64 protein-coding genes (2 of these 64 only partly in view) are annotated in these 54,323 nt (G+C 65.6%); 49 read left to right on the top strand and 15 right to left on the bottom strand.

Annotated elements, in window-relative coordinates; all coding sequences use genetic code 11:
* On the bottom strand, window positions 1-105 hold the beginning of the coding sequence (locus tag BJL86_RS11940) for an alpha/beta hydrolase (RefSeq protein ID WP_075844992.1). The gene continues 1,314 nt to the left of window position 1, outside the view; 105 of the gene's 1,419 nt are visible here — the first part of the coding sequence; it begins with the start codon at window positions 103-105; its stop codon lies beyond the left edge, outside the window.
* 264 nt (window positions 106-369) lie between these two features.
* Between BJL86_RS11940 and rplN the strand changes: the two genes are divergently transcribed.
* Genes rplN through rplE form a run of 3 tightly spaced genes read left to right on the top strand, consistent with a single transcriptional unit; the run spans window position 370 to window position 1,619 of the window.
* Complete coding sequence (gene rplN, locus BJL86_RS11935; protein WP_067475859.1) at window positions 370-738, top strand: 50S ribosomal protein L14; 369 nt, start codon at window positions 370-372, stop codon at window positions 736-738.
* The gene (rplX, locus tag BJL86_RS11930) at window positions 738-1,052 is read left to right on the top strand and encodes a 50S ribosomal protein L24 (protein WP_067475862.1); all 315 of its coding nucleotides are present in this window, start codon (window positions 738-740) and stop codon (window positions 1,050-1,052) included. Before rplN ends, rplX begins: the two co-directional genes overlap by 1 nt.
* A gap of 3 nt (window positions 1,053-1,055) precedes the next feature.
* Window positions 1,056-1,619 carry a 50S ribosomal protein L5 gene (gene rplE, locus BJL86_RS11925; RefSeq protein ID WP_067475865.1) on the top strand — a complete coding sequence of 188 codons (564 nt, stop codon included), beginning with the start codon at window positions 1,056-1,058 and terminating at the stop codon, window positions 1,617-1,619.
* Between the two features lie 113 nt (window positions 1,620-1,732).
* Here the strand turns inward: rplE and BJL86_RS11920 are convergent, their stop codons facing one another.
* Window positions 1,733-2,398, bottom strand: a complete 666-nt coding sequence (locus tag BJL86_RS11920) for an HdeD family acid-resistance protein (RefSeq protein ID WP_067475869.1) — start codon at window positions 2,396-2,398, stop codon at window positions 1,733-1,735.
* Window positions 2,399-2,551: 153 nt separating this feature from the next.
* A complete protein-coding gene (locus BJL86_RS11915) occupies window positions 2,552-3,211 on the bottom strand; it encodes a nucleosidase (RefSeq protein WP_067475872.1) in 660 nt (219 codons plus the stop codon).
* Between the two features lie 204 nt (window positions 3,212-3,415).
* On the opposite strand from BJL86_RS11915, the gene BJL86_RS16825 reads away from it, so the two are divergent.
* The 3 genes from BJL86_RS16825 to BJL86_RS11900 are packed head-to-tail and all read left to right on the top strand — an operon-like array spanning window position 3,416 to window position 5,128.
* Window positions 3,416-3,658 (top strand): CbtB domain-containing protein, encoded by a 243-nt coding sequence (locus tag BJL86_RS16825; protein ID WP_082908592.1) that lies wholly within the window; start codon window positions 3,416-3,418, stop codon window positions 3,656-3,658.
* A gap of 37 nt (window positions 3,659-3,695) precedes the next feature.
* The gene (locus BJL86_RS11905; RefSeq protein ID WP_067475875.1) at window positions 3,696-4,547 is read left to right on the top strand and encodes a CbtA family protein; all 852 of its coding nucleotides are present in this window, start codon (window positions 3,696-3,698) and stop codon (window positions 4,545-4,547) included.
* A gap of 14 nt (window positions 4,548-4,561) precedes the next feature.
* Window positions 4,562-5,128 (top strand): histidine phosphatase family protein, encoded by a 567-nt coding sequence (locus tag BJL86_RS11900; protein WP_067475878.1) that lies wholly within the window; start codon window positions 4,562-4,564, stop codon window positions 5,126-5,128.
* Between the two features lie 10 nt (window positions 5,129-5,138).
* Here BJL86_RS11900 and BJL86_RS11895 read toward each other — a convergent pair whose 3' ends face one another.
* Entirely contained in the window at window positions 5,139-6,389 is a 1,251-nt protein-coding gene (locus BJL86_RS11895; protein WP_067475881.1) for an amidohydrolase, read from the bottom strand.
* A gap of 427 nt (window positions 6,390-6,816) precedes the next feature.
* Between BJL86_RS11895 and rpsH the strand changes: the two genes are divergently transcribed.
* The 15 genes from rpsH to rplQ all read left to right on the top strand — a co-directional run bounded on the left by rpsH (window position 6,817) and on the right by rplQ (window position 16,358).
* The gene (gene rpsH / locus BJL86_RS11890; RefSeq protein ID WP_067475884.1) at window positions 6,817-7,215 is read left to right on the top strand and encodes a 30S ribosomal protein S8; all 399 of its coding nucleotides are present in this window, start codon (window positions 6,817-6,819) and stop codon (window positions 7,213-7,215) included.
* Window positions 7,216-7,228: 13 nt separating this feature from the next.
* Window positions 7,229-7,765 (top strand): 50S ribosomal protein L6, encoded by a 537-nt coding sequence (rplF, locus tag BJL86_RS11885; RefSeq protein ID WP_067475887.1) that lies wholly within the window; start codon window positions 7,229-7,231, stop codon window positions 7,763-7,765.
* 3 nt (window positions 7,766-7,768) lie between these two features.
* Window positions 7,769-8,170, top strand: coding sequence for a 50S ribosomal protein L18 (rplR, locus tag BJL86_RS11880; protein WP_067475890.1), 402 nt, complete (start codon window positions 7,769-7,771; stop codon window positions 8,168-8,170).
* A gap of 43 nt (window positions 8,171-8,213) precedes the next feature.
* Complete coding sequence (gene rpsE, locus BJL86_RS11875; protein ID WP_067475893.1) at window positions 8,214-8,876, top strand: 30S ribosomal protein S5; 663 nt, start codon at window positions 8,214-8,216, stop codon at window positions 8,874-8,876.
* 3 nt (window positions 8,877-8,879) lie between these two features.
* A complete protein-coding gene (rpmD, locus tag BJL86_RS11870) occupies window positions 8,880-9,062 on the top strand; it encodes a 50S ribosomal protein L30 (protein ID WP_067475896.1) in 183 nt (60 codons plus the stop codon).
* A 2-nt stretch (window positions 9,063-9,064) separates the two neighbouring features.
* Window positions 9,065-9,511, top strand: coding sequence for a 50S ribosomal protein L15 (gene rplO / locus BJL86_RS11865; RefSeq protein WP_067475899.1), 447 nt, complete (start codon window positions 9,065-9,067; stop codon window positions 9,509-9,511).
* A gap of 291 nt (window positions 9,512-9,802) precedes the next feature.
* Window positions 9,803-11,122, top strand: coding sequence for a preprotein translocase subunit SecY (gene secY / locus BJL86_RS11860; RefSeq protein WP_067475901.1), 1,320 nt, complete (start codon window positions 9,803-9,805; stop codon window positions 11,120-11,122).
* Window positions 11,123-11,173: 51 nt separating this feature from the next.
* Complete coding sequence (locus tag BJL86_RS11855; protein ID WP_067475904.1) at window positions 11,174-11,719, top strand: adenylate kinase; 546 nt, start codon at window positions 11,174-11,176, stop codon at window positions 11,717-11,719.
* Between the two features lie 35 nt (window positions 11,720-11,754).
* Window positions 11,755-12,552, top strand: a complete 798-nt coding sequence (gene map, locus BJL86_RS11850; RefSeq protein WP_197487610.1) for a type I methionyl aminopeptidase — start codon at window positions 11,755-11,757, stop codon at window positions 12,550-12,552.
* A gap of 208 nt (window positions 12,553-12,760) precedes the next feature.
* Window positions 12,761-12,982 (top strand): translation initiation factor IF-1, encoded by a 222-nt coding sequence (infA, locus tag BJL86_RS11845; RefSeq protein ID WP_003886926.1) that lies wholly within the window; start codon window positions 12,761-12,763, stop codon window positions 12,980-12,982.
* Window positions 12,983-13,154: 172 nt separating this feature from the next.
* On the top strand, window positions 13,155-13,523 hold the full coding sequence (gene rpsM, locus BJL86_RS11840) for a 30S ribosomal protein S13 (protein ID WP_067475910.1): 369 nt from the start codon (window positions 13,155-13,157) through the stop codon (window positions 13,521-13,523).
* Window positions 13,523-13,930 carry a 30S ribosomal protein S11 gene (gene rpsK / locus BJL86_RS11835; protein ID WP_067475913.1) on the top strand — a complete coding sequence of 136 codons (408 nt, stop codon included), beginning with the start codon at window positions 13,523-13,525 and terminating at the stop codon, window positions 13,928-13,930. Before rpsM ends, rpsK begins: the two co-directional genes overlap by 1 nt.
* Before the next feature lie 23 nt (window positions 13,931-13,953).
* Complete coding sequence (gene rpsD / locus BJL86_RS11830; RefSeq protein ID WP_067475916.1) at window positions 13,954-14,559, top strand: 30S ribosomal protein S4; 606 nt, start codon at window positions 13,954-13,956, stop codon at window positions 14,557-14,559.
* A gap of 112 nt (window positions 14,560-14,671) precedes the next feature.
* A complete protein-coding gene (locus BJL86_RS11825; RefSeq protein ID WP_067475919.1) occupies window positions 14,672-15,706 on the top strand; it encodes a DNA-directed RNA polymerase subunit alpha in 1,035 nt (344 codons plus the stop codon).
* 85 nt (window positions 15,707-15,791) lie between these two features.
* On the top strand, window positions 15,792-16,358 hold the full coding sequence (rplQ, locus tag BJL86_RS11820) for a 50S ribosomal protein L17 (RefSeq protein ID WP_067475921.1): 567 nt from the start codon (window positions 15,792-15,794) through the stop codon (window positions 16,356-16,358).
* A 96-nt stretch (window positions 16,359-16,454) separates the two neighbouring features.
* On the opposite strand, the gene BJL86_RS11815 is transcribed toward rplQ, so the two are convergent.
* Genes BJL86_RS11815 through BJL86_RS11805 form a run of 3 tightly spaced genes read right to left on the bottom strand, consistent with a single transcriptional unit; the run spans window position 16,455 to window position 19,424 of the window.
* Entirely contained in the window at window positions 16,455-17,450 is a 996-nt protein-coding gene (locus BJL86_RS11815) for a serine hydrolase domain-containing protein (protein WP_067475997.1), read from the bottom strand.
* A gap of 32 nt (window positions 17,451-17,482) precedes the next feature.
* Window positions 17,483-18,139 carry a metal-dependent transcriptional regulator gene (locus tag BJL86_RS11810; protein WP_067475924.1) on the bottom strand — a complete coding sequence of 219 codons (657 nt, stop codon included), beginning with the start codon at window positions 18,137-18,139 and terminating at the stop codon, window positions 17,483-17,485.
* Complete coding sequence (locus BJL86_RS11805; protein WP_067475927.1) at window positions 18,120-19,424, bottom strand: sodium:proton exchanger; 1,305 nt, start codon at window positions 19,422-19,424, stop codon at window positions 18,120-18,122. The genes BJL86_RS11810 and BJL86_RS11805 overlap by 20 nt, the downstream gene beginning before the upstream one ends.
* Window positions 19,425-19,929: 505 nt before the next feature.
* On the opposite strand from BJL86_RS11805, the gene BJL86_RS11800 reads away from it, so the two are divergent.
* The 3 genes from BJL86_RS11800 (at window position 19,930) to BJL86_RS11790 (ending at window position 22,801) form a co-directional block, all read left to right on the top strand.
* Complete coding sequence (locus BJL86_RS11800; protein WP_067475930.1) at window positions 19,930-20,475, top strand: hypothetical protein; 546 nt, start codon at window positions 19,930-19,932, stop codon at window positions 20,473-20,475.
* A gap of 104 nt (window positions 20,476-20,579) precedes the next feature.
* Window positions 20,580-21,488 carry a tRNA pseudouridine(38-40) synthase TruA gene (gene truA, locus BJL86_RS11795; protein WP_067475933.1) on the top strand — a complete coding sequence of 303 codons (909 nt, stop codon included), beginning with the start codon at window positions 20,580-20,582 and terminating at the stop codon, window positions 21,486-21,488.
* A gap of 227 nt (window positions 21,489-21,715) precedes the next feature.
* Window positions 21,716-22,801, top strand: coding sequence for a DUF695 domain-containing protein (locus BJL86_RS11790; protein WP_156515358.1), 1,086 nt, complete (start codon window positions 21,716-21,718; stop codon window positions 22,799-22,801).
* Between the two features lie 13 nt (window positions 22,802-22,814).
* Here BJL86_RS11790 and BJL86_RS11785 read toward each other — a convergent pair whose 3' ends face one another.
* Window positions 22,815-24,059 carry a hypothetical protein gene (locus tag BJL86_RS11785; protein WP_075844991.1) on the bottom strand — a complete coding sequence of 415 codons (1,245 nt, stop codon included), beginning with the start codon at window positions 24,057-24,059 and terminating at the stop codon, window positions 22,815-22,817.
* 285 nt (window positions 24,060-24,344) lie between these two features.
* Here BJL86_RS11785 and eccB point away from each other — a divergent pair, with 285 nt between their 5' ends.
* Entirely contained in the window at window positions 24,345-25,763 is a 1,419-nt protein-coding gene (gene eccB / locus BJL86_RS11780; RefSeq protein WP_067475941.1) for a type VII secretion protein EccB, read from the top strand.
* Here eccB and mycP read toward each other — a convergent pair.
* Window positions 25,719-27,104 (bottom strand): type VII secretion-associated serine protease mycosin, encoded by a 1,386-nt coding sequence (gene mycP / locus BJL86_RS11775; RefSeq protein WP_197487611.1) that lies wholly within the window; start codon window positions 27,102-27,104, stop codon window positions 25,719-25,721. The genes eccB and mycP overlap by 45 nt on opposite strands.
* Before the next feature lie 4 nt (window positions 27,105-27,108).
* A complete protein-coding gene (gene eccD / locus BJL86_RS11770; RefSeq protein WP_067475946.1) occupies window positions 27,109-28,641 on the bottom strand; it encodes a type VII secretion integral membrane protein EccD in 1,533 nt (510 codons plus the stop codon).
* A gap of 211 nt (window positions 28,642-28,852) precedes the next feature.
* On the opposite strand from eccD, the gene eccCb reads away from it, so the two are divergent.
* From eccCb to BJL86_RS11750, 4 genes are all read left to right on the top strand, one after another.
* Window positions 28,853-32,893, top strand: coding sequence for a type VII secretion protein EccCb (gene eccCb, locus BJL86_RS11765; RefSeq protein ID WP_067475950.1), 4,041 nt, complete (start codon window positions 28,853-28,855; stop codon window positions 32,891-32,893).
* A 192-nt stretch (window positions 32,894-33,085) separates the two neighbouring features.
* The gene (locus BJL86_RS11760; protein WP_067475952.1) at window positions 33,086-33,769 is read left to right on the top strand and encodes a hypothetical protein; all 684 of its coding nucleotides are present in this window, start codon (window positions 33,086-33,088) and stop codon (window positions 33,767-33,769) included.
* Between the two features lie 109 nt (window positions 33,770-33,878).
* Window positions 33,879-34,226: a WXG100 family type VII secretion target gene (locus BJL86_RS11755; RefSeq protein WP_067475955.1), complete on the top strand. Its 348-nt coding sequence runs from the start codon at window positions 33,879-33,881 to the stop codon at window positions 34,224-34,226.
* Between the two features lie 20 nt (window positions 34,227-34,246).
* Window positions 34,247-34,531, top strand: coding sequence for a WXG100 family type VII secretion target (locus BJL86_RS11750; protein WP_067475958.1), 285 nt, complete (start codon window positions 34,247-34,249; stop codon window positions 34,529-34,531).
* Window positions 34,532-34,534: 3 nt separating this feature from the next.
* Here the strand turns inward: BJL86_RS11750 and BJL86_RS11745 are convergent, their stop codons facing one another.
* Both BJL86_RS11745 and BJL86_RS11740 read right to left on the bottom strand, forming a co-directional pair.
* A complete protein-coding gene (locus BJL86_RS11745) occupies window positions 34,535-34,978 on the bottom strand; it encodes a hypothetical protein (protein ID WP_156515360.1) in 444 nt (147 codons plus the stop codon).
* A gap of 51 nt (window positions 34,979-35,029) precedes the next feature.
* Entirely contained in the window at window positions 35,030-35,860 is an 831-nt protein-coding gene (locus BJL86_RS11740; protein ID WP_067475963.1) for an HpcH/HpaI aldolase/citrate lyase family protein, read from the bottom strand.
* A gap of 118 nt (window positions 35,861-35,978) precedes the next feature.
* On the opposite strand from BJL86_RS11740, the gene cobF reads away from it, so the two are divergent.
* On the top strand, window positions 35,979-36,737 hold the full coding sequence (gene cobF / locus BJL86_RS11735; protein WP_067475966.1) for a precorrin-6A synthase (deacetylating): 759 nt from the start codon (window positions 35,979-35,981) through the stop codon (window positions 36,735-36,737).
* 2 nt (window positions 36,738-36,739) lie between these two features.
* Here cobF and BJL86_RS11730 read toward each other — a convergent pair whose 3' ends face one another.
* Window positions 36,740-37,654 (bottom strand): LysR family transcriptional regulator, encoded by a 915-nt coding sequence (locus BJL86_RS11730; protein ID WP_067475969.1) that lies wholly within the window; start codon window positions 37,652-37,654, stop codon window positions 36,740-36,742.
* A gap of 188 nt (window positions 37,655-37,842) precedes the next feature.
* Between BJL86_RS11730 and BJL86_RS11725 the strand changes: the two genes are divergently transcribed.
* From BJL86_RS11725 to BJL86_RS11670, 12 genes are all read left to right on the top strand, one after another.
* Window positions 37,843-39,111 (top strand): MFS transporter, encoded by a 1,269-nt coding sequence (locus tag BJL86_RS11725; protein ID WP_067475999.1) that lies wholly within the window; start codon window positions 37,843-37,845, stop codon window positions 39,109-39,111.
* Window positions 39,104-40,291 carry a 4-hydroxybenzoate 3-monooxygenase gene (locus BJL86_RS11720; RefSeq protein ID WP_067475973.1) on the top strand — a complete coding sequence of 396 codons (1,188 nt, stop codon included), beginning with the start codon at window positions 39,104-39,106 and terminating at the stop codon, window positions 40,289-40,291. Before BJL86_RS11725 ends, BJL86_RS11720 begins: the two co-directional genes overlap by 8 nt.
* Window positions 40,288-41,082 carry a protocatechuate 3,4-dioxygenase subunit beta gene (pcaH, locus tag BJL86_RS11715; protein ID WP_067475977.1) on the top strand — a complete coding sequence of 265 codons (795 nt, stop codon included), beginning with the start codon at window positions 40,288-40,290 and terminating at the stop codon, window positions 41,080-41,082. Before BJL86_RS11720 ends, pcaH begins: the two co-directional genes overlap by 4 nt.
* Window positions 41,083-41,094: 12 nt before the next feature.
* Window positions 41,095-41,691: a protocatechuate 3,4-dioxygenase subunit alpha gene (gene pcaG / locus BJL86_RS11710; protein ID WP_067475979.1), complete on the top strand. Its 597-nt coding sequence runs from the start codon at window positions 41,095-41,097 to the stop codon at window positions 41,689-41,691.
* Window position 41,692: 1 nt separating this feature from the next.
* Window positions 41,693-42,784, top strand: a complete 1,092-nt coding sequence (locus BJL86_RS11705; RefSeq protein WP_075844987.1) for a lyase family protein — start codon at window positions 41,693-41,695, stop codon at window positions 42,782-42,784.
* A gap of 69 nt (window positions 42,785-42,853) precedes the next feature.
* Window positions 42,854-43,261 (top strand): 4-carboxymuconolactone decarboxylase, encoded by a 408-nt coding sequence (gene pcaC, locus BJL86_RS11700; protein ID WP_067472778.1) that lies wholly within the window; start codon window positions 42,854-42,856, stop codon window positions 43,259-43,261.
* Between the two features lie 67 nt (window positions 43,262-43,328).
* Window positions 43,329-44,339 carry an ATP-binding cassette domain-containing protein gene (locus BJL86_RS11695; protein WP_231887153.1) on the top strand — a complete coding sequence of 337 codons (1,011 nt, stop codon included), beginning with the start codon at window positions 43,329-43,331 and terminating at the stop codon, window positions 44,337-44,339.
* A gap of 11 nt (window positions 44,340-44,350) precedes the next feature.
* Entirely contained in the window at window positions 44,351-45,187 is an 837-nt protein-coding gene (locus tag BJL86_RS11690; protein WP_414836059.1) for an ABC transporter permease, read from the top strand.
* Window positions 45,188-45,198: 11 nt separating this feature from the next.
* Entirely contained in the window at window positions 45,199-45,624 is a 426-nt protein-coding gene (locus tag BJL86_RS11685; RefSeq protein ID WP_067472769.1) for a GNAT family N-acetyltransferase, read from the top strand.
* Between the two features lie 16 nt (window positions 45,625-45,640).
* Window positions 45,641-46,108 (top strand): DnaJ family domain-containing protein, encoded by a 468-nt coding sequence (locus BJL86_RS11680; protein ID WP_197487544.1) that lies wholly within the window; start codon window positions 45,641-45,643, stop codon window positions 46,106-46,108.
* Window positions 46,109-46,122: 14 nt separating this feature from the next.
* Window positions 46,123-46,566 carry a VOC family protein gene (locus BJL86_RS11675; RefSeq protein ID WP_067472767.1) on the top strand — a complete coding sequence of 148 codons (444 nt, stop codon included), beginning with the start codon at window positions 46,123-46,125 and terminating at the stop codon, window positions 46,564-46,566.
* 75 nt (window positions 46,567-46,641) lie between these two features.
* Window positions 46,642-48,033: a serine hydrolase domain-containing protein gene (locus BJL86_RS11670; protein WP_197487543.1), complete on the top strand. Its 1,392-nt coding sequence runs from the start codon at window positions 46,642-46,644 to the stop codon at window positions 48,031-48,033.
* Here the strand turns inward: BJL86_RS11670 and BJL86_RS11665 are convergent.
* Together BJL86_RS11665 and mftR are read right to left on the bottom strand one after the other, a co-directional pair.
* Window positions 48,015-48,575 (bottom strand): dihydrofolate reductase family protein, encoded by a 561-nt coding sequence (locus BJL86_RS11665; protein WP_067472761.1) that lies wholly within the window; start codon window positions 48,573-48,575, stop codon window positions 48,015-48,017. The two genes, BJL86_RS11670 and BJL86_RS11665, sit on opposite strands and share 19 nt — an antisense overlap.
* A gap of 60 nt (window positions 48,576-48,635) precedes the next feature.
* A complete protein-coding gene (gene mftR, locus BJL86_RS11660; RefSeq protein ID WP_082908392.1) occupies window positions 48,636-49,274 on the bottom strand; it encodes a mycofactocin system transcriptional regulator in 639 nt (212 codons plus the stop codon).
* 196 nt (window positions 49,275-49,470) lie between these two features.
* On the opposite strand from mftR, the gene mftA reads away from it, so the two are divergent.
* The 7 genes from mftA to BJL86_RS11625 form a co-directional block, all read left to right on the top strand.
* Window positions 49,471-49,581 carry a mycofactocin precursor MftA gene (gene mftA, locus BJL86_RS11655; protein WP_414836058.1) on the top strand — a complete coding sequence of 37 codons (111 nt, stop codon included), beginning with the start codon at window positions 49,471-49,473 and terminating at the stop codon, window positions 49,579-49,581.
* A gap of 2 nt (window positions 49,582-49,583) precedes the next feature.
* Window positions 49,584-49,913, top strand: coding sequence for a mycofactocin biosynthesis chaperone MftB (gene mftB / locus BJL86_RS11650; RefSeq protein WP_067472755.1), 330 nt, complete (start codon window positions 49,584-49,586; stop codon window positions 49,911-49,913).
* Between the two features lie 59 nt (window positions 49,914-49,972).
* Window positions 49,973-51,199 (top strand): mycofactocin radical SAM maturase, encoded by a 1,227-nt coding sequence (gene mftC, locus BJL86_RS11645; protein ID WP_067472752.1) that lies wholly within the window; start codon window positions 49,973-49,975, stop codon window positions 51,197-51,199.
* Between the two features lie 47 nt (window positions 51,200-51,246).
* Window positions 51,247-52,470, top strand: coding sequence for a pre-mycofactocin synthase MftD (gene mftD / locus BJL86_RS11640; RefSeq protein ID WP_067472749.1), 1,224 nt, complete (start codon window positions 51,247-51,249; stop codon window positions 52,468-52,470).
* A gap of 57 nt (window positions 52,471-52,527) precedes the next feature.
* Window positions 52,528-53,343 carry a mycofactocin-coupled SDR family oxidoreductase gene (locus tag BJL86_RS11635; protein WP_067472746.1) on the top strand — a complete coding sequence of 272 codons (816 nt, stop codon included), beginning with the start codon at window positions 52,528-52,530 and terminating at the stop codon, window positions 53,341-53,343.
* A gap of 2 nt (window positions 53,344-53,345) precedes the next feature.
* Window positions 53,346-54,059 (top strand): mycofactocin biosynthesis peptidyl-dipeptidase MftE, encoded by a 714-nt coding sequence (gene mftE, locus BJL86_RS11630; RefSeq protein WP_231887152.1) that lies wholly within the window; start codon window positions 53,346-53,348, stop codon window positions 54,057-54,059.
* A 67-nt stretch (window positions 54,060-54,126) separates the two neighbouring features.
* Window positions 54,127-54,323, top strand: partial view of a lipocalin family protein gene (locus tag BJL86_RS11625; RefSeq protein ID WP_231887151.1) — the 5' portion only. It continues 526 nt past the right edge of the window; 197 of the gene's 723 nt are visible here — the first part of the coding sequence; the start codon lies at window positions 54,127-54,129; its stop codon lies beyond the right edge, outside the window.

The raw sequence follows: 54,323 nt of genomic DNA, 5'->3' as shown, positions 1-54,323 counted from the left end.
GCCCAATGCGCCGGCGGTCGTCGCGACGAGAGCACCGATCGCTGCCGTGGCTAGTAGAGATGTTCCTAAAGTTCGGGCCATGGACTTGCGGGCGGTTCGAGCCATTATCCGAGGTAACCTTTCGCGACTGACATGAACGAGATAACTGTCAACAATTAAATCGTTATTAAAACGTGTTCTTTGGAGACTAACCCGTAATCGCCGAAAAGGCCGCATCGATTTGGGGATCCACCCCCGCGGGCCCTAATATTGAGAAGTTGTCTGCGGCGTCCCTATACAGGTGTGTCCGCAGGCGGCAATGACCGCGTGTACTCGGGTCGGTAATCCGGTGCACATTCCATATAGCTAGGTCAGTCAGGAGTATCTCCAGTGATTCAGCAAGAATCGCGGCTGAAGATCGCCGATAACACCGGTGCGAAGGAAATCCTCTGCATCCGTGTCCTCGGTGGCTCGAAGCGCCGCTACGCAGGCATTGGTGACGTCATCGTCGCCACTGTCAAGGACGCCATCCCCGGCGGCAACGTCAAGAAGGGCGACATCGTCAAGGCCGTTATCGTGCGCACCGCCAAGGAGCGCCGCCGCAACGATGGTTCGTACATCAAGTTCGACGAAAACGCCGCCGTCATCATCAAGAACGACAACGATCCGCGAGGAACGCGCATCTTCGGCCCCGTGGCCCGCGAGCTGCGCGAGAAGCGCTTCATGAAGATCGTCTCGCTTGCTCCGGAGGTGCTCTAATGAAGGTACATAAGGGAGACACCGTGCTGGTTATCTCCGGCAAGGACAAGGGTGCCAAGGGCAAGGTCATCGAAGCCTACCCGAAGGCCGAGCGTGTCCTCGTCGAGGGCGTTAACCGCATCAAGAAGCACGTCGCCGACTCTGCAGCAGAGCGCGGCGCATCCTCGGGCGGCATCGTTACCCAGGAGGCCCCGATCCACGTCTCGAACGTGATGGTCGTGGACGCCGACGGTACCCCGACCCGTGTTGGCACCCGCACCGACGAGAACGGCAAGCGTGTCCGTATCTCGCGCAAGACCGGGAAGGACCTGTAAGCCATGACCGCTCCCGAAAAGTACATCCCGCGTCTGAAGACGCAGTACAAGAACGAGATCCGCACGAAGTTGCAGGACGAGTTCTCCTACACCAACGTGATGCAGGTTCCCGGTATCACGAAGGTCGTCGTCAACATGGGCGTCGGCGACGCCGCCCGCGATGCCAAGCTCATCAACGGCGCGATCAACGACCTGACCCTCATCACGGGTCAGAAGCCGGAGATCCGCCGCGCCCGCAAGTCGATCGCACAGTTCAAGCTGCGCGAGGGCATGCCGATCGGTGTGCGCGTCACCCTGCGTGGCGACCGCATGTGGGAATTCCTCGACCGTCTCACCACGGTCGCGCTTCCCCGCATCCGCGACTTCCGCGGACTCTCGGGCAAGCAGTTCGACGGCCACGGTAACTACACCTTCGGCCTCACCGAGCAGTCCATGTTCCACGAGATCGACATCGACAAGATCGATCGACCCCGCGGCATGGACATCACCGTCGTGACCACCGCGACGAACAACGACGAGGGCCGCGCCCTCCTGCGCCACATCGGCTTCCCCTTCAAGGAGAAGTAAGAAGGCGCCTCGGCACGGTCCGAGCGTAAAGCGAACTCCGCCGTCATACCGGGATTTGTTTCGGGTATGACGGCGGAGTTTCTTTTTTCCGGGCGGACCCTGTGCCCGCTCGGCTAGAAGCGTTGTAGCGACTTGCGCAGCGCGTTCGCCTGGACGATGGCGAGTACGCCGAACGCGATCATGAAGGCGCCGGTGACCATGGCGAGTACGAGCACCGAACCGATCGGGCTGACCAGCAGTACGAGGCCGCCAATGAGCGAGGCGATTCCCGAGACGAGGGCCGTGGTGCGGCCGGTAAAGCCGGGGCGGGGGAGTGTCGCGAGGCGGGCGATGCCGAACAACAGCCAGATGACGCCGAGGAACGCACCGAGCAGGCTGATCGCCATGTCGCCATTGGCCACGCAGAGGATCCCGGCGATGAGCGAGAGCGCGCCAGCCGCGATGGTGAGCACCTTCGCAGTGGTGGAGAAGTTAAGCGCGAAACCGACGCCGATCTGTCCCAGTCCTGCGACGATGAGGTAGATGCCGAACAGCAGCGCGACGACGAGCGTGGTCTGGCCCGGCCACACGAGCAGGAGCAGCCCGGCGAGCAGGCTCGTGATACCAAGGCCTAGAATCAGCTTCCATGAATGGCGCAGGAAACGCTGCGCTCGCTCGCCGAGCACGCCGGAATCGCGGAGGTTGCCGAAGCCGCCGAAGCTGATACCGGTGAACCGCATGCCCCCGAAATTCGGGCCGCCGCGCGGATCGTCCGCGCCTGGATAGTTTCCTGGGTTCATCGCAGTGCACGCTCCTTGAGGTAATAGGGGTGCCCGCATCTTTTCGCTTGCGAGCGCCCTATCTTCCACGATGCCACCGCTGCGGCGCGCCTTGGTGCGCTCTCGGCGAACCCGCGCACATTGCTGTGCTGCAATTTCGCCCCGGGGAGCGGTCTAGCGCGAGGCGCGTGAGCGGGCGTGGCCTGCGATTTCCTCGGCGAGTTCGGCGGCCCGAGCCGCCCACACGTCCCCGGAGGTTTCGTCGGCGGCATCGCTCACGTGCTTGATGAGTTCGACCGGAACGCCGAAATCGTGCGCGACCTGCGCGATCGCGTAGCCCTCCATGTCGACGAGGTCCGCGTGCTCAGCGAGTGCATCCCGCATCGCCGAATCGGCGACAAAGGTGTCGCCCGTTGCGAGCACGACACCGTTGCCGGGCGCGGCGGTGGCCGCGCCTGGCTTTCCCTCGGAGCCCTCGTCGTCGCGCGGGCCTACGTGTAGCGGCGGATACTCGTCCATGCCCGTGATTTTCCTGACGGCGAAGTGCGAGAAATCGTGGAGAAGCACGGTCTCGACGCGGTGGACGCCGAGCATGTGGCCGCGCAGCGCCCCGGCGGTCCCGATATTGACGACCGCACTCGGCAGCCCGCCCGCGGCTTCGTACGACGCGAGGCACGCGGCTAGTGCAGCCGCCGAGCGGATCTTGCCGATGCCGGTGACGAGGACGGGCAGCGCATGGTCGAAGGCCGTGGCCTCCGCCCGCGCGGCCACGACGAACAGCGGCTGGCCGGGCGCCGGGCGGCCGAAGGTCAATGTTCCGGGGGAGGAATTCATTGGGCCAAGGTATCCCGAACGGAAAGCCTATTGTCTTTCGTTTTTGCCGGGGCTAACTTAAAGAAGTCTCAAGGCACCGGAACCTCGTGCGAATCGAGGGCGGTCGCGCCACTGTAAGGCCTACGGGCCGAGCCAGAGCTGGTGCCCTGAGAACGAATCCCATCCACGTTCCGGGCGCGTAACCCGGTAAGGAGAATGTCGATCATGACCTCAGTCAGCTCTACCGGTCCACAAGGCGCCACCGCCTCGGCCGGATCCAAGGACGTCGCCGTCGCCCGCACCGACGTCAAGTCTTCGCTCATCCTCATCGGCGTGTTCGCGCTGTGCATCCTCGCGTACTACTTCGTCGGGGTGGACCAGGGGGCGGTGTCGGTATTCGGCTCCGACACCCACATCCACGAGTACGTCCACGACGCGCGCCACTTCGCAGGCTTCCCCTGCCACTAGTCACGCCCCGAGACATACACGAGCGAAAGACAATTCCATGGAAAAAATCCTGACCCTGCGGGGTCTTCTTTTCGGCGCCATCGGCGGCTTCATCGCCTGGATCTTCATGTACGTCATGGCCGAACCGATCATCGGCCGCGCCATCGATTACGAGGAAGCACGCAGTGAGGCGATGGAAGCCCTCGAACATACTCACGAGGCGGGCGGACACTCGCACGGCGGGGAAGACGAACTGTTCACCCGCAGCATCCAGGAAGGGCTCGGCGCGGGCACCGGCATGGTCGTGCTGGGTCTCGCTCTGGGCGGGATCACCGCCATCATATTCGCATTGTGGATGCACTACCGCTCCGGCGCCGCCGCTGGGCGCTACGCGCTGCCCGTCTCCGGGCTCGCGTTCGCCGTGTTCTACCTGCTGCCCACTCTCAAGTACCCGGCCAACCCGCCGGCAGTGGGCAACGACGACACCATCGAGGCGCGCACCGGCCTGTTCCTGCTGCTCATCGTGCTCAGCGCCGTCGCCGTGCTCATCGGCGTGTTCGTCCGGCAGAAGCTGCGCGCCCGCCTCGGTGCGGGATCGATGTGGGCCGCGGCGGGCGTCGTCATCGTCCTCATGATCGTCATCTACGCCGTCATGCCGCAGCTCGGCTCCCTCGAGGCCAATGCCGGAAGCGGCTCCTCGTTCGAAACCCCGGGGCCAGTCGTTGACGCCGAAGGGCACATCATCCTGGAGGGCTTCAACGCCGACGATCTTTATCAGTTCCGCCTCTACTCGCTCATCGCGCAGGCGATCATCTTCACTTCGATCGCCGGTGGGCTCACCCTTGCGGCGAAGAAGATCGACGCGCTGCGCGGGATCGCTTCGCGCGAGCGTGCCGTAGTCGCCGCGTAGGCGGTAGCGGTCTCATGGTGTTCCGGCTGACGCTGATCGCGCACGCGGCGACCGAGGCGACGCACGCCGCACGCTTCGCCGCGCCGCGCGACGAGCTCAGCCGAGCAGGGTGCGGGGCGGCGCAGCGCCTCGCAAACTCCGGCGAGCTGCCTCGCGAACCCGGGGGCCAGCTCGTGCTGTGCGCTCCGGAGCTGCGCGCGCAGCAGACCGCGAAGCTTCTCGGCTACGGCGACGCTCAAGCCGAGGAATCCTTCGCGGACCTCGATCTCGGCGAGTGGGCGGGCAGGGGAGTCGACGAGATTCCCGCTGCGGACCTCTACTCCTGGAACACCGACCCCGAATTCCGCGGCCACGCCGGTGAAACCGTCGCCGCGGCGTGCGGAAGGATCGGCGCCGCGCTCGATGCGCTCGGCGAAGGGGAGCGGGGGTCGGCCGTGGTCATCGCCCACCCGTCGACGCTCCGCTCCGCCGTCATCCATTGCCTGTCCTCGCCTGCACAGACGTTTTTCCGGGTTGACGCCGGGCCCGGGCACGCGCTCGGCCTCCACCGCCGCGGCTGGCGCTGGACTCTACGGTTGTAGCGGAGGCGGCTCAGGCGAGCCAGGCGCAGGCGGCGACGACGATCGCCTCGGCGCCGCGATCGAGCGTCGGCCACAGGTCCGGGGCGAACGCCGGGTCGTGATTGCCGACGGCCCGCGAGGTATCGGCGAATCCGCCAAGACCCCAGTACGTGTAGGGAACGCCCATCGAATCCGGGACGATCGAGAAGTCCTCGGACGCCGGCACGCGCCCGAGCTCGCCGGATTCGTCGCCGAAGTATGCGTCGAAGGCGGCGTGGACCCGGCCGGTGGCGTCGGCGTCATTATCGGTGATGGGGTAGTGCTCGTAATACTCGAACTCCGGCTCCTTCGGAGAATTCGACGCGGCGCACTCGGCGCGCACGATCCGCTCTATGGCCTCGCGGATCTGTTTCTGTACGTCCGTGGAATACGCGCGCGTGTCGATGAGCAGCTCGGCGGAATCGGCGATGATGTTCGCGCGCGAGCCCGCCCGCAGCGCGCCGACGGTGACCGAGGCCTGCTGCGCCGAATCGATCTCGCGCGAGACGATCGTCTGCAGTCGCATCACGATCGAGGACGCGAGGACCACGGGGTCGACGCCGAGGTAGGCCATCGCGCCGTGCGTGCCGTGCCCGTGGACCGTGACCCGGATGCGCTCGGACGTCGAGAACGACGGCCCGACCTGCGTGCCCACGTGCCCGCCGGGCAGGAAGGACAGCACGTGCTGGCCGAAGTACACGTCCGGGGTCGGGATCTCGTCGGCGATGCCCGCGGCGACGAGCGCGTCGGCGCCCTCCGCGGTCTCCTCCGCTGGCTGGAACACCGCGACGAAGGTTCCCGACCAGGCATCGGTGTGCGCGGCCATCGCCTGGCAGGCGCCAAGCAGCGAGACGATGTGCACGTCGTGGCCGCACGCGTGCGCGACGGGAACGGATTCGCCGCTCGCATCCTTGGCGGTAGCGGTAGAGGCGTAATCCTTGCCAGAGGCCTCGCGCACGGGAAGCGCGTCGATGTCCGCGCGCATCGCGACGACGGGCCCCTCCCCGTTGGCGATGACGGCGACGACGCCGGTGTCCCCAACGCGCTTCGGGGACAGCCCGTATCCGGACAGCGTGTCGACGATGCGCTGCGAGGTCTCGTTCTCGGCGAGGCTGAGTTCGGGGTGCTGATGGAACCATTTGTAGAGTTCCTCGCGCTCGCCCTGCGAGGTACCGAGGTCCGCGAGGATGTCCGCCGCCGCGGCGTAGCCCTTGCCCGATTCGGTTTCCGTCTGCGTGCTCACGGTCGTTCCTCCCTATATTTGCGCTGGTCGCTCGATTTGGTGCTGCGGGTCCTTGTTGCTAGCGTAGTTAGGTCCCATCGGGGATGCAGCGCGCCTTGGTGCGTGGAGCTTCACCCGATAAGAGTCGCGGCGGACAGGGTCCTGCCGGGAGTGATCCCGTGAGGCCATCCCACCCCTCGATTCTGTACCCGGAACGCCGCAGGCCAGCCCCTTCGGGCAGGTTCTGATGTCGCAAGCCGGGGGACAGGGCCCGTGAATCCTCACGGAGCCCAAGGTATTAATGGAACCTCTTCGCTATAGGCCCACCGCCAGGCGAATCGCGTGCCTCCGACGTCATAGGACAAAGCCTTTGGTTTATGACGTCGAAGTCGCCGAGCGCCCCCGGTGTTGCATGGGAACCGTTGCGAGAAAGGAATAGGTCCATCGCATGTCGATGACAGACCCTATCGCGGACATGCTTACGCGCGTCCGCAACGCGAACTCCGCGCATCACGACACCGTGAAGATGCCGTCTTCCAAGCTGAAGGCGAACATCGCGGCGATCCTCAAGCAGGAGGGCTACATCGCCGAGTACGAGGTCACCGATGCTCGTGTTGGTAAGGAGCTCAGCATCGAGCTCAAGTACGGCCCCACCCGTCAGCGTTCGATTTCCGGCATCCGCCGTATCTCGAAGCCGGGTCTGCGCGTGTACGCGAAATCCGACAACCTGCCGAAGGTACTCGGCGGACTCGGCGTGGCGATCATCTCCACGTCGCAGGGTCTGCTGACGGACCGTCAGGCCACGAACAAGGGTGTGGGCGGGGAAGTCCTCGCCTACGTCTGGTAGAGGAGGCCTTTCAATGTCACGTATCGGTAAGGCTCCCATCACCATCCCGTCCGGCGTGGACGTGAAGGTCGACGGCAGCCACATCACCGTGAAGGGTCCGAAGGGCGAGCTTTCCCGCGAGCTCCCGGGCCTGATCAACGTCAATGTCGAAGACAACCAGGTTGTCTGCACCCGCCCCGACGAGGAGCGCGAATCGCGTTCCCTCCACGGCCTGACCCGTTCCCTCGTGAACAACATGGTCGTCGGTGTCACCGAGGGCTACAAGCAGGACATGGAAATCTTCGGCGTCGGTTACCGCGTGCTGGCCAAGGGGCAGGACCTCGAGTTCAACCTCGGCTACTCGCACAGCGTGCCGGTCGCAGCCCCGCAGGGCATCACGTTCGCCGTCGAGAGCGCCACCAAGTTCTCGGTGTCCGGTATCGACAAGCAGCTTGTCGGCCAGGTCTGCGCGAACATCAAGCGCCTGCGCAAGCACGACCCGTACAAGGGTAAGGGCATCCGCTACGCCGGCGAGCAGGTTCGCCGCAAGGTCGGAAAGACGGGTAAGTAAATCATGGCAAATTCCACTGAGAACAAGCGCACTCCGCTCGGCACCGATGTGTCGACGGCACGCCGCGTCTCGCGTGCGCGCCGCCACAACCGTCTGCGCAAGAAGGTCGAAGGCACCGCCGTTCGTCCCCGTCTGGTCGTCAAGCGCTCCTCGCGCCACATCCACGCCCAGATCATCGACGACTCGCGTGGCCACACCCTCGCCGCCGCATCGACCCTCGAGGCCGATGTCCAGGCCGTCGACGGTGACAAGAAGGCCCGCAGCGCGAAGGTCGGCCAGCTCCTGGCCGAGCGCGCCAAGGCCGCAGGCATCGAAGCCGTCGTGTTCGACCGTGGTGGTAACAAGTACCACGGCCGTATCGCGGCGCTCGCCGACGCCGCCCGCGAAGGTGGGCTGGGATTCTAATGACGAATTTCAACGCAATGACCGCTAACGGAAGGACTGTCTGATGCCGGGACGTCAGCGTCGTGACGGCGGCAACGGGCCCGCCGACGACAACAAGAACAACAACCGCGATGGCAACCGCGACGGAGGACGGGGCGGCCGCGGCCGTGGCCGTGACGACCGTCGCCAGGGTGGTCGCGCCGAGGACGAGCGCTCGAACTACATCGAGAAGGTCGTCTCCATCAACCGTGTGTCCAAGGTCGTCAAGGGTGGTCGTCGCTTCAGCTTCACCGCTCTCGTGATCGTGGGCGACGGACAGGGCATGGTCGGCGTCGGCTACGGCAAGGCCAAGGAAGTTCCCGCGGCCATCCAGAAGGGCGTCGAAGAGGCTCGCAAGAACTTCTTCCGCGTCCCGATGATCGGTGCCACCATCCCGCACCCGGTCCAGGGTGAGGACGCCGCCGGCGTCGTGCTCCTGCGTCCGGCGTCGCCGGGTACCGGTGTTATCGCCGGTGGTGCGGCTCGTGCCGTGCTCGAGGCCGCCGGCATCGGCGACATCCTGTCGAAGTCGCTGGGTTCGGCGAACGCGATCAACGTGGTTCACGCCACCGTTGCCGCGCTCAAGGGCCTGCACCGTCCCGAAGAGGTCGCGGCGCGCCGCGGTCTCCCCATCGAGGACGTCGCACCGGCAGGCATGCTGCGTGCGCGCGCAGGACAGGGGGCCTAAACCATGGCAACACTGAAGATCACGCAGGTCCGCGGAACCGTCGGAACCAAGCAGAATCAGAAGGACTCCCTGCGCACTCTGGGTCTCAAGGGCATCCGTAAGTCGGTTGTCCGCGAGGACAATGCGCAGAACCGGGGTCTGATCAACGTCGTGAGCCACCTCGTTGTGGTTGAAGAGACGGAGTGAGCATGACCATCAAGCTGCATCACCTCCGCCCGGCGGATGGCGCCCACACGGACAAGACCCGCGTCGGACGCGGTGAGGGTTCGAAGGGTAAGACCGCCGGTCGCGGTACCAAGGGCACGAAGGCACGCAAGAACGTCCCCGCGGCGTTCGAGGGTGGCCAGATGCCGATTCACATGCGTCTTCCGAAGCTTCGCGGCTTCAAGAACCGCAATCGCATCGAGTACCAGATCGTCAATGTCTGCGATATTGCTCGGTTGTTCCCCGAGGGTGGACAGGTCGGCGTTGCCGAGCTCGTCGCCAAGGGCGCGGTTCGGAAGAACGAACTCGTGAAGGTTCTCGGAGAGGGAGAGCTGTCGGTCGCCGTCACGGTGTCCGCGCACAAGTTCTCCGGCTCCGCCAAGAGCAAGATCGAAGCCGCCGGTGGCACCGCCACCGTTCTCGGCTCGTAATCGGGATCCGAGGCGGAGGACTTTCGACACGGTCTACGTGTTGTCGGTCCTCCGCCTCGATTCATTTCTCTGCCGGATTTTTCTGGGGCGTGCCTCACCGTTGGGCGCCAATAGCCGGCGAGTTGATAGAGTGCATAGGGTTCATTGTGTGGATCCGCGGCGATAGCGTCAGTGGGTGTGCAGAATGAGCACCTGGTGCCCGGGGGAACAACCGCTTTCCCGGTTCGGATGTACCAGGTGGATAGACGTTAGGAAGCGGCCGCCAAGAGGCTGCGGTTATCAGGAGGACATGTGCTTTCAGCACTGGTGTCTGCGTTCAAAGACGTAGACCTGAGGAAGAAGCTCCTCTTCACCCTGGGACTCGTTGTCCTGTACCGGATCGGCGCACAGATCCCCTCGCCGGGTGTCGACTACCCGGAGCTGCATTCAGCACTGGACACCGCGCTCAGCAGCGAACAGGGGCAGCTCTACTCGCTCGTCAACTTGTTCTCCGGCGGCGCGCTCCTCCAGCTCTCGGTCTTCGCCATCGGCATCATGCCGTACATTACGGCGTCTATCATCGTGCAGCTGCTCACCGTGGTCATCCCGTATTACGAGCAGCTCAAGAAGGAGGGGCAGTCGGGTCAGGCCAAGATGACCCAGCACACTCGCTACCTCACGATCGGGCTCGCCGTTCTGCAGTCCGCGGGCATCGTCGCGCTTGCCCAGCGTGGCCAGCTGCTCGGCAACGGCCAGTCCGTCCTCGTCGACGACAGTATCTTCACGATGATCACGATCATCGTCGTGATGACCGCCGGCGCGGCCATGGTCATGTGGTTCGGTGAGCTCATCACCGACCGAGGCGTCGGCAACGGCATGTCGCTCCTCATTTTCGCGGGCATCGCCGCACGCGTTCCCGCCGAGGGCGTCAATATTTACCAGAACGCCTCGTCGATCAAGTTCGCCGCCGTGATGGGTGCCGTCCTCCTCATCATCGTCGCGGTGGTGTTCATCGAGCAGGGCCAGCGTCGCATCCCCGTCCAGTACGCAAAGCGCATGGTCGGGCGCCGCCAGTACGGTGGAACCACGACCTACCTGCCGCTCAAGGTGAACCAGGCCGGCGTTATCCCCGTGATCTTCGCGTCCTCGCTGATGTACATCCCGACGCTGATCACCCAGCTCGTACAGGACCCCAACGATCCCGGCTCGGGGTGGTGGCAGGAAGTCGTGATGTCTCACATCAACGACCCGGGCAGCATCGGCTACATCGTCGTCTACTTCGCGCTGATCATCTTCTTCGCCTACTTCTACGTGTCGATCCAGTTCGACCCGATGGAGCAGGCCGAGAACATGAAGAAGTACGGCGGCTTCATCCCGGGCTTCCGCCCCGGGCGGCCGACGGCACAGTACCTCGGTTACGTGCTCAATCGAATCCTGTTGTTCGGCTCGCTGTATCTTGGCATCATCGCCGTGTTGCCGAATATCTTCCTGGATATGGGCCAGGGAGGCGACGTACAGAATATGCCGTTCGGCGGTACGGCGGTGCTGATCATGGTGTCCGTCGGCCTGGACACCGTGAAGCAGATCGAAGCGCAGCTCATGCAGCGCAACTACGACGGTATTCTGCGGTAACTCGTTCCCCGGGTGGCCCAATGGGCACTGCCCGCTAAGAAAGGAAGCTCTATGCGCATCGTTCTGGTAGGTCCCCCCGGAGCAGGTAAGGGAACGCAGGCGGCCCTCCTGTCGGAGAAGCTCGGGGTGCCGCACATCTCGACCGGTGACCTTTTCCGCGCGAACATCTCGGAAAACACCGAGCTCGGCCAGACTGCCAAGAGCTATATCGATGCCGGCAACCTCGTGCCGTCTTCGGTGACCAACGACATGGTCGCCGAGCGGATCGCCGAGGGCGACGCAGCAGAGGGCTTCCTCCTCGACGGCTACCCGCGCAGCGTCGAGCAGGCCGATGCGCTCTCCGAGCTGCTGGCCAAGAGCGACCTCGACATCGACGCGGTGCTCGAATTCGACATCGACGACGACACGGTCGTAGAGCGCATGCTCGCCCGCGGTCGCGCGGATGACACCGAAGAGGTTATCCGCCACCGCATGGACGTCTACCGTTCGGAGACGGCACCGCTCCTTGACTACTACGCTGGCAAGGTCGTGAAGATCGACGCCGTAGGAGAGGTCAACGAAATCTCCGACCGTGCGATGAAGGCACTCGGTAAGTAGCGCGAAGGCGCTCCGAGAAGAGAATCGACGCACTGATGTTCGGTCGTAAGAACAAGGCCATCACGGCCCGCACGGCGGGCGAGCTCGACGTCATGGAAGCCGCCGGACGCATCGTCGGCGAAGCGCTCGTCGCCGTGCGCTCCGCGGCGAAGCCCGGTATGTCCACGCTGGAACTCGACGAGATCGCCGAGGAGATCATTCGGGGAGCCGACGCGATTCCCTCGTTCAAGGGATACGAGGGGTTCCCGGGTTCCGTGTGCTCCTCGGTCAATGACGTCGTCGTCCACGGGATCCCGTCGTCCGCCGTCATACTTTCCGAAGGTGATCTGGTGTCGATCGACTGCGGCGCCATCCTCGACGGTTGGCACGGCGATTCCGCGTGGACCTTTGGCGTGGGCGAGCTCTCCGCCGCTGATTCCGCCCTCAACGATGCCACTGCCCAGGTTCTCGCCGACGGGCTTGCGGCGATGGTCCCGGGCAACCGGTTGACCGATGTGTCCGCTGCGCTCGAGGCGGCGACCCGGGCGGCGGAGGACGACTTCGGTATCGACCTCTACATCGTCGACGGCTTCGGCGGGCACGGCATCGGGCGTGCGATGCACGAGGACCCCTACCTGCCGAACGAGGGCAGGGGAGGGCGCGGCCCCCGAATCGTTGCCGGGTCGGTGCTGGCAATCGAGCCCATGCTCACCGGTGGGACCGTGCACACCAAGACCGATGCCGACGACTGGACCGTTCGTACCGCGGATGGGTCTCGTGCATCGCATTGGGAGCACACCGTTGCCGCTACGGATTCCGGTGCGCGCATTCTCACCCAGCGCCCGACTGCCTGATCCTCGGCGTCGGCTCACATCGCCGAATTGGTTCAGCCTGCGCAAATGGGTTAAGCTGGATCGTCGGTATGCCAATCATCTGGCAGACCGCACCGGTTGCGTCCTGAATGCGGTGCCTTCCTGCGCGTAAAAGTGCAGGTACAACGCGGGGCGCAGCTTCTGTCAACCTACAACCACGGTCAGAGTCGGCCGGGGAAAAGTGGAGGAAATGGCGAAGAAAGACGGAGCCATCGAAGTCGAGGGTCGCGTAATCGAGCCGCTGCCGAACGCAATGTTCCGCATCGAGCTGGAGAACGGACACAAGGTCCTCGCGCACATTAGCGGCAAGATGCGTCAGCACTACATTCGTATCCTGCCCGAAGACCGCGTCGTCGTGGAGCTGAGCCCCTACGACCTTTCGCGCGGACGCATCGTCTACCGGTACAAGTAGCACCGCACACGTCAATAATCCCAGCACCAGCTGCTCCTAACACGCGTAGGTGCGGTACACCCCCGGATGCGGAGGCCGGGGCCTGAGGGTTGTGCACTTCGAGAGAAGTCCATATCTCTATCGGGACGGGCCGGGATGAAACCTACCGCAGTACAGAGAAGGAACGCACCATATGGCACGCCTTGCCGGCGTTGATCTCCCCCGCGACAAGCGGATGGAGATTGCGCTTACCTACATTTTCGGCATCGGTCGTACTCGCGCCACGGCGATCCTCGCGGAAACCGGCATCAGCCCGGACCTTCGCACCAAGGATCTCACCGACGAGCACATCACGACCTTGCGCGACTACATCGAGGGCAACTACAAGGTCGAAGGTGACCTGCGCCGCGAGATCCAGGGCGATATTCGCCGCAAGATCGAGATCGGCAGCTACCAGGGACTGCGCCACCGCCGCGGACTTCCGGTTCGTGGTCAGCGCACCAAGACCAATGCCCGCGGTCGTAAGGGACCGAAGAAGACCGTCGCCGGAAAGAAGAAGTAATGCCTCCTAAGTCACGCGCTGCGGGCCCGAAGAAGACGGGTCGCCGCAGGGAAAAGAAGAACGTCGTTCAGGGCCAGGCCCACATCAAGAGCACGTTCAACAACACCATCGTTTCGATTACCGACCCCACCGGTGCCGTGATCTCGTGGGCCTCCTCGGGCCACGTCGGCTTCAAGGGATCGCGTAAGTCCACCCCGTTCGCCGCTCAGCTTGCCGCTGAGAACGCCGCCCGCAAGGCGCAGGAGCACGGGATGAAGAAGGTTGACGTTTTCGTCAAGGGCCCGGGCTCGGGTCGCGAGACCGCGATTCGTTCGCTCCAGGCCGCCGGCCTCGAGGTCGGATCGATTTCAGACGTCACCCCGCAGCCACACAACGGAACCCGTCCGCCCAAGCGGCGTCGCGTCTAAGCGGGAAGGAGAGGTAAGAACACATGGCACGTTATACCGGCCCCGCTACTCGTAAGTCGCGTCGTCTGCGCGTCGACCTCATTGGTGAGGATCAGGCGTTCGAGCGTCGCCCGTACCCGCCGGGTCACCACGGCCGCGCCCGGGTCAAGGAGTCCGAGTACCTGCTCCAGCTGCAGGAGAAGCAGAAGGCGCGCTTCACCTACGGCATCATGGAAAAGCAGTTCCGCGGATACTACGAAGAGGCAAACCGTCGCCAGGGCAAGACCGGCGAGAACCTCCTTCAGATCCTCGAGACCCGTCTCGACAACGTCGTGTACCGCGCCGGACTGGCTCGCACGCGTCGTCAGGCTCGCCAGCTGGTCGCCCACGGCCACTTCCTGGTCAACAACCAGAAGGTGACCATCCCCAGCTTCCGCGTTTCGCAGTACGACATCATTGATGTCCGGGAGAAGTCCCGCAGCATGCTGCCGTTCGAGATTGCTGCCGATTCCGTCGGCGAGCGCCCGGTTCCGGCCTGGCTCCAGGTCGTCCCGACTACGCTCCGTGTTCTCGTGCACCAGCTGCCCGAGCGCGCCCAGATCGATGTGCCGCTCACCGAGCAGCTCATCGTCGAGCTCTACTCGAAGTAGTAAGCCCCTTGTTGATTCCCGGAGGTGGCGCGCTAGCGCGTCGCCTTCGGGGCGTCGTCGACAGTCCTACCGGCGTCAAATAGCGGACGCCGTTTACCGAAAGAGGTAGCACATGCTCATCTCCCAGCGACCCACTCTTTCCGAAGAGGTCGTTGCCGAAAACCGCTCGAAGTTCTCCATTGAGCCGCTCGAGCCGGGCTTCGGTTACACCATCGGTAACTCGCTGCGTCGCACGCTGCTGTCGTCCATCCCGGGCGCCGCAGTGACCAGCATCCGTATCGAGGGTGTTCTGCACGAATTCACCACCGTGCCGGGCGTGAAGGAAGATGTCACCGACATCATCTTGAACCTCAAGGGTCTGGTCGTCTCGTCCACCGAAGACGAGCCGGTCACCATGTACGTCAAGAAGCAGGGGCCCGGCGTCATCACCGCCGCCGACATCGTCCCGCCGACGGGCGTCGAGGTTCACAACCCCGACATGCACATCGCGACCCTGAACGAAAAGGGTCACCTGGAGATCGAGCTCGTGGTCGAGCGTGGCCGTGGCTACGTTCCGGCCGGCATGAACGCCGGAGCAGATCAGGAGATCGGCCGCATCCCGGTTGATTCCATCTACTCGCCGGTGCTCAAGGTCAGCTACAAGGTCGAAGCCACGCGTGTTAACCAGCGCACCGACTTCGACCGTCTGGTCCTGGACGTGGAGACCAAGAACTCCATGACCGCGCGCGATGCACTGGCATCGGCCGGTAAGACCCTGGTTGAACTGTTCGGCCTGGCCCAGGAGCTCAACGAGGAAGCCGAAGGCATCGAGATCGGGCCCAGCCCGGCAGAAGCCGACCACATCGCTTCCTACAGCATGGCCATCGACGAGCTCGACCTTTCGGTGCGCTCGTTCAACTGCCTCAAGCGCGAGGGTGTCCACACCGTCGGCGAGCTTGTTGCTCGCAGCGAGTCGGACCTGCTCGACATTCGCAACTTTGGTCAGAAGTCGATTGACGAAGTCAAGATCAAGCTCGCTGAGCTCGGCCTGTCGCTCAAGGACGCCCCTCCCGGATTCGACCCCGCCTCGGTGCAGGGCTACGACCCGGAGACCGGCACCTGGACGGACGAGGGCGGCGAAGACTACGCAGAGACTGAGCAGCTGTAACTCACTGCAAATAGCATCCCGCTCACCCCGGGGCCGGACCATTGCAGTCCGTGTCGATCCGGGGTTCCCCTAAGGAGTAGACGAAATGCCCAAGCCGAAGAAGGGCGCCCGCCTCGGCGGGTCGGCTTCGCACCAGAAGCTGATTATCTCGAACCTGGCTACGCAGCTGTTCGAGCACGACAAGATCCGCACCACCGAGACCAAGGCGAAGCTTCTTCGCCCGGTTGCGGAGAAGCTGATCACGAAGGCCAAGCGCGGAACCCTCGCGGACCGCCGCAACGCCGCGAAGATCGTGCGCGACAAGGACGTTCTGCACAAGCTGTTCGACGAGATCGGCCCCCGCGTGGCCAACCGCGATGGCGGCTACACCCGCATCGTCAAGCTCGAGAACCGCAAGGGTGACAATGCGCCGATGGCGCTTATCGCCCTGGTGACCGAGGAGACCGTGGCCAACGAGGGCGCACGCGCAACGCGTGCGGCGGCCTCCAAGAAGGCGGCCGAAGAGGCCAAGGCAGCTGAAGAGGCCAAGGCCGAGGCTGAGGAGGCTCCGGCTGAGGAGACCACCGCCGAGGCCGCGGCCGCCGAGGCGAGCCCGGCCGAGGATCCGGCCGCCGAAGGTGGCGCCACCGCCGGTGAGGACGAGAACAAGTAATCTCGCTCTGCACCAGTGAGCGGGCGTCTCGCCACTTCCCACAGGGAGGGTGAGGCGCCCGCTTCCTCATTTTCGTCGCTCGTTGAGCGCGGGCAGCTATGGCGCAAGCAGCATCGCGGCCGCTGTGCCGTCGAGGTCGATATGCCCGGCGCAGCTGATCATCAGCGCGCGATGTTCGGAACGATCGACACCGATCCACGAACTGAAGCCGCCGGTCTCCCCGTTATGCCACGTCAACGAACGGCCCTCTCCGCGGCTAATGTGCCAGAATGCCCCCAGCGATAACCCGTCGTCGATCTCGAGCCACTCGGAAAGCGCGTCCATCCCCGGTGCCGAGTGCGCGACGAGCGCCTCGAGGTAGGGCGCCATGTCATCCGCCGAGGCGCGGAGTCCGCCTGCCGGCGCGTATCCTGGGCCGGTCCATGGATCGGCGGGTCTCCCGGAGAAGGTCACCCCGGGTACGTCGCGCTCGGACATGGCGCCATCCGGGGTCTGCACCAGCGCGGTCGGCAGGGCCAGGGGAGTGGCGAAGCGCCCACGAAGGAGTGCCGGATACGAGGTGGCGTCGGCGGCGGCGAGGGCATGTCCCAACGCGGCGCCGCCCAGAGTCGAATAGCGGTAACCGGATGCGTGCAGTCGCGCGCGGCGAAGCTCCCCGTACACGTCCTCAACCGTTTCGCCGTCGGCCTCCCGCCCTCGCACTGCACGCAGAGCCTTTCGCCACGTCCCGAATCGGGAACCGCCATGCGCGGGCAGCCCCGAGGTGTGCGTCGCCAGAGCCTCGAGTGTGACGGCGGAGGCGGGGCACTCCCCGAGCGGCAGCAGAGAGCCGAGGGGCTGGTCGGCGGACACGGTGCCGTCGGCGACCATCGACGCGAGAATATGGCCATTGATCGCCATGCTCAGCGAGCCGAGCTCGAAGGTTCCGTCGTGCTCGGCCCCGACTGTCGCCGTTCGCGTGTTTCCTTGGGCGACCTCCACGATCGCAAGTGCGTACACACGGCGTTTGCCCAGCGTGGACATAAATCTCTCGGCGAGTTCGGCGTCCCCATGAACGGGCGAGGTCGTATCGAGCGGCGTGAACTTTCCCATTGCCATCCCAGGGTACCCGGACGGCGGGTGGGCTAAGCGATTCGAATCGCGGAGGCCACGGCGACGGGGATGTCGCGTCCCACGCCGTCAACCTCGATGGATACCGTGCCGACCTCGGGCAGGTGGGTGACTACATCGACTTTCGCGCCGACGACCACGCCGAGGCTCGACAGATAGCGCACTACCGCCGGGTTGCCGTCGCGGACGCGTGTGACCGTGCCCGCCGCGCCATTATCAAGCTCGGTGACCGCGGTGCCCTGTTCCCCGGGGATCTCGCCGGCCTCGGTGGGGATGGGATCGCCGTGCGGGTCGTGGGTGGGTCGTCCGACCGCGTCATACATCGCGTCGAGCACGAGCGGCGAGACGGCGTGCTCGAGGACATCGGCCTCGCCGTGCACCACATCCTGGCTCAGTCCCAGCTTGTCGAACAGGTAGGTTTCGATGATGCGACGCCGGCGCAGAACGCCGACCGCGATTTTGCGCCCCGCCGGCGTCAACGTGATCTGTCCGTAGGGCTGGTAGTCGAGGTAGCCCTCGTGTGCGAGCCGCTTGAGGGTGGACGAGACCGTCGAGGCGGTCACCGACAGCGCCGCCGCGAGATCGCTCGTGGTCGCCGCGTCGTTCCATTCCTCCGCCTTGAACACGGCGGTGAGGTAGTCCTCGGTGACGCTAGAGATGTTGTGCGGCATAGGTGTGATTGTTCCATGTTTCGTTCGGGGGTTCGCCCTCGCGGCCGCGAGGCGAGCGGGGATCGTCGACGTCGTCGGTGGATGACGGCGGACGCCACAACGCCGTGAGTGTCGGCAGGATGTGCCTGCGGTGGACGATGAACACGGCGAGCGCGACCGCGGTGTGGGCCGCGGCGAGCACGTACCTGCCGTGGGTGCCGGTGATGACGAACTGGAGCGCGAACAGCGCGGCCAGGGCGATCGCCGAGGCGCGGTGGAACCGTAAAGAAAGCAGAATCGCCACCCCGAGCATCGTTTGCGAGGCGGTGAGCGTGAACTCCTCGACCTGCCGTGTATCGAGCGCGAGTTGCCACTCGCCGCCGCCGAGTAGGTGGGCGATCGGCAGCGAGCCGATGAGCAGGCTCCACTGGTTGATCTTCGAGGCGATGAGCGTGGCGATGGCGATTGCACCCTGCCCGCGCAGCGCGAACAGCGCGGCCACGATGAACTCGGGCGACTCCGAGGCGAGGGGCGCGAGCCACTGGACGAGGAAATACGGGTCCACGCCGAGGCTCGTACCCGAGGCGATGAGCGACTCGGCGAACGGCTCGGCAGACGCGAGGATGACGGCGGCGGCGCCGAGGAACATGGCCGCCACGGTGAGCCGGCGCGCGAGTCGGGGGAGCGCGACGATGTGCGCGGCCACGGAGACGAACGGCTCCTCCGAATCGTCGTCGGAACGGGTCGTCGACCACAGATAGACGAGGAACGCCCCGATGAGGACTAGGCCCAGCCACAGCGGGATCGAACCGGTGAGGGGGATGAGGAGCGCGGTAACGGTGAGCACCGCGAGCACGGCGATGTCTCGCCTGGTGGCGGACGGAAGGGAGAGGAAGCGGGGACCGCGCTGCCCGGGGTCTCGTCGCCGCCTGGCCACCCATAGCGCGAGCAGAACCACCAGCGGCCAGCCGAGTCCGAGGAGCAGGCGGTTGGAGCCGTTCATATTCGCAGCGGCGAAGGGTAGATAGGCAGGATCCGAACCGGACCGGAACGCGTAGAACAGGTCAACGGCGTACTCGGGTAACACCGCGACGAGCGCGAGCAGCGCCACAGCAAGCGGGCCGGAGATGTCCTTGCGGGCGGCATCGGCGGCCCAGGCGAGCACGAACGATGCGGCGACGACGGCGGCGCCGAACGCGAGGAGCGACACCGGCGCGGGAACGGCGGCGCCGGAAACTCGCAATACGATCGCCGGCGTGGCGACCGCGACGCAGACACCGACTGCGCGCACGAGAAAGGCGGACATGGGGGCCTCCCTGCCTTGCTCCGCCGAAACCGGCAGCGCCACACGGCGCGCCGACCCCAGGCGGGATGGGACAGAAGGTCTCGCTCGCCTCGCCACGGTGGTTGCGAGGCCCGGGCGCCGGGAGGACATCGGATCCTCCAGTATGTCGACGCGCCGACTTGTGCGGCGGGGGCCGGTGTCGGTCCGCCGCGGTGGGAGCTACTCCCCTTCCTTAACGGCCATCGTGCCCACCGCTTACTCGGTGTGTCTACGGACGCCCGGATGTTTGAGACGCCACAAAAGCTGATCAGAAGCCTCATGAACTGCGTGTTCGTCGTTCCAACTAAAAGTTACCGAAGCCTAACGAAAGGTCACGATCCGGCAATGTCGCCGCCGGCGCCCTGGGTGAAGCCTTAGAATCGGCTTTACGCGGAGCGCGCCGTGTGACTGAATATGGGCGCCCTGCGGGGAGCACGACTCGACTAACGCGCCGGCCCACCGGTCGGTGCCGAACGGAAGGCACCTCATGCGCCGAGAAAAGATAGCCGCCACCTGCGCCGCCGGATTGCTCGCCCTCGGGTTGTTCACCGTGCCCGCCTCCGCCCAGCCGCTCGACAGCGGATCACTCGGGCAGGGGACAGGTTCGGCCGCCCCCGCGATGGGGTCGTCGGATCCCAAGGTCGGATCGACCGATTTCCGCGTCGCCGACCTGCCGGAGATTCCGGCGCTGCCGCAGCTGCCGCAACTGCCCGACTACGAGAACATGGATCCGATGATGGTGCCGGTGCCGGCCGGCTCGGTCGCCGCGGACCTGCCCGTGCTTCCCCTGCCGTTCATCTGGGAGGGCACCCCGGCCCCCGAGAGAATTACCTCCCCGCGCGAGAACGAGCCCGTGATCGGCTCGATCGGCTGCCTGCCGGGCAACCGCGGTTGCGATCCGCAGGTGCTCGACAAGGAGATCGAACGGTGCGCTACCGCCGACGAGTACGACATCGATCAGCGCGGTAAGACCTGGTTCGCCGATGGCACGACGGGGTGGACCGAGCGCTGCGCCGCCGAATACTTCGGCTAACAGCACCGATTCGGCTCGGTTCGAGGCATGGGCGGGCGGTCTCGCGCGCCCATGCCTCGCAGCACGTTCGCCTATGACGGCGGTGGTGTAAGTTTTCCCATGTCATGACTACTAGCGACGATTCTGGGGCGGCCCGTGGGGCCGAACCCGACAGCCGGATCCGCCTGGACATCGCCTACGACGGCACCGATTTCTCGGGCTGGGCGCGCCAGCCGAACCAGCGCACCGTGTGCGGGGTCATCGAGGAGAAGCTCGGGCTTGTGCTGCGTGAGCCGGTGCAGCTCACAGTCGCGGGACGCACCGACGCCGGGGTGCACGCTCGCGGGCAGGTCGCGCATTTCGATCTCGCCGCGAAAAGCCTCGACCAGCGCAGCATCGACGGCAATCCGGCGAACCTCGTCCGCCGCCTCGCGCGGCTCCTCCCGCAGGACGTGCGGGTGAAATCCGCGACGTGGGCGCCTGCGGATTTCGACGCGAGATTTTCGGCACTGCGCCGTCACTACGAATATCGGTTGAGCACGCACTCGTGGGGCGTGGACCCCGTGCGCGTGCGAGATACTGCTGCGTGGGCCCGCGACGCGGACCTCGACGTCGTCAACGACGCCTCGGCCGGCCTCGTCGGGCTCAACGATTTCGCGGCGTTCTGCCGCTACCGGGAGGGCGCGACCACGGTGCGTTCGCTCGAACACTTCTCGTGGCGCATCGACGACGACGGCGTGTGGATCGGCTCGGTGACGGCCGACGCGTTCTGCTGGTCGATGGTGCGCTCGCTCGTCGGCGCCGTGATGTCGGTCGGGGAGGGGCGACGCTCCCACGAGTGGCTCGTCGCGTTGCTGTCGGAGCGAACGCGGGCGAGCTCGGTTCCGGTTGCGCCGGCGTGCGGCCTGTCGCTCGTCGGCGTGGACTATCCAGACGCCGATTCCCTCGCCGAGCGCAACCGCCAGACCCGCGAAGTGCGCGGTCCCATCGCGCCCGATCCGGGCCCGCGACACACGCGCGACACCGATTCTTAGGAACATGGATAACATGCCGCTTCACCTGCGCGGATAGGTGTTCAATCTGGGCTTATGTGGGGTGTGTGCGCGGCGCGGTCGTGGCGAAATCCCTATGGTGGAATCGACAGGGCCTATCGGCCCGGCGCACTCATCGCCCCGGCGGTGGGATCGCGTCGATTCGGATGACAAGCTCCGTGCGCCGAGGAGCCACGTGCAGACGAAAATCGTGAGGGGTGAGCGCGATCATGGAACAGTCGAACCGAAATACTCCACGCGCCCAGCCGCTCACCTCCGACGTCGGACGGCGCATCCCCCTCCCGTCGGACGGGGTGCGCCCCAGCGCCGGCATCGACGCCTTCTGGAAGTGGTGGGACCTCGGCGGCGGACGCCGACTGAGCAAGGCCATCGACCGCAACCGGCGGCACGAGGTCGAGCACGCACTCAATTCTCTCCTCGCGGACATCGACTCGCGGCTGTCCTGGGAGATCGCGCCGACGATCGCCGGGCTGCGCCGGCTCACCGTCACCGCCAACGGCCATCCCGAGCTGCGCTGCCTCGCGCGCCGATGGCTGCTCGCGGCGCCGAAGGCCGATCCGTATTGGCGCTTCGCCGATCTTCTCGGCCCCCTCGATGCGACGACGCTCAAGTTCCGCGGGCTCGACGTCGATATCGAGGACACGTGGGTGCGGCTGTTCCCGTCGGAGACGACATTCCGCGCGGCGGTCTCGCATCCGTTGATGAGCGTCCTCGAGGCCCCCGAACGCACCGAACTGGCGAGGGTGCTGCTCGACGCGGCGTGCGGCGAGGCTGCGGTGGAGAACTGGATCGCGCAGGTCACGGCGACCGAGGTGGTCTCCGAGGATGCGGTGGACCTGAAGGGTGTGGCCACGGCGCTCGTGGAGCTGTCGATAGACAACCTGTCGGCGGACCTCGAGCCCGCGTGGCGAGTCCTTCAGGGCACCCACGACGGCAAGCCGATGGTCGCGATGGCGCGGGTGCCGCTGGTCCCGCTCATCCGCCCCGAATGCGACCAGCACGTCCAGATCGACGTGCCGTTCTCGGACGATTCCGAGGGCGGGTTCCCCGGCCCCGAATCGCTGCCGCAGCTGCGCGCGTTCGAGGACGGCCTTATCGATCTGGTGGCGCTGCACGGCGAGTGCGTGGCCGCGGAGACAATGCCCGGGGTTCGGCGCATGCACTTCTACACCGACTCGCTCACCGAAGCGACTCAGCAACTGGTTGACGCCGCGGCGACGTGGCCGCAGGGCGACGCGATCGCGGTCGCCGAAATGGACCCAGCCTGGCGGGCCGTCGCGCATCTGCGGGCGTGAGCGCTCCGGGGCCCTAGACGGTAAGCGTCGCGAACGGTTTCGGCGCCAATCGCCCTTCTGCCAAACAAGCGATTTCCGCAGCGGTCTCCACCGCCTGAACCGTGACTCTTCTTGGACGATCGTCGGATAGCTCCCCGCGAGTATGAATGGTGAACCAGCCCGAGACGCGCCCGTCCACGAGGAGGTCCGCGTCCCGGAATTCTCGTCGTGCGAACTTTCGTTCGATGTCCTCGATATCCCCGGTGAGCACTCTGCAGATCGTGGGGCTTCCTGCGCGAGCAGTCAGATGACGTGGAACCTCGACCTCCGAGTCCCAATATACGACGTCGCAAAGTTGAACTAGCTCTTCCGGCAGCGAAGAAGGTTGCCCGTTAGCGAGCGCAGAGTCGATGGTGAACTGCGAGTAGACCACGTCGATTCCCGCCGCAACCGTGAGGCCGTGCCACCGATCTGGGTTGTCCGCCACCGCGACCGCTCGCTGCCCCAGCGCGGCCGAACGTAAGATGAGGAATTCGAGCGACTGGAAACGGCCGGCGAGCACGACGGTGCGGAGATGTGGGCCGCAGAGGTCTATGCAGACCGCGAGATCGTTTTCGTCCGCGCCGACGATGGGGCCCGCGCCCTGCTCGGGCGGCGCGTACGACGTCATCGAATCGAGGGGGCGTGCCTGAGTGAGAGCACCATCCGCCATGATGAGCGAGAATCCCCCGCCGGGTTCGCGCCGGCAACTCAATAGCATGCGCTGTTCACCAGGCGCGTCACGCCACATTCGGACGAGGTCCGCGTGGTCGTGCACAGGAATCGTGCTCGTGGAGAAGCCACGGTGGGCGAGCAGCCCCTGCACGCGCGCTCGCACGGTACCCGCTGCCTGTGTCGCGGTACCGCCAGGCGCGGTGAGCTCGGCGGTATCGATATGCAGCTCGAGAATGTGCCACATCCTGCCGACGATTCGTAGCGGACCGAGAAGTTCCTTGTAGGCGTGTTCTGCCGGATGCCCCGGGTACTGGTGCATGGGAAACGAGCACAGATTCCAGGCGATAAGGGATCGGTGTCCGACGAAGTCCGATTCCACGACCGAGCGCAGCGCCTCCGCATCGAAGGTGCGGCCGGGTTCGTCGCTTGATACGGCGACTCCTTCCGGTCTGGACCCGGCGAACCGAGACAGCTGGGCTCGAGAACACCGCACCTCCAGCTGGGCGACCACGACCGAGGACCCGGGACCGCCGACCGGCTGCGTACGGCCTTCGAGTAGATTCATGTCCGCAGTCGGACCCCCTCGAGCTCGCGCGCGGACAAGGATAAAAATCGCGAGCCCTATCGCCCAGACCGCCAGGCACACAAACGCCCATGGGGCGGGCAAGAAGAAGGCGGCCACGAGCACCAGGACCGCGAGGAACGCCGCCGCGCAATCGACATATCGGGACAAAGCGCGGGACCTCCTTCTTTCGCCGGGGGCGGTGAATGTAGCGCACCCAAGAACTGCGCTGCGCCGAGTAGATTACCGAGGTGATCCCCGCTCGTGGGGGCGCTACTTGGAGGTGTCATGCCGCTGGATCCGACTTCGTCCGAGCAGGTGGACGGGCACAAGTTCATCCTTTCCCGTGCACGCACGGCGCTCGTCGGTGGGGACATGACCTCGCGTTCGGACAGGCTCGGCGTCCACGTGCGTGCGGCAGTGGCGGGAGGAGCGATCTGCGCGGTGCTGCTCGCCGGCGCCGCGTTGTTGGCGTTTATCCGGCCCGCGCCGAACCTCGACGGCAAGGATGCGCTGCAGTCCAAGGACACGGGTTCGCTATTCGTGCGGGTCGATGACCGATTCCATCCCGTTCCCGATCTGGCCTCGGCGCGCCTCGTGCTCGGGTCCCCGGTCTCGCCGGAGCGTGTTCCCGAGAAGACAATTGCCGAAGCCCCGCGCGGTCCGGCGCTCGGCATTCCCGGCGGCCCGGCGATTCTTCCCGCAACCTCAGGCAGGGCGCTGACCTGGTCGGCCTGCGATGGCGAGATTCCGCGCAGAGGCGAAAATGTGACGGCGATCGTCGCCGCGCCAGACGAGCCCACGGATTCGTGGTCTCCTCAAGAGGGGATCGTCGTCAACCGCGGGGGACAGGGGTGGCTCGTCGCCGATGGCCGACGGACACGGATCGACCTCGGCGACCGCGTCCTCATGGACGTGTTCGGATTGAGCTCCTGGCCGCAACACACACTTTCCGACGCGGTACTGGACCTCCTTCCCGAAGGGCCACCGCTCGGGCGCATCGAGGTTCCGGGCGCCGGCGAGCCCGCACCCCGAGGCCCCGCGGGATTCGTCGTCGGCGAGGTGTTCACCGTCGAGGCAGCAACCGAGACCGAGCACTATGTGGTCGTTTCCGAAGGCGTGCAGAAAATTCCGGCGCTGGTGGCCGATCTACTCCGTGCAGAGGGGCCGAGCGCTCGGTCTCCTCACAACCGTGTCGTCGCTCCGGCGAACCTCTCCGCCCCGAAGGTCGAGACGCTCGACTTGGCTGGATTGCCCCGGGCCTTGCCCCAGCGCGCCGACGTCGACGGCGCCATCGTGTGCTCGTGGTGGGTGGCCGACGATGTCGACGGTCCGGTGCGGTCGGGGCTGTTTTCCGCCCGGCAGCTGTCCGAAATCAGCGGTCGGCCGACGACGTATCTGGCAGGCGCCGATGCCGGCGGCACGCGAATCGACGCGGTGTCTCTCCCTGCGGGAGGTGTCGTGGCCAGACCTGTGTCGATCGCCGCAACCGGCACGGCGAGCCCCGGACTCGCGCTCATCACCGATGGAGGTGTACGTCATTCCGTTCCAGACACCGAGTCCGCAGAGGCTCTCGGTCTGGATCCCGGACCGATCGTCGTACCGAGCCCATTGCTGCAGAGGTTGGTGGAGGGACCGGAGATGCGAAGAGGGAACGCGCTCCTAGCGGTGGATTCTCGCGGAGTCACCGCGGGGCCGAATCGCTGAGGGTCGCCTCACCGAGGCGAGGACGAGAGCACCGCCGAGCGTCATGCACAGCACGGTCGCCGCGAGGGCTGCCATGGTGACGCCGACCGCGCGCTGGCCCTTGTCATCGGGAGCGCCGTCGTCGATGGAGACGGGCACCGGGTCAGCCACTGCTTGGCGAAACAATCCTGACGGCGCCGTCAACGCAGCAACGGGGTCGATGATTCCCGCGCCGATGCGCCAGTCGTCACCGTGCCCGCCTCCGGTAGCGGTGCGAGTGATCCTCTCGTAGATCTGCGGCGCCGTAAGCGCCGGAAACCTCTCGCGAAGAAGCGCGGCAAGTCCTGCCACCAAGGGAGCCGAAAAACTAGAGCCCTCGATGGGCATCGCATCGTTTTCGGTGACGACGGCGGTGGCGAGGTCGGGGACGAGTCCGGATTCCCCGACAGCGGCGACGGAAAGCGAGGCGAGCCCCTCCCCGGGCGCGGCGACATCGACCCACGGACCTGGGAGGGAAAACTCCGACGGGAGCCCGTCCATCGTCACTGATCCCACCGTGAGCACGAGGTCGTCGTACCAGGCCGGCGAAGCGACCGTGACGACGGAATCCATCGGGTCGATTGCGGTCCCGTCGTTCGGGGGAGGAGACGGGGGATTAGAGTTCGCGCAGGCCCCGTCGACGTTTCCCGCAGCAGCGACGATGACGATGTCTCGTTCGAGCACGGCGTCGTGTACGGCGGCGGAAAGTGCCGAATCATCGAGCACCGTGGACTTCGGAACGCAGGCGACCTCGGAAATATTGATCACGCTTGCGCCGCTGTCGGCTGCGGCATCGATTGCCCGGGCAAGCGACGTCACGCTTCCCGACCCGTTGGTTATGGCCTCTCCGGGAGTGTCCTGGGATTGAGGCGGGGATGAGAACTTGCCACTGGAATGGCGAATCGAGACGATCTCCGCGTTCGGGGCGACGCCGGCAAACCCGTCGGCGTGTTCGGATGCAGCGATCAGCCCCGCGATCAACGTTCCGTGCGCGTCGCAATCCTGCAGCCCATCGGAATCGCCGACATGGTCCCCTCCTCCGCGCAGCCTGGGAAGTCGCGGGTGCGGAGCGACGCCGGTGTCGATGACCGCGATCGATGTGCCAAGCCCTGTGGCGAAGCGCCACGCTTGGCGCACTCCCAGGTAGTCGAGGTGTTCGCCAGGGAACACGTCCGAACCCGGATGTAGCCACGTCGCGGAACACGGCTGAGTTTGTGAACTCCCGGACGCTTCTTCGGGGTCAGCGCCGGCCGGGGCTACGACATGCGCGGGGCCCAAGGAGATCAGCGCGAGGATGCCGACCGTGGCCGTGGCCGACGCCACGCGGTTACCCACGAACGGCCTGGACGATGCCGGCGGCGCATAGCGCCAGCGGAATGATCGCGCACGTGAGCAGTACGTCGAGAACGTCTACCGCTCGACGGGCGGTTGGTGAGAACTCTCTGGCTGGAACCCACCAGCCGACGGCCACGACGATGGCCGCCACCGCAATGCACAGGACAGCGAAAACCGACAGCCACACGAGCGTTTCCGCGTTCCAGAACGCGGTGGATGCGGCGGAAAGGATAGTGACGGTGCCCGACGTCATACACACGATTCCGCACGCACGCGAGGGGACCGTGCGCACGCGAAGAAACAGCCACAACGCGAGTACGAGAGACCAAGCGAGTTCCCACCGACTGGTATCGGATCCGAGGACTGCGACAGCGGCTCCGCCCGCTACACAAATAGAGGAAAGGACGGTGAGGGCGAGGAGGAGCCGCGAGGCGCGGGCGGAAAAATGGTGGACCTCGGCCATGTCGAGAGGGTCGCCTGCCGACATCGAATCGATCGTCGCGCCGGGGAGCGGTAGTGCGGAGAATGCCACCGCCAGGGACGGGGAAAAGAGGTGGAAGCCCCACCCGATAGTGGCAATCCCGATGCCGACCTGCTCCGGACTGAATTCCGCCCAACGCACGAGAATGGCCCCCAGGAGCACGAACGCCGCGAGAACGGCGACGGTAATGAAGGCAGCGCGGTCCAGATGCGGGTTGCCCCTACGGTCGGCGCGTTCGGGTTCGGGATCCACGCGGTTCAATACCGAAGCCGCCGCACCCAGAGTGCCCAGGAGCAGAGATGCGCTCGCGCCGGAGAGAACATGAAGTGCGCCCGGACTTCCTGGGACGAGCGTCGCCGCGGCGAGAAAGACGAACCCGCCCGCAAAGCCGATTCCGACGAACGCGGTGCCGGCTCCGGCGCCGTTGGAGCGAAAGATAACCGTGAACGCAAGGGTGGACACCGCCACGACCACGGCCACCGCGGCTGTTGCCTCGGTCGGACCACGGAGGAGGCTTACGACGAGAACCGCGGCGAGAAGCGTGGCGATCGCTCCCGCGAGGAGGAGGGATGCACGCCTCGAATCCTCTGGCCGCCACACACCAGCAGAGGTGTGGGCAGACAACGCGGCGAGAGAGTCGTCCCATAGCGGCGAGGGAGTGGCTGTCGGTGGTGCTGCGAGTACCAGCGGGTCGCCGTCGCCGATGCCGGCCTCGGCAAGGGTGTGATCGCCGGGGATCACCTCGCCCCCGAGCTTGGACAACTCCCAGGCACCGTGCGGACCCGGCCCGCAGAGCTCGTCGACGAGTGAAGCTTCGACGTCAGAGGGCTCGGCACGAGCGCGCTCGAAAAAGATATCCGCAGTACCGCCCAACAGGGAGGAGACCGGTGCGTGCGCGGGAAGGGTGAGGTCGACGCAATGCCGTCCGCACACCACCGAGACGCGGCGGGCGTGCCTCGGTTCGACACCGTAGGCCACAGGCGCTGCGGGATCACCTTCAGAAGAATCGTCCGTCGACGTCTCGGCAAAGGGTGAGGCAACCATCGAACTCCTCTTTCATTCCGGGCCAATGCGGCAGCCGTGTCGGAAAAGTAGCGCACCCCACCTGGTGGCGGCCTGTCTTAGCATCCTCAACGGAAGAGGATTCGAGACGACGCTCGCGACATTGGCTTCGCCTCGATATTCAACATCGACGCCGCACAGCTGTGGGGGCGCTACATCGCCGCAGGCGACCGAGTGGGAAGTTCGACTGACGATGACGATCGCCGAGGCGGCCGAGAAAGCAACGCCGAGTACGACCGAAAAGATCGGTCAGGGCGGCGGGTTGCCATTCGTGCTGCAGGCACCTCCACAGCTGGCTCGCCCGATCCCGCAGGCGATGATCGTCCGTCTGATGCCGGTGATGATGCTGCTGGCCACTGGCGGAATCATCGTCGTGATGGTGACCTCGGGTGCAGGGCGCAATCCGATGATGTTCATGTTTCCGGCGATGATGGCGATGTCGACCATTGCGATGCTCGTCGGCAACTGGCAGGGCGGTAGCCGCAAGTTGGAAATGTCGGAAAAGCGTAGAGACTATCTTCGTTACCTGGACTTGACCCGCCGCGACCTCATCGACGCAGCGGACGATCAACGTAAGGCGCTCCTTCGTAGACATCCGCACCCCGGGGAGCTTCTTGCCTCGATAGGCGGCGAAATGGGTTCGCACCGCGAAGGCGAGACAGTGCCGGACGAGCAGATTTCGGTGCGGCTCGGAGTCGGTACGGTGGTGCTGGATCGCCCGCTTGTCGCGCCCGAAACGGGGCCGGTAGAGGATTTGGAGCCGGTATCGGTGGCCGCTCTTCGCCGCCTTGTGCGGGCTCATTCGTTTGTTCGCCACGCGCCCGTAGCCGTGGAGATTCCCAGCTATCAGGTGGTGAGCGTTTTCGGCGAGCCCGCTCGAGTTCGCGGGATGCTGCGGGCAATGCTCGGTCAGCTGGCGGTGGGGTATAGCGAACGGCGGATTCGGATCGCTGTGGTGGCGGGTAGCAAGGAAGCGGCGAGCGAATGGGACTGTCTCAAGTGGTTGCCCCATCACTGGGACGGCGAATTTCTCGACGCCTCCGGGCCAGCGAGGCTGCACGAGGAGTCTCTGGAACGACTCGAGCTCCTGGTCGGCTCGCAGCCAACGAGCGCGGAACCCCATCTACTGATCATCTGCGACGACGCCGGCAGGGGCGATGCCACCTGGCTATCTCCCACGCTTCCGCTTGAACACGTCACGTTCGTCGAGGTATGCGCGTCGCCATCGACGCGGTTGCGACGCCTTGCCGAGAGGGACGGACTTGCTCTCCATCTCGATTCGAGCGGGGGACAGAATCTTGTGTATGCCAACCAGGTGGTCGAAGGGGACGAGCTCTTTCGCGCCGACCAGCTCTCTGTAGCGGAGAGTGTGGCACTGTTTGCGAAAGTGCTCCGTGGGCGATCCAGCCCAGCGGGACGTCTCGCAAGCAATCGGAGTCTAGGTGCTGGCCCCAATGGTCGACCAGGACGAAGCGGTGGTTCGGCGTCGCGGCCATTCGCCGAATTTGTCGGCGGGGACGGTGAAGGGCCGATCGCTGCAATCCTTGCAGGACGAGCCACTTCACCGGATGCGCTGATCGAGCCGTGGCCATACCGCTCGGGCACAGAGAAATTGCGGGCTGCCGTGGGAGTCGACGGGGCAGGCGCGCCCGTGTTTCTCGATTTGAAGGAATCGGCGCATGGCGGACACGGGCCGCATGGCCTGTGCATCGGCGCAACGGGATCGGGAAAGTCGGAGTTCCTCCGGTCCTTGGTGCTCGGGCTGGTCGCGACGCACAGTCCGGAACAGCTCAATCTCGTTCTCGTCGACTTCAAAGGCGGCGCGACGTTCACCGGCATGGATCGAATGCACCATGTAGCTGCGTCGATTACGAACCTCGCGGATGAACAGTTCCTCGTCGACCGCATGCGGGAGGCGCTCGAAGGAGAGCTCGTCCGTCGTCAGGAACTATTGCGTTTGTACCAGGTGGCAAAAGTGGACGACTACGAGGCTGCGCGGCGGGCCGACCCAGGGTTTACCGGACCGCCGCTTCCTGCGCTCGTGCTCGTGGTCGACGAGTTCTCCGAACTGCTCACGGCACGACCCGACTTCGTCGACCTGTTCGTCCAGCTCGGAAGACTCGGGCGAAGCCTGCACATCCACCTTCTTTTGGCCTCGCAACGATTGGAAGAGGGGCGACTTCGTGGACTGGAGAGTCACCTGTCGTATCGAATAGCGCTGAAGACGTTCTCTGCGGCCGAATCGCGCGTGGTGCTGGGAAACTCAGATGCGTATAACCTGCCGGCCACCCCCGGCGCAGGTTATCTCAAGACCGATGCGGGGTCGGCCCAACGGTTTGATTCATTTTTCGTGTCGGAATCCAATCGGCAATGCGGTGTGGCGGCTCCACGCGCGCTGTCTTTCGTGTCGGCGGTGCCTCAAATCGTGGCCTTTTCCGCCGGATATACCCAGGCCGCGCCTATCCCTCTCGACCCTTCCGCGTCGCGCGAACCGGAAGAGTTGCCACCACGAGCAAGCGACTGGGAGCTGCTCAATGAGGGCCTCGCCGGTGTCGGGATCAAGGCGCACGAAATCTGGCTTCCCCCGCTGGAATCACGGATCGGAGTCGGCCGATTCGGCGGCGTAGAGCACGTGACCGCGTCAGGGGAGAACAGCGCGTTCCCCGCCGTCCCGTGGGCCGTCATGGACCTGCCATTCCAACAGCGGCAAAGCATTTTCGAGATCGACTTCTCAAGCGCCGGGAGTTCGTCGCTAGTGGTCGGTGCCCCGAGAAGCGGAAAGTCGTTCGCGCTTCTCGCATTGGCGATGTCGGCAGCTCTCCGCGTGCGACCGAGCCATGTGCATATCTATGGTCTCGATTTCGGCGGTGGGGTGATCTCAGCGCTGGAGCGGCTACCTCACACAGCAGGAATTGCGCGCAAAGGCGAGCGGGACAAACAACGACGAATAGTGAGGAGCATCGAGGCCGAGATCACTAGGCGTGAAGAGACATTTCGTACACGAGGACTCACTTCTATCGGGCAGTGTCGCACGCGATCCTGCGACGATTTCGAGGCGTTCGCCGAGATCATAATGCTAATCGACGGCTGGGGTGCTGCCCGCTCCGAGATTCCCGACCTTGATGACACGATCGGCCACATCGCCGTACAAGGACTCGCGGTAGGGGTCCATGTTGTCGTCGCCGCAACTCGGTGGATGGACGTGCGACCCATCGTTCGTGATTCCTTGTCGACACGAATCGAACTACGCATCGTTGACCCGGCGGATTCCATGTTCGGCCGCCGAGCGGCGCAAGTGATTCCTCCCGAGTACCCAGGTCGAGGAATGGTCGGCACCGGCCAGCTCATTCAGATTCTGGCCCCCGAACACACTCTGCGGCGCGAGGGCGCCGAGGACGTGCCCGACGAAGCGTTCGATGTTGCCGGCGAGCTTGACGGCATCTCCGGTGCATGGGCGACTGCTCGTCCAGGGGAGCGAGCACCCCAGATTCGTTTGCTTCCCGAAAAGGTGCACTTTGCCGATTTGTCCGGCATTCTCGCCACGGCGCGGTCTCGGGCGAGCGACAACTCGACATTGCCACTCCCTGTCGGAATCGAGGAAGAAAACCTCGCGCCCGCATACATCGATCTCGTCGCCACGCCGCTTGTCCTCGCATTCGGAAACGCAGGAAGTGGCAAGAGCACGCTCGTCGACGTCATGGTGACAGCCGCGATGGCGAGTGCCTCCGACAGCGACATTCGAATTCTTCTGGTCGATTACCGGCGGAAGCTGCGCAACATCGTGAGCGACTCCTATTTGGCTGGAATCGCGAGTACCGAAGAGGAACTCTCCCCGATGATCGATCACCTCACAAGCGTCCTCAAGGAGCGTTCGGCAGCCAGCGCCTCCGAGCCTCAGCCACGCCCACGCGTCATCGTGTTCGTAGACGACATGGACCTCGTGGTCGGGTCGGCAGGAAACCCTCTGGCGCCACTGGTTCCTTTGCTCGCGCATGCCGCGGAGATCGGCTTCGCGCTTGTCCTCACACGTCGAGTATCCGGCGCCGCACGCTCGGCATTCGATCCTGTGATGCAGAGGATGAAGGATCTCGGCGCCGCAGGAATCGTCATGGACGGAACAAAGGACGAAGGCAAACTCGTCGGAGAGCTCGTTGCAAGGCCGCTCCCACCCGGTCGCGCGCAGTTCTATACCAGGGACACCGGCACCACCATGTGGCAGCTCGCCATCAAATAATGCAGAACCACTAGGACGACTGTGCTCCAAGCAGACCCTCATGCCGCCATCGATATCTCATGCGGCCACCTCATTCCCGCGACCCCGCAGGGCGTCGTGGGCATGCGCCCCGCCGTCATCTTGTCATCCGACCCGAGACTTTCGCAGACAGGAGTCGAACGCCCGTCGCACCGAGTCTTGTGCAGCCCCGAGGTGGACGACATCGCAAGGGAAGAACCCGATGCTGTCATCACCGAGCCGTGGGCTCTGGTCGATTGCGCACAGTCCCGTATCGATGGCGTGGCGATCGACTTCGAAGAAATAGCGGGCGCCACGCTTCTCCGGGCACGCCGATGGCTGGAAACTCAAGATGGAGTGTCTGCTCGGAGAGCGCACCTGATCATCCCAACAAGTTGGGGGAACGTACGGATCGCTCGAGCATTGAGTGCGGCTACGTATGCGAGTATCGAGGCGATACCGGTAAGAGCGGCGCTACTGCTTTCCGACGCGCTGAACAGTTCGTTCGCAAAGTGGAATTACACGGTGGAGCTGAGCAACAAAGGCGCAACGGTATCTCTCATCCAGCGTCAACAGCGGACTCTGACAATTATTTCCACACGCGTCGTTCTCCGGGTCGATCCGGATGACGACCGCATCGACGGTTTTCCCTCACGCGTGGCGAACAGCATCCTCGGACTACGCGACGGGCACCGGCCGGCTCACAAGGGATCACAAGAAGTGCTCGTGTGCGGGCAGGGCGCGCGAGAGATCGTCGCGGAATGCGATGCACGCCGCCTCCTGAGCTTCCCCGTGCCGGCGCAGGCAATTGCCGAAACCGCCGTCAGGCTTCCATTGCCTTCGAAAACCGACACGCGCCAGAAAAACGATGCGATGTGAAAACTCGGGAACCGATGGACGTGCCTCGAACGTCGCTATAGGTGAACGGCATGAATACCAATACTTACTCACCACGCTTCCGATGCGTGTGATGTGAAAGGACCTCTCGATGACGGAACAATCTCCCGGAGGAAGTGGAGCGCTCAAGGCCGATAGTCCGGTGCTCCAGACGGCCGCAGGCCATGTCGACTCCACGAATCAAGCGATCGGCGGCCAACTGACGTACGTCCGCGGAATCGTCGACCAGCTTGCGGGCGCGAGCTGGCAAGGCTCCGCCGCGACCGCCTTTGCGCGAGTGATGACGGACTGGGACGGGGCAGTGGCACGACTGAACGGCGCACTTGCAGGCATTGCCGACCAGTTGCGAGTGAACTCCACGAATTACGACGCCGAGGAAGATGCCAACACCGCAGCCATCAATCGAGTCGGCGCCGCAGGCCCGCTCCACATCTCCTAAAAGAATTGAAGGGACTCTCCATGGGAACGATCAGCTACAACCACGGGAACATCGCCGCAGGGGTGGCGCAGATCAACACGTCGGTCGGCAATCTCAACGGCACGCTCGACCAGCTTCGCGCCTATCTCCAGCCGCTGGTAGCCACGTGGGAGGGCGAATCGGCGATCGCTTACCACGCTCTCCAGCAGCAGTGGGACACCGCGGCAGCCGAGCTCACGTCTATGCTCGGGTCAGTCGCCGTAGCCACGGGGCAAGCCAACGACGGCATGAGCAGCATGGACCGCAAACTCGCGGCCGGTTGGTAGGTATTAGCGCGGGCCGTACTGGTACGGATCGTCGACACTGGACATCGTCGCGGCGGACGTCGTCGCCATCGACGGATTAGCGCGCGCGAGATCCGCCAGCTCGGCGCTCCGTGCCTTGGCTCGTCTCCAGCCGTGGACGCGTTCTTCATAGGGAGCCTGATCGCCGACTTTCACCCACGCGACGACCGGTATCGCACCGATCAGGCGAAGGGCGACCGCAAAAGGGAACACTATCCATTGCAGCAATGATTCCAGCAGGAAGAACGGGGTGATCAAGAGCGCCGGAATCATGAATGGGAACGTCACGATAAACAGCACCGCACTGATGATCGACGATATCGGGCCATCGCCTACGGTCGTGCCCCAGTCAGGTGCCCAATCCCATGCGCGCGATGTCAGCGACCTCGTCCTGCTCTTCCACGGAAGCCAGCGGCGACCGGACTTCACCCTCTGATTGTGCCGGGGCGAGGAACTCGCAGACACGACGGAAACGGAGACCTAGTCGGTCGCGGCGAAGGCGTGCGCGAGACGGGAGATCTTCTGGGCACGGGCGAGGCGCGGAAGATCGGAACCGTCCTTCGCGCGCTCGCCACCCTGGCCGAGCTCCTCGATGACCGACTCTGCCCAGGACACATCGGCGGCCGAAGGGGAGAGGACCTCGTTGATGTACGGGGCCTGGTCGACGCGGAGGCACAGCTTGCCGGTCATGCCCATCTCGACCGCGTGCTCGGCGGCCTCGCGCAGCACGGCGACCTCGTTGGAGATCGTCGGACCGTCGATCGGCGGGGCAACGCGTGCCACGCGCGAGGACACAACGAACTGCGACCGCGTGTACGCGAGCGCGAGAGGGGAGGAGCCGATGCCGGTATCGCGGCGGTAATCACCGATACCGAACGCGAGACGAACGACCGGCTTGGTCTTGGCGATGTGCGTCGCCGCGGCCAGGCCATCGGCCGACTCAACAAGCGCCACGATCGGCGTGCCCTCGCGCAGGCGTGCCGCCGTGAGCGAGACGTGCTCGGAATTCTCGGTCTTCGCGAGCATGACGCCCTGGAGATTCGGGAGATTGCCGAGCATCTCGAGATCCTTCTCCCACTCGGGAGAACGCACATCGTTGATGCGGATCCACGCCTTGCCGCCGTCCTTGAGCCAGTCCCGCACGTGCTCGCGCGCCGTGACCTTCTCGGCCGCCGGCACCCCGTCCTCTACATCGAGGAGAACAACATCCATTTCGGAAGCTACCGCGGCATCGAAATGCGCGGGCTTATTGGCGGGCAGCAGCAGCCAGGAGCGTGCTATCGCGGGCGAAATGGTGTGAATCGGGGACATAGGCCTACCGGAAACCTTCCAGCAATCATTATCAGGAAATCTAAACCGTATACACGATACCGCGCCGATCCCCGGCCCTGCGCATTTGGCACCTTAGCGGGCTAGATACGCTGGGGCGATGCGCACAATCGTCGCCATCGGGATCGGCACCGGAAACCCCGCACACCTCACTACGCAGGCCATCGACGCCATGCGTTCGCTCGATATCGTGCTCCTTCTCGACAAGGGGACCGACACCGACGACATGCGCGCCCTCCGCACGAACATGCTCGCCGAACACCGCGGCGGTGACCTACCCGAAATCGTGACGATCGAGGACACCCCACGCGATCCGGAGCTCGCCAAGCGCGACTACCGGGCGGCGGTCGCCGAATGGCACGAGCGCCGGGCGAACAAGATCTCCGACGTCATCCGCGAAAAACTGGATGACGGCGGGGTCGCCGGCTTCCTCGTGTGGGGAGACCCCTCGCTGTACGACTCGACGCTGCGCATGCTCGAACGGGTCCGCGAGACCGGCCAGGTTTTCGAGGTGCGGTCGATCCCGGGGATCGCCGCGCCGATGGCGCTGTGCGCCGCGTTCGCGATCCCGGCGAACCGGGTGGGCGAGCCGATCCACATCACGACGGGAAGGAAGCTGCCCGGCACGGCGCCGGAGCTGCTGCGGAACTGCTTCGTCATGCTCGACGGCGAATGCGCGTTCCGGGACGTCGCGAGCGAGGACACCGAGATCTATTGGGGCGCCTACCTGGGGGATGCCCGGGAAATCCTCATCCACGGACGCGTCGGGGACGTCGGCGCGGAGATCGCCGAGGCGCGCGAGCGGGCGCGGGCCGAGCACGGGTGGATCATGGACACCTACCTGCTGCGGGCGCCCTAGGCTTATTCCGCGCCGTCGGTGGCTGGATACGCCGACTGCAGCGTGTCCGTGGCGACATCGAAAAGCCACTGCTGGGACGGTGAACGCGAATGCGGTTGGCGCGCGTAGAGCGCGACCTCTACCTCCTCCATCGGCCACGGCGAATCCACCCAGCGCAGCGGGTGTGAGGCGGCGAAGGACTCGGCGATGAACAACGGGACGATTGCCACCGCGTCCGAATCGGCGAGTAGATAAGGCAGCGCGGTGAAGCGGGGGACGACGGCGTCGAGTCGGACCTTGCGCGCCTGTTGGCGGTCGAAGGGGCTGCTGTGGCCGGTGACGCCGCGGACGGCGATGTGCCGCTCGCCGTCGAGGGCGGCGGCGGAGATCTCGGCGCCGATGCGTGGATGGTTTTCCGCGAGAACGACGACGTAGCGCTCGGTGAACATCACCTCCCGCTGCACGTTTCGCGAAGTGTAGACGGCGCTGGAGATAAATGCGTCGATCTCGCCGCGGATGAGCTGATCCTCGACCTGGTCGATATCGAGGGGCAGCACCTCCAGGGAGAGGTGCGCGCCGGAGCGGCGAAGCGCGTGCGCGAGGTGCGGGAGTGTGGAGACCTCGCCTGCGTCGGACAGCGCGATGCGGAACGTCGCGGGCTCGGCGTCCGGCACGAACGGCGCCGAAAGCCGGAACGCCGCGTCGATCCGGTTGAGAGCCTCGACGAAGTTCGGATAGGCGCGGCGCGCAGCCATCGTCGGGGCGACACCGCCGGGGGCCCGGAGGAACAGCTCGTCGTTCATCGTGCGCCGCAGACGGTTGAGCGAATGAGTGACGGTCGGCTGGGTAATGCCGAGGATATCGGCCGCGGCGGTCACCGAACCCGAGTCGTACACAGCGACAAAGGTCCGCACCAGATTGAGATCGGTCGACGCCATGACGTCACTATAGATTCTGTCTATGGGACTTGCGAAAAGTATTGATTAGACGTATGTGATGGTCACCACTAACGTCCTGTGGTGTGGGTCTCAGTAGCGCCGAGATGCGCTGTTCGAGCACAGTTACGCGGCCATTTCGTGGGCCGCGGGCACCATCGTTTCGATCTTCCGTCCGAGGAGTAATGCTCATGCCACAAGCCTCCACCGCGAGCACATCGCGTGCGCCGCGATCTGCATGGCCCGCGTTGATCTGCTGGTTCGCCGTGTTCCTCGACGGGTTCGACCTCGTTGCGCTCGGCGCCGTGATCCCCGATCTTCTCGACGGGGAGGTTCTTGGTTTCACCAGCAGCTCGGTGACCACCGTGTCGACGATGTCGCTGGTCGGCGTGGCTCTGGGCGCCTCGCTCGTCGGCGTCATCGTCGCCAGAATCGGTCGGCGCAAGCTCCTCGTCGCGGCGACCGCGCTGTTCTCGCTGTTCACGCTCCTCACCGCGTTCGCGCCCTCGGTTGAGCTGTTCGGCGTCTACCGCTTCATCGCCGGCATCGGCCTCGGCGCGTGCCTACCCTCGGCGCTCGTCATCATCTCCGAGCACATGCCCGCCGAGAAGCGTTCCCGCGCGAACACCTACACGATGACCGGCTATCACGTCGGCGCCGTCGCCGCTTCGCTCGTCGCGCTGAGCTTCTCCCCGAATTGGCACATCCCGTTCCTCATCGGCGGAATTCTCGGACTCGTCGCGGTTCCGCTCATGTGGTTCAAACTCGAGGACGACACGGTGCATGCGCCCGCCCCGGTCGCAGTCGACGAGGCGGACCAGACGCCGGAGCGCAAGGAGTCGATTCTCAGCGGACGGTGGCGCGCGATCACCATCGCGGTGTGGGTCGGCAGCTTTATGGGGCTGCTACTCGTCTACGGACTCAACACGTGGCTGCCACAGCTCATGCGCGTTGCCGGGTACGACGTGTCCGACTCCATCGTCATGTTGTTCGTGCTCAACGTCGGCGCGGTTACCGGCCTCGTGCTTGCGGGGCAGGTCGCGGACCGGGCGGGCATCCGCCGCACCGCGCGGCTGTGGTTCGCGATGGGCACGATCTTCCTGGCTCTACTTTCGTTGCAGGTGCCCAGTGCGTGGCTGCTCAACGCGATGATCTTCATCACCGGCGTCTTCGTGTTCAGCTCGCAGGTGCTCATTTACGCCTACATCAACACGACCTATCCGGATTCTGCCCGCCCGACCGCGATGGGCATGGCCGCCTCGGTCGGACGCTTCGGCGCGATAGTCGGGCCGCTGGTCACCGGCGCCCTCGTCACCGCCGGAATCGCCTACCCGTGGGGCTTTTATTTCTTCGCCGCTATCGGGCTCCTCGGCCTCCTGGCCGTGTGGATCGTGCCGAACGAGCGCAGGGTGCGCGCCGAGATCGAGGAGGAGAACGACAGGAGGACCATCAATGCGTGAGCGCACGACCATTGGCATCGTCGGCGGCGGACCCTCCGGCCTCATGCTGTCCCATCTCCTGCACCGCGAGGGCATCGAGCACATCGTGGTCGAGGCGCGCCCGCGCGAGGAAATCGAGAACACCCACCGCGCCGGCATCCTCGAACAGGGCTCTGCGGACATGCTCACAGACGGCGTCAGCGACAGGGTGCTTCATGACGGCGCACGCCACGATGGAATCGACATCCGTATCAACGGCGAGTCCCATCACGTCGATTTCCAGGGGCTCGTCGGCGCCTCGACGTTCCTGTATCCACAAACCGACGTGTTCATCGACCTCGCAGACAAGGCTGTCGAGGACGGACGCGACGTCCGTTTCGGACTCGGCCCCGTGGACGTCGACGACCTGACGGGCTCGCCGCTCATCTCGTATGTCGATCCGGAAAGCGGCGAGCGCATCGAAATCGAGTGCGAGCTGCTCGTCGGTACGGACGGCTCTCGCAGCACGTGCCGCCGCTCGATCCCCGAGGGGGAGCGCCGCGCGTTCTACCGCGAGTACCCGTTCGCGTGGTTCGGCATCATGGCCGAGACACCGCCGAGCCACGACGAGCTGATCTACGCCCGTAGTGAAGCCGGATTCGCGCTCATCAGCCAGCGCACCCCGAAGTTGCAGCGCCTCTACTTCCAGTGTGACCCGGGCACCGACCCGAACGCCTGGACGGACGAGGATATCTGGGCGACGTTCAGGGAACGCGTCAACTTCGGCGGCTTCGAGCTCAATGAGGGACCGATCGTGCACAAGAGCGTGCTCGGCTTCCGCAGCTTCGTGTCCGAGCCGATGCGGTGGGGCAACCTCCTGCTCGCCGGCGACGCCGCACACACGGTGCCGCCGACGGGCGCGAAGGGGCTCAACCTCGCGCTTCAAGACGTGCGCATCCTCGCCGAATCGCTCGCGGAGTGGCATTCCGCCCGTTCCGACTCCGCGCTGACCGCCTACAGCGAACGGTGCCTGCGCCGCGTGTGGAAGGCACAAAACTTCTCCTACTGGATGACGTCGATGCTCCACGCCAACCCCGAGGCCTCGGAATTCGATCAGCGCCGCTCCGTCGCCGAGCTACGCACGGTCGTCGAATCCGAACACGGAAAAGCCTGGCTCGCCGAAAGCTACACCGGCTGGCCGAACGAAAGGACACACTCATGAGCGCTCCCGCGCACACCACACAGCCCGGACCGGACGACGCGGCCGACACCCAGGCCGAGATCTCGCGGCAGATCGCCGACATCGAGTCCGAGTACCTCGACAGTCGCGAGTCCACCGGCCACGAGCTGTCCTCGCGTCTGGACTATCCGCCCTACCGCAGCTCTCTTCTGCGCCACCCGACCCGCGCGTTCGCGAAGGTCGACCCGGAGGCGATCGAGCTCACGTCCCCGGCATTCGGACACCGCGACGTCAGCCCCCTCGAAGCGGACCTGACGATCCAGCACGCCGGCGAGCCGCTCGGCGAGCGCATCACCATCGCCGGACGTGTCGTCGACGGCGACGGGCGTCCCGTGCGCAACCAGCTCGTGGAGATCTGGCAGGCGAACTCGGCAGGGCGCTACGTGCACAAGCGCGACCAGCACCCCGCCCCGCTCGACCCGAACTTCACCGGCGCCGGCCGTTGCCTCACCGACGAAAACGGCAACTACCGCTTCCACACGATCAAGCCCGGCCCGTACCCGTGGAAGAATCACGCGAACGCCTGGCGCCCGGCGCACGTACATTTCTCGCTGTTCGGCACCGATTTCACCCAGCGCATGGTCACCCAGATGTACTTCCCCGGCGACCCGCTGTTCTCCCTCGATCCGATCTACCAGTCGATCGTCGACCCGAAGTCCCGTGAGCGCCTCATCGCCACCTACGACCATGACCTCACCACCCCGGAATGGTCGACCGGATACCGCTGGGACATCGTGCTCACCGGCGCGCGCCGCACCTGGACCGAGGCGTAGAAAGGACATCACATGCCGAAACTTCTTCCCACCCCAGCCCAGACGGTCGGACCGTTCTTCCACTACGCGCTGCCCTATGAGCGCGGCAACGAGCTCGCCCTCCCGGGAGCCGCGGAAACCGTCGTACTCCACGGGACTGTGTATGACGGCGCCGGCGCTCCGGTACCGGACGCGCTGATCGAGCTGTGGCAGGCCGACGAGAACGGCGAGGCGCCAAGCCCGGCAGGCGCCCTTCAGCGCGATGGCATCACCTTCGCCGGATACGGCCGCTGCGCCACCGATGCCGAGGGCCGCTACAGCTTCTTCACCCGCACCCCGGGCGCGATGGACGGCCAGCAGGTCCCGTTCTTCTCGCTGTGCGTGTTCGCGCGTGGGCTGCTCGACCGCGTATTCACGCGCGCCTATCTCGACCCCGCGGGAGTCGAAAAGGACCTCGCGGACGTTCCCGCCGAGCGGAGAAGCACGCTCGCCGTCATCCGCGAACAAGAGGCGCCCGGACGCGAGCGCTTCCGTTTCGATATTCGCCTCCAGGGCTCCGACGAGACTGTGTTCCTGGAATTCTCGCCCGCCACGGCGAGCCCGAGCGACGTTCTCGAGGCGCAGAACTGACATGGCAGACCACGGATTCCTGTCTCCCGGATTCGCCCGCGCGGACGGGCTCGACGACGGCTGCTTCGCCACGGCAATGGTTGACGTCGAGCTCGCCTGGGCCACAGCGACGGGCGCGGACGCGGCGCGCCTGGGCCGGCTGCGCGACGCGGCCGCGACGATCGACCCGTCCGAGATCGCCGGTGGGCTGGAGGCCGGCGGGAATGCGTTGATCCCGCTTCTCGCGCAGTGGCGTCGCCACCTCGACGACGCCGACGCCCGCGCGCTGCACACGGGGCTCACCAGCCAGGACGTCATCGATACCGCGCTGATTCTGCTCACCCGCACTGCGTTCGCCGCGGCGCGCACGGACCTCTCTGCTGCCGCCGGCTCCCTCGACGGGCTGGCACGGGAATTCGCGCAGGCACCCGCCGCGGCCCACACTCTCGGGCAGGCCGCCGAAGGGACGACGCTCGGGCTGCGGTTCGCCCAGTGGGCCGAGGGGCTACGGCGCGCCGCCGACGCGCTCGGTGTCGCCGAACTGCCGTTGGCGTTCGGGGGAGCGGCAGGCACCGCCCGCACGCAGAGCGCCGAGGAGGTTGCTCGGTGGGGCGCGGAGCTCGGGCTCACAGTGCCCGAATTGCCGTGGCACACGTCGCGCTGGCCGGTGTTGCGTATCGGCTCGGCCGCCGGCGAGGCGATAGCAGCGCTCGGCAAGATCGGCGGCGACGTCATCACCGCCTCGCGCACCGAGATCGCCGAGCTCGCCGAACCGACCGGCGGCACCTCGAGTGCGATGCCGCACAAGCAGAACCCGGTCCGCTCGATCCTGCTCAGGCGCAGCGCGATCGCGGCGCCGGGGCTCACCTCGACCCTCTCCGTCGCTGCCGGGCTCGCCGAGGACGAACGCCCCGCCGGAGCCTGGCACGCCGAGTGGGAGGCATGGCGCACGCTGCTGCGCCACCTGCGCAGTGCCGCGAGTATCGGCGCCGAACTCGGCGCGGGCCTCGTCGTCGATACCGATCGCGCCGCCGCCCACTCGGAAGGGCTAACGCAGCCCGACCGGGCGCGCATCGCAGGGCTCATGGACCGCGACGACAACACCCGGCGATGACGTCGGACCCCGCCTCCGCCGAGCGCGGCGGAGCACTTCTCCACCCGTAAACTCCGAAAGAACAGCGACATGACCGAATTCGACAGCACCGTCGGCCGCGCCGACCGCACCAACGAGCAAGCACGCGCGGAAGGGATGCGTGTGCGCCGCGAGGTGCTCTCCGATGCCCACGTCGACCGCGCCGAAGCGAACACGACCGAGTTCACCGCCGATTTCCAGGACCTCATCAGCCGCTATGCGTGGGGCGAGATCTGGAGCCGGCCGGGGCTCGACAGGCGTATGCGCAGCGCGGTGACACTCACCGCGATGATCGCGGGTGGGTACTGGGAAGAGTTCGAAATGCACGTGCGCGCCGCGGTCCGAAACGGACTCACTAACGATGAGATCAAGGAGATCGTGCTGCAGTCGGCGATCTACTGCAGCGTCCCCGCAGCCAATTCCGCCTTCAAGATCGCCGCCAAGGTCCTCGGTGATTAATTAGCTCGACAAATTTGGGGGACTTCCCCCATAGGAAATTGTCGGGGCCATATGGCACTGTGATCGGGTGACTGAGAAAACGGGCCCCGATCGGGCCATCGCCGTCGAGGCGAAGAACCTAGTCAAGAAATTCGGCGACTTCACCGCAGTGGACGGAGTGTCCTTCCAAGTCCCCAAAGGATCGGTGCTCGGTGTGCTCGGCCCCAACGGCGCGGGTAAGACCACCTGCGTACAGATGATGACCACCCTGCTCACACCCACCTCCGGCACCGCGACGGTCGCCGGGTACGACGTGGTGACTCAACCGAAGCAGGTCCGGCAGTCGATGGGCCTGACCGCCCAATCGGCCACCGTGGACGAGTTACTCACCGGCCGCGAGAATCTCCGCATGATCGGAGACCTCTACGGCCTGCCCGGGAAGCGGGTCAAGGAACGGGCGGACGAGCTGCTCGAGAAGTTCTCGCTCAGCGACGCCGCGAACAAGATCGCGAAGAGCTACTCCGGTGGCATGCGCCGGCGCCTCGACCTTGCAGCGAGCCTCGTCGCCGCGCCGCCGGTGCTGTTTCTCGACGAGCCGACCACCGGCCTGGACCCGCACGCACGACTCGAACTGTGGGAGGTGCTCCGCACGCTGGTGCGGGAGGGAGCAACGCTCGTCCTCACCACCCAGTACCTAGATGAGGCGGACCAGCTGGCCGACAACATCGTGGTCATCGACCGCGGGAAGGTCATCGCCGAGGGCACCCCGCTGCAACTCAAGGACCGCTCGGGCGCGGCCTCCCTCGTGGTCACCGTGTCCCGCGCAGAGGAGGTCGAACAGGCGGAGCAAATCCTGCGCTCCCGTGTCGAGGAAGTGCATGTCGACCGCGATGCGCGCCGGATGACGGCCCCCAGTGAGGGCGTCAGTGCACTTGCCGCGATCGCGAATGCGTTCGCCGATGCCGGGATCGAACTCGACGACATCGGACTGCAACGCCCCAGTCTCGACGACGTGTTCCTCGGTCTCACCGGGCACCGCGCCGAAGACACCAGCAACCTGGGCGAAGACGCCGACAAGATCGCCGAGGAGGCGAAGTGAGCTCAGCGAATATCTCCGGTGTCATCACCGAAACAGAGGAGCCGGCCCGTCCCCTCGGCCCCGGATTTGGCCGCCAGGTTTCGACGATGGTGCGTCGCAACCTCACCCACATCAAGCGCCAGCCGGAAAACCTCACCGACGTCACGATCCAGCCCATCATGTTCGTCGTCCTGTTCGCCTACGTCTTCGGCGGTGCGATCAGCGCCCCTGGTGGCTCGTACCGCGAATGGTTGCTACCCGGCATCATGGCGCAAACCATGACGTTCGCCGCGTTCATCGTCGCGGCCGGGCTGTCGCAGGACCTGGAGAAGGGCATCGTCGACAGGTTCCGTTCGCTGCCGATTTCCCGCGCATCGGTCCTGGTCGGTCGCTCGGTGTCGTCGATCATCCACTCGATGATCGGCATCATTGTCATGTCGATCACCGGCCTGTTCATCGGCTGGAAGATTCACGGAAACATCGCGGAGGCGCTCGGCGGATATTTGCTTCTCCTCGGTTTTGGCTTCGCGATGATCTGGATCGGAATCCTCGTCGGCTCGGCACTCAAGAGCGTCGAAGCCGTCAACGGCGTCATGTTCGTCACTGTCTTCCCGGTGACGTTCCTCGCCAACACGTTCGCCCCGCCGGAATCCATGCCGACGTGGCTGCGCACGATCGCCGAGTGGAACCCCATCTCCGCCGTCGTACAGGGAATGCGCGAACTCTGGGGCAACGCCCCGGTGGCCGGCCCGGACGCGGCGCTTCCGCTGCAACATCCCGTCGTCGCGACACTCATCTGGGTCGTTGTACTCACGGCAGTGCTCGCCCCATTGTCGCTGCGCGCGTTCAACCGCCGCACCAGCGGTTAAAATCCGTCCCCATGGGTTACGAACTCCGCAGCGGCACACCGGACATAGAGTCGTACCTGCGCCTGCGAGCGGACTCGGGCCTCACTCCGAAGACGCGCGAGCAGGCCGAAGCCGGTCTCCCCGGAACGTGGCGCGGCTGCCACGTCGTCGACACCGACACCGGGGAGACGGTCGGCATGGGTCGCATCATCGGCGACGGCGGCTGGTACTTTCACATCGTCGATATGGCCGTGCTTCCGGACCATCAACGCCGCGGACTCGGCGACCAGATCATGTCCTGGCTCCTCGACACCATCGAGGCCGAGTCCCCGCCCGGCCGATTCGTCACGCTCATGGCCGATCCGCCCGGCCGTGCCCTCTACGCAAAGCATGGCTTCACGGAGGCCCCGGAATTCTCCGCGGGAATGGGCCTGTGGAATGGCCGGATCCGCCGCTAAGCCCAGGGGTTCAGGTATGACGTCGGAGGAACCAGCCAACGAATCGGGCGGCTCGCCCGCGCCGCGGGACAAGGGCGTGCCCCAGCGAAAGCCGCCGGGAATGGCCTTCGAGACATTTGTAGAGCGTCAGATCCGGCAGTCCATCGAGCGCGGGGAGTTCGACAATCTGCCCGGCGCCGGAAAGCCTCTGCCAATACGCGACGGGGGAGAGGACTGGTGGATTAACCAGCTCATCGAGCGCGAAGGTCTCACCGGCCACGAGCTCCTCCCGCCAGCGCTGCGCCTTCGGCGTGAACGCGAGCTGCTCCCCGAGAAGGCGCGCTCATGCCGCACCGAGGCCGAGGTGCGCGAGCTTGCCGCAGGTTACAACCGCGACGTCGCCGAGGAAGTCCGTCGCGGCGTAGGAGACGGTCCGAACATCCCCCTGCGCAGAATCGATCCGGATATCCTGGTCTCCACGTGGCGGGATAGCCGCCACCCGTAAGGAAGTAGGACCTCATGTCCACCGCAGCCCAGCCCGAGCGTCTTTCCCATCCCATGGTGTTCATCAACCTCGTCGTCGAGGACGTGAGGAAGGCGATCGCCTTCTACCGCGCACTCGGGTGGCACGAGAACGAGATCTTCCGCGACGAGACATCTGCCTCTATGGAGGTCAGCGACAACATCGTCGTCATGTTGCTGGAGAACAGCAAGTTCTCCCAGTTCAACGATCGCGAAAGTTACACCCCGGGGGGCCCGCGCGAGGTCCTCAACTGCATCCAGCTCACCTCGAAAGAGGACGTCGACACGTTCGTGTCGCGAGTGCGCGACGCCGGAGGAAAGATCACCCGCGAACCAGAAGCCCAGGGGCCGATGTACGGTGCCGCCTTCGACGACCTCGACGGGCACGGCTGGGAACTGATGTGGATGGATCCCGAAGCTCTCGCGCAGATGGGCGGCTAACCCTGCGCGAATCGGGGTCGACTTAGTGGTCATCCCCGATGTGCCGAGGGCCGGTCGGCTCATAATGTGAGCGTCGTGAAAACGACATGGCCCTGGGCACTCGCAGCGGTGGTGGTGGCCGTCGGCGCGATCGTCGTCGCGCCCGTCGCCGCTGCCTCGAAGCATGAATCGACCACGCTTGCCGAAACCTTCGCCGCGCATACCGACGCACCCGGGACGGCAGTGGCGGTGGTCGACCTCGACGGCCACATCCTCGACTCCAGCACATTTGGCCGCGACGGCAGCCACAATCCGATCGACACCGACACCCCGTTCGTCTGGGGGTCGGTGTCGAAATCGGTGATGGCGGCCGCCGTGCTCGACTCCGGAGTGGACACCGATCTCTCCGTTATCGATGCGCTGCCCTTCCTCTCCAAGGGCGCCTCACTGGGGAGGGATGTCACAGTCGGCGACCTCCTCAACCACACGAGCGGGCTGCCGCACTCGCTCTCGGCCACCGACATCGACCGGAGCGCCGGAGCCCTCGAAGTCCTGGAGGGACCAAACTCTCCTCTGCTCGACGTCGACGTCTCCGAACGCGGCGGATTCAATTACTCAAGCCTCAACTACCTGCTGCTCCAGGCAATCCTCGAGCGACAGGGCGACCTGAGCTCGCTGCTGGAGCACAGTGCGCCCGGCGTCATAACCTCCTACCAGGAGTTCTCGGACTCGGTCTCGGCCGGGCATGTGCCGGTATTCGGCCTCAATAGGGCGCACCGCATCGCACAAGATCATGCCGGTCTCGGTTACGGGTACCTCGCCGGCTCCGTGGAAGTGCTCGCACGATACGCGGCCGAGCAGGCGAGACTTCGCGTTCCCGGTGGGCCCGGCGAGCGGCTACCGGACACCGTCGCGCGAGACGGCAGCCGGTACGCATCGGGATGGTACGTCGATGCCGGCGATAGCGACGCAGGACGCGGGGCGACCTTTCGCCATTCGGGAGCGGTACCCGGCTACTTCGCCCACGTCGCGTTGGCGCCCGAGGACGGTAAAGCGGTGGTTGCCCTGGCGAACAGGTACGGGGAGATGGAAGCCGCCCGCATGTCCGCAGAAGCCGAGCGCACGGTGGCCGCCGCGCTCGGCGAGTCGGGGAGCGCGGCCGCTGCTCCGGGGCGGCCGTGGGGATACATACTGGCTATGGTCGCGGGAGGGATCGCCGTCCTCCTGCTCTGGGTGAGAGCCGCATTTGCGTGGCGCGCCCGCGCGTCGAGGTCGGCGCCGGGAGCGTTGCTCGAGGCCTCGGCTGTGGGGCTGACGGCGGCCGCCGCTATCGCCGTGCCCGCCTACCTCGGATATCCGGTGGCGCTCATCGCGCAGTGGGCGCCGGATGTGGCGATCCTGCTCAGTGCGTTCGGCGGGTTCGCGGTGCTGCTCGCTGGTGTGTGCGCGGCGACCGCGCTCACCGGGCGTTATCGGCGGACGTCGTAGCGCACCTGCACCATGCCGTTGTCGAAGCGGCGCTCGCGCGTGAGCTCGAGCTTCGAGAACACCCCGGCCGGAAAGACCGGGCTCCCGCCGCCGACGATGATGGGGCACAGGAGCAGTTCGACCTCGTCGACCATGCCGCGCTCGAGCGCCGAGCGGGCGAGGATCGGGCCCTCGATCGTGAGGTTGCCCTGTGCGCCGTACTTCGCGGCGCGAAGGGTCTCGGTCGTGAGCTCGCGTTCGAGTCGGGTCCGCTCTGTCCACACTGACTCGAGCGAACGCGAGAACACGACCTTGTCAGCCGCTTTCCATGCCTCGGCGAACCGCTCGGTCTCCGGTGACTGTGCGGCGACCGCGGGGTCGGTTTCCCACACGGCCATTTCTTGATACATGCGGCGGCCGTAAAGGTACGTGCTGACATCGCGAAGATCCTCGTTGATCGCGGAGATCACTTCTTCCGAAGGTTCCGCCCACGAGTAATCCCCGTCCGAATCGGTCTGGTAGCCGTCTAGCGAACACGCGACTGAGAATGTGACTTTGCTCATAGGTCAATAGTTCCAGTCGTACGCCCGTTATGTGTTCGGTTTTCGGGAGGAAGCCTTGGCTCAGTCGAGTATTTCGCACGCTTTCTGCAGGTAGCCATGTAACGCCTCCTGCGATCCCTCGTCTTCCGGAAGCGACAGCCAGGCTTGGTACGAGGACATCGCGATCCCTTGTGCGGCGTGCGCGACGGCCAGCGGAATGAGGTCGGTGGTGCTTTCGCCGCGCCGGCCCGCGACGAACTCGGCGATCGCGGCGCGCCAATCCGAGTACATGAGCACCGAGTGCGCCTGTAGTTCCGGCTCGTCGAGCAACAGGCGCATTCGCGCCCGGTGCACGCGAGTCTCCGAGGCGGGAAAGGTGTTGAAGAAAACGAGCGCGTCGGAGAGGGCGTCGCGAAGTGGGAGCACGTCGTCGATAAGTACGAAATGTTCGCGCATGACAGCGATCTGATCGGAAAACTCGCCCCAGGGAATCGCGGCCTTATTGGGGTAGTAGCGGAACAGCGTACGCCGGGAAATGCCCGCCGCCACCGCGATGTCCTCGACGTTTGTCGAGGAGTATCCGCGAGTGGCGAACAACTCCATGGCGGAGGTGAAGATGCGTCGCCGGCTGGTGGAGGGCCGGCGCCCGGGGGCGTGATCGATGTTGCCTGTCGATGCGCGCGAGGCGTCGTCCGGCGCGCCGGGGGAGTGTGAAGGCATTGTCTTCCCCCTTCGTTTTTCGCGTTCATTCGTGCAGCTCGACGGCACTATGATGCCACCTCGCCGCGTTGCGTGTAGACAAAAGCGCCGCGAACCATTGCAAATGGCACTGGGTGCCAATATGATGTGGAACACACCAAGGATGGCTTTGGTGTGAGGAGGGCAACACCGCCCGCCTGTGTGCACGACGAGTTGGTTGACAGCACGAAGGAGGTTCGTCATGGACAGCAAGCACAATGACGAGGTCATGCTCGACGAGGCGCTCATCGAAGAGGTCTCGATCGACGGTATGTGCGGGGTGTACTGATCATGCCCGCAGCAGCACCGGCCGGTATCCACCAAGATTCGCAGGCGAAAGCCGGCGCGGGTTTCGCGCTGGATGCCGGCTGGCGCCTGCACCCGCACGTGGCATTGCGTCCCGAACCCTTCGGCGCGCTCCTGTACCACTTCCACACGCGCAAGCTTTCTTTTCTCAAGCACCCGGCGATCGTCGAGGTCGTCAAGACGATGGCCGACCACGACACCGCGGCGGCAGCCATCCGAGACGCCGGCGTCGATATCGATGACCCGCACGTCGCCCGTCTCTACATGCATGCGCTCGGCCAGCTCGCCGAGTCGCAGATGATCGTTCCCCAGTAAGTCGCCCCACAGCGCTCGAGCGCTCACCGCGCCGAGCACACTCACAGGAGGTCCTGCCCATGACCGCCCCGGCCGTTGCCCCACCGCCCAAAGTCGGACGCCTTGTCGACCAGTTCGAGAAGGGTCTAGACGCCCCCATCTGCCTCACTTGGGAGCTGACGTACGCGTGCAACCTCGCGTGCGTGCACTGCCTGTCGTCGTCCGGCAAGCGCGATCCGCGCGAGCTCTCCACCGAACAGTGCAAGGCGATTATCGACGAGCTGCACAAGATGCAGGTCTTCTACGTGAACATCGGCGGCGGCGAGCCGACGGTGCGCTCGGACTTCTGGGAGCTCGTGGACTACGCCACCGCGAACCAGGTCGGGGTCAAGTTCTCCACCAACGGTGTACGGATCAACGAGGAGGTGGCCGAGCGCCTCGCCGCGAGCGACTACGTCGACGTGCAGATCAGCATCGACGGCGCGACCGCCGAGGTCAACGACGCCGTGCGCGGGCCCGGGTCGTTCGACATGGCGTGCCGCGCGCTCGAGAACCTCAACAATGCGGGCTTCCGCGACGCGAAGATCTCCGTCGTCGTGACGCGCGAGAACGTCGGACAGCTCGATGAGTTCAAGGCGCTCGCCGACAAGTACAACGCGACGCTTCGTATCACCCGCCTGCGTCCGTCCGGCCGCGGCGCCGATGTGTGGGACGACCTGCACCCGCTGCCCGAGCAGCAGCGCGACCTGTACAACTGGCTCGTCGAGCACGGCGAGAACGTGCTTACCGGGGACTCCTTCTTCCATCTGTCCGCGTTTGGGGAGGGCCAGGGTTCGCTCCCGGGGCTCAACCTGTGCGGCGCCGGCCGCGTGGTGTGCCTGATCGACCCGATCGGCGACGTGTACGCCTGCCCGTTTGCGATTCACGAGGAGTTCCTCGCAGGCAACATCGTCGATGACGGCGGCTTCGAGTCCGTGTGGCAGGAAAGCGAGCTGTTCCGCAGCCTGCGCGAGCCGCAGTCCGCGGGCGCCTGCGCCTCGTGCAACTACTTCGATTCGTGCCGCGGCGGCTGCATGGCCGCGAAGTTCTTCACCGGCCTCCCGATGGACGGTCCCGACCCCGAGTGCGTCCAAGGCTTCGGCGAGGGACTGCTGGAGGCGGAGCGGAACGTACCTTCGCCGTCACAAGACCATTCCCGCACGAAGGGACTCGCCGCGCGCAAGCAGCCCGCGGGGCCGGTACCGCTGACGCTCCTGACGACCCCGCCGCGCAAGCCCACGCACATGTGCGACGAGTCGCCCATCTAGTTTCCCAACCCCACCGACCTGCACGCCTGACCCGAAGGATTAACTCCGTGGCCTCTCTCTCCGAACTCGCAGAGCTCAACCCGTGGCGCAAGAACCCCTGGTTCGAGTCCGTCGCCGAAGCGCAGCGGCGCGCAAAGAAAAAGCTGCCGAAAAGCGTGTACATGGCGCTCATCGCAGGTTCGGAGCGCGGGCTGACACGGGACGACAACACGGACGCCTTCGGTGAGCTCGGTTTCAAACCGCACGTGGTCGGCGCGAAGGCCGAGCGGTCGATGGAGACCTCCGTCATGGGGCAACCCATCAGCTTTCCGGTGATGATCTCGCCGACCGGAGTTCAGGCGGTGACCCCGGACGGAGAGGTCGACGTCGCCCGCGCCGCCGCGGCCCGCGGCACCGCGATGGGGCTGTCGTCCTTCGCGTCGAAGCCGATCGAGGAGGTCGCGGCGGTCAACCCGCAGACCTTCTTCCAGGTGTATTGGCTCGGCGGGAAGGAGGAGGTGCTGGCGCGCCTCGAGCGGGCGAAGGCGGCCGGCGCCAAGGGCGTCATCATCACCACCGACTGGTCGTTCTCCATCGGCCGCGACTGGGGGAGCCCGGAGATTCCGGAGAAGCTCGACGCGAAGGCGATGGTCAAGCTCGCGCCCGAGCTCGCGGTGCGCCCCCGCTGGGTGACCGAATGGGCCAAATCGGTGATCGAGAACAAGGCAATGCCGGACCTGACGACGCCGAACCTCGTCGCCCCGGGCGAGGTGGGCCCGACGTTCTTCGGCGCCTACGGCGAATGGCAGGGCACCCCGCCTCCCACGTGGGAAGACATCGCGTGGATCGCCCGGAATTTCGACGGGCCGGTCATGCTCAAGGGAATCACCCGCGTCGACGACGCCAAGCGCGCCGTCGACGCCGGGGTCACCGCGATCTCCGTGTCCAACCACGGCGGCAACAACCTCGACGGCACCCCGGCATCGATCCGCTGTCTCGCGCCGATCGTCGACGCTGTCGGCGGGGATGTCGAGGTCGTGCTCGATGGCGGTATCCGGCGCGGCGGGGACGTAGCCAAGGCGCTCGCGCTCGGCGCGCGTGCGGTGATGATCGGCCGCGCGTACCTGTGGGGCCTCGGCGCCAATGGGCAGACGGGTGTGGAGAACGTTCTCGACCTGTTGCGCATGGGGCTCGACTCGGCGCTCATCGGCACGGGTAAGAGTTCCATTTCCGAGCTGTCTCGGGACGATTTGATCATTCCGGAGGATTTTTTCCGCCGGCTGGGCGAATAATCACTTCGAGCGAGTTCACTCCACTCGCGTCCGCAATATATCCAGAGGGGATCGCCAATGGGACAGTTCGACGGCAAGGTCGTGTACATCACCGGAATCGCGCGCGGGCAGGGGCGCAAGTACGCCACGCGCTTCGCGGCCGAGGGGGCGAAGATCATCGGCTGCGATATCGCCGATAAGGCGTCCGCGTGGACCCGGTACCCGGCCTCGACGCCCGAGGACATGGCCGAGACGGAAAAACTCGTCGCCGAGGCAGGGGGCGAACTGTTCGCCCGCGTCGGCGACGTGCGCGACCTCGCATTCCAGCAGCAGCTCGTCGCCGACGGTGTCGCCCACTTCGGCGGCCGCCTCGACATCGTGGTCGCCAACGCCGGCATCTGCAACTGGGGCAAGTTGTGGGAGATGGACGAGGAGCAGTGGAACGACACCATCGACATCAACCTCACCGGCTATTGGAAGACGCTCAAGGCGTCGATCCCGCATATGCTCGAGGCGGGTAACGGCGGGGCGATCACGCTGCTCAGCAGCGTCGCCGGCCTCAAATCGATGCCGATGCAGGCGGCGTATTCGGCATCCAAGCACGGCGTCGTCGGGCTCGCGCAGACCGCGGCGAAGGAGCTCGGCCGCCACGGCATCCGCGTGAACACCGTCCACCCCTACGGTGTGCTCACTCCCATGGGTGGCAAGGACGAGGGTGCCCACGAGGTCTTCAACGACATGCCCGAATTCCTCCCGCATTTCGAGCCGATCCTCGGAATGGGTATGGCCAAGACCGACGACATCGCCGACTCCGTGCTGTTCCTGTCTTCCGAGCAGGCCCGGACCATCACCGGCACCACGTTTACCGTCGACATGGGCGCGACCAAGGTCTGACAGTGCCCGAGTCCGCGCGCGGGTCCGGCCGCTCTACATCTGTCGCGCTGGCCGTGCTGCCCCTCGGCGCGACCGAACAGCACGGGCCGCACCTTCCCACGGACACCGATGCCCGGATCGCCAGGGCGATCGCCTCCTCCGCCGTCATACACATGGAACATGCAGGTATGACGGCGGAGCTCCTTCCCGCCCAGGCGATCGGGGCCTCCGGCGAGCATGCGGGGTTCGCCGGGCTGGTCTCCATCGGAAACGCGGTGCTGCGGAGCGTGCTGATCGAGATCGGTCGCTCGGTGTGCGAGTGGGCGCCGCGGCTTCTCATCGTCAACGCTCACGGCGGAAACGTGGGCGCGCTCACGGCGGCCGTGGTGGCGCTGCGCGGCGAGGGGCGGGATGTCGCGTGGGTGGCGTGCGAGACGGCGACGGGCCCGTCCGATACCCACGCCGGCCGCGGTGAAACCTCGATCATGCTCGCGCTGGCTCCGGACGAGGTGAAGATGGACGCCGCGCGCCCCGGCTGCACGGCCCCACTTGCCGAGATCCTCCCCGAACTCAGACGCGGGGGAGTGCGCGCGGTCTCCGCCAGTGGCGTGCTCGGAGACCCGACCGGCGCGAGCGCCGAGGAAGGGCGGGAGATGGTGGCCGAAAACGTGCGGCGGATCGCGTCCGCCGCGCAGCCGTGGGAGATCGATTCGCGCGGGCACCTATCCGATCGTTGATCGGCTCCGAACCACAAGGCGACCCCGATAGTCGCCACCGCCACGGAGGCCCAACGGAAGAGGATCCATGCTCCGCCGTCATTCCACTCCCACCCGTGCCCGACCGACCATGCTGCGGGGTGCCGCTGCCTCCGCCGCCGTCGCACTCGCCGCCCTCGCCGCGCTCGCCTTGTCGCCCGCGGCGGCCGCACAGTCCACGAGCCCGAACGAAGCCGGGCAGAGGGCCGCGAGCTCGTCCGACATCCCTGTTCCCGGCGGCGTGCA

The sequence above is a fragment of the Dietzia timorensis genome (genome assembly GCF_001659785.1).
Taxonomy (GTDB): Bacteria; Actinomycetota; Actinomycetes; order Mycobacteriales; family Mycobacteriaceae; genus Dietzia; species Dietzia timorensis.
The sequence above is the reverse complement of the archived record's forward strand: the minus strand, read 5'-3'. Positions and strand labels throughout refer to the sequence as shown.

Excerpts from the sequence above, each read along its gene's own strand:
- rpsK (WP_067475913.1), top strand. The coding sequence starts at position 13,523 with ATGCCTCCTAAGTCACGCGCTGCGGGCCCGAAGAAGACGGGTCGCCGC.
- BJL86_RS11740 (WP_067475963.1), bottom strand. The coding sequence starts at position 35,860 with ATGTCCCCGATTCACACCATTTCGCCCGCGATAGCACGCTCCTGGCTG.
- pcaH (WP_067475977.1), top strand. The coding sequence starts at position 40,288 with ATGAGCGCTCCCGCGCACACCACACAGCCCGGACCGGACGACGCGGCC.
- truA (WP_067475933.1), top strand. The coding sequence starts at position 20,580 with ATGACTACTAGCGACGATTCTGGGGCGGCCCGTGGGGCCGAACCCGAC.
- rpsD (WP_067475916.1), top strand. The coding sequence starts at position 13,954 with ATGGCACGTTATACCGGCCCCGCTACTCGTAAGTCGCGTCGTCTGCGC.
- BJL86_RS11915 (WP_067475872.1), bottom strand. The coding sequence starts at position 3,211 with ATGAATTCCTCCCCCGGAACATTGACCTTCGGCCGCCCGGCGCCCGGC.
- rplX (WP_067475862.1), top strand. The coding sequence starts at position 738 with ATGAAGGTACATAAGGGAGACACCGTGCTGGTTATCTCCGGCAAGGAC.
- BJL86_RS11805 (WP_067475927.1), bottom strand. The coding sequence starts at position 19,424 with ATGTCCGCCTTTCTCGTGCGCGCAGTCGGTGTCTGCGTCGCGGTCGCC.
- pcaG (WP_067475979.1), top strand. The coding sequence starts at position 41,095 with ATGCCGAAACTTCTTCCCACCCCAGCCCAGACGGTCGGACCGTTCTTC.
- rplE (WP_067475865.1), top strand. The coding sequence starts at position 1,056 with ATGACCGCTCCCGAAAAGTACATCCCGCGTCTGAAGACGCAGTACAAG.
- rpsM (WP_067475910.1), top strand. The coding sequence starts at position 13,155 with ATGGCACGCCTTGCCGGCGTTGATCTCCCCCGCGACAAGCGGATGGAG.
- rpmD (WP_067475896.1), top strand. The coding sequence starts at position 8,880 with ATGGCAACACTGAAGATCACGCAGGTCCGCGGAACCGTCGGAACCAAG.
- BJL86_RS11905 (WP_067475875.1), top strand. The coding sequence starts at position 3,696 with ATGGAAAAAATCCTGACCCTGCGGGGTCTTCTTTTCGGCGCCATCGGC.
- map (WP_197487610.1), top strand. The coding sequence starts at position 11,755 with ATGTTCGGTCGTAAGAACAAGGCCATCACGGCCCGCACGGCGGGCGAG.
- BJL86_RS11635 (WP_067472746.1), top strand. The coding sequence starts at position 52,528 with ATGGGACAGTTCGACGGCAAGGTCGTGTACATCACCGGAATCGCGCGC.
- pcaC (WP_067472778.1), top strand. The coding sequence starts at position 42,854 with ATGACCGAATTCGACAGCACCGTCGGCCGCGCCGACCGCACCAACGAG.
- BJL86_RS11815 (WP_067475997.1), bottom strand. The coding sequence starts at position 17,450 with ATGGGAAAGTTCACGCCGCTCGATACGACCTCGCCCGTTCATGGGGAC.
- rpsH (WP_067475884.1), top strand. The coding sequence starts at position 6,817 with ATGTCGATGACAGACCCTATCGCGGACATGCTTACGCGCGTCCGCAAC.
- rpsE (WP_067475893.1), top strand. The coding sequence starts at position 8,214 with ATGCCGGGACGTCAGCGTCGTGACGGCGGCAACGGGCCCGCCGACGAC.
- rplO (WP_067475899.1), top strand. The coding sequence starts at position 9,065 with ATGACCATCAAGCTGCATCACCTCCGCCCGGCGGATGGCGCCCACACG.
- eccB (WP_067475941.1), top strand. The coding sequence starts at position 24,345 with ATGCCGCTGGATCCGACTTCGTCCGAGCAGGTGGACGGGCACAAGTTC.
- BJL86_RS11680 (WP_197487544.1), top strand. The coding sequence starts at position 45,641 with ATGACGTCGGAGGAACCAGCCAACGAATCGGGCGGCTCGCCCGCGCCG.
- BJL86_RS11720 (WP_067475973.1), top strand. The coding sequence starts at position 39,104 with ATGCGTGAGCGCACGACCATTGGCATCGTCGGCGGCGGACCCTCCGGC.
- BJL86_RS11730 (WP_067475969.1), bottom strand. The coding sequence starts at position 37,654 with ATGGCGTCGACCGATCTCAATCTGGTGCGGACCTTTGTCGCTGTGTAC.
- mftB (WP_067472755.1), top strand. The coding sequence starts at position 49,584 with ATGCCCGCAGCAGCACCGGCCGGTATCCACCAAGATTCGCAGGCGAAA.
- BJL86_RS11685 (WP_067472769.1), top strand. The coding sequence starts at position 45,199 with ATGGGTTACGAACTCCGCAGCGGCACACCGGACATAGAGTCGTACCTG.
- BJL86_RS11800 (WP_067475930.1), top strand. The coding sequence starts at position 19,930 with ATGCGCCGAGAAAAGATAGCCGCCACCTGCGCCGCCGGATTGCTCGCC.
- cobF (WP_067475966.1), top strand. The coding sequence starts at position 35,979 with ATGCGCACAATCGTCGCCATCGGGATCGGCACCGGAAACCCCGCACAC.
- BJL86_RS11755 (WP_067475955.1), top strand. The coding sequence starts at position 33,879 with ATGACGGAACAATCTCCCGGAGGAAGTGGAGCGCTCAAGGCCGATAGT.
- mftR (WP_082908392.1), bottom strand. The coding sequence starts at position 49,274 with ATGCCTTCACACTCCCCCGGCGCGCCGGACGACGCCTCGCGCGCATCG.
- infA (WP_003886926.1), top strand. The coding sequence starts at position 12,761 with ATGGCGAAGAAAGACGGAGCCATCGAAGTCGAGGGTCGCGTAATCGAG.
- rplF (WP_067475887.1), top strand. The coding sequence starts at position 7,229 with ATGTCACGTATCGGTAAGGCTCCCATCACCATCCCGTCCGGCGTGGAC.
- BJL86_RS11900 (WP_067475878.1), top strand. The coding sequence starts at position 4,562 with ATGGTGTTCCGGCTGACGCTGATCGCGCACGCGGCGACCGAGGCGACG.
- rplQ (WP_067475921.1), top strand. The coding sequence starts at position 15,792 with ATGCCCAAGCCGAAGAAGGGCGCCCGCCTCGGCGGGTCGGCTTCGCAC.
- BJL86_RS11810 (WP_067475924.1), bottom strand. The coding sequence starts at position 18,139 with ATGCCGCACAACATCTCTAGCGTCACCGAGGACTACCTCACCGCCGTG.
- BJL86_RS11920 (WP_067475869.1), bottom strand. The coding sequence starts at position 2,398 with ATGAACCCAGGAAACTATCCAGGCGCGGACGATCCGCGCGGCGGCCCG.
- BJL86_RS11705 (WP_075844987.1), top strand. The coding sequence starts at position 41,693 with ATGGCAGACCACGGATTCCTGTCTCCCGGATTCGCCCGCGCGGACGGG.
- BJL86_RS11725 (WP_067475999.1), top strand. The coding sequence starts at position 37,843 with ATGCCACAAGCCTCCACCGCGAGCACATCGCGTGCGCCGCGATCTGCA.
- BJL86_RS16825 (WP_082908592.1), top strand. The coding sequence starts at position 3,416 with ATGACCTCAGTCAGCTCTACCGGTCCACAAGGCGCCACCGCCTCGGCC.
- BJL86_RS11785 (WP_075844991.1), bottom strand. The coding sequence starts at position 24,059 with ATGAATCTACTCGAAGGCCGTACGCAGCCGGTCGGCGGTCCCGGGTCC.
- BJL86_RS11750 (WP_067475958.1), top strand. The coding sequence starts at position 34,247 with ATGGGAACGATCAGCTACAACCACGGGAACATCGCCGCAGGGGTGGCG.
- BJL86_RS11825 (WP_067475919.1), top strand. The coding sequence starts at position 14,672 with ATGCTCATCTCCCAGCGACCCACTCTTTCCGAAGAGGTCGTTGCCGAA.
- eccD (WP_067475946.1), bottom strand. The coding sequence starts at position 28,641 with ATGGTTGCCTCACCCTTTGCCGAGACGTCGACGGACGATTCTTCTGAA.
- BJL86_RS11790 (WP_156515358.1), top strand. The coding sequence starts at position 21,716 with ATGGAACAGTCGAACCGAAATACTCCACGCGCCCAGCCGCTCACCTCC.
- BJL86_RS11675 (WP_067472767.1), top strand. The coding sequence starts at position 46,123 with ATGTCCACCGCAGCCCAGCCCGAGCGTCTTTCCCATCCCATGGTGTTC.
- rplR (WP_067475890.1), top strand. The coding sequence starts at position 7,769 with ATGGCAAATTCCACTGAGAACAAGCGCACTCCGCTCGGCACCGATGTG.
- BJL86_RS11855 (WP_067475904.1), top strand. The coding sequence starts at position 11,174 with ATGCGCATCGTTCTGGTAGGTCCCCCCGGAGCAGGTAAGGGAACGCAG.
- mftC (WP_067472752.1), top strand. The coding sequence starts at position 49,973 with ATGACCGCCCCGGCCGTTGCCCCACCGCCCAAAGTCGGACGCCTTGTC.
- eccCb (WP_067475950.1), top strand. The coding sequence starts at position 28,853 with ATGACGATCGCCGAGGCGGCCGAGAAAGCAACGCCGAGTACGACCGAA.
- BJL86_RS11665 (WP_067472761.1), bottom strand. The coding sequence starts at position 48,575 with ATGAGCAAAGTCACATTCTCAGTCGCGTGTTCGCTAGACGGCTACCAG.